This window comes from Streptomyces physcomitrii (assembly GCF_012273655.1).
In the GTDB taxonomy this organism is placed as follows: Bacteria; Actinomycetota; Actinomycetes; order Streptomycetales; family Streptomycetaceae; genus Streptomyces; species Streptomyces physcomitrii.
In genome coordinates this window covers 1-56,763 of record NZ_JAAWWP010000025.1, presented here as the reverse complement: position 1 = coordinate 56,763, position 56,763 = coordinate 1, and the positions used below count along the sequence as shown (strand labels likewise).

50 protein-coding genes, 1 tRNA gene and 1 riboswitch are annotated in these 56,763 nt (G+C 72.8%); of the genes, 31 read left to right on the top strand and 20 right to left on the bottom strand.

Translation table 11 applies throughout. The annotated features are described in order from the left end of the window. Nucleotides 1-69: 69 nt before the first annotated feature. From HFV08_RS28080 to HFV08_RS28060, 5 genes are all read right to left on the bottom strand, one after another. The gene (locus HFV08_RS28080; RefSeq protein WP_168543257.1) at nt 70-861 is read right to left on the bottom strand and encodes an ABC transporter ATP-binding protein; all 792 of its coding nucleotides are present in this window, start codon (nt 859-861) and stop codon (nt 70-72) included. Continuing rightward, nucleotides 858-1,763, bottom strand: coding sequence for an ABC transporter permease (locus tag HFV08_RS28075; protein ID WP_168543256.1), 906 nt, complete (start codon nt 1,761-1,763; stop codon nt 858-860). The genes HFV08_RS28080 and HFV08_RS28075 overlap by 4 nt, the downstream gene beginning before the upstream one ends. Then, nucleotides 1,760-3,253: an ABC transporter substrate-binding protein gene (locus HFV08_RS28070; RefSeq protein ID WP_168543255.1), complete on the bottom strand. Its 1,494-nt coding sequence runs from the start codon at nt 3,251-3,253 to the stop codon at nt 1,760-1,762. The genes HFV08_RS28075 and HFV08_RS28070 overlap by 4 nt, the downstream gene beginning before the upstream one ends. Before the next feature lie 13 nt (nt 3,254-3,266). After that, entirely contained in the window at nt 3,267-3,494 is a 228-nt protein-coding gene (locus tag HFV08_RS28065; RefSeq protein WP_168543254.1) for a 4Fe-4S dicluster domain-containing protein, read from the bottom strand. Nucleotides 3,495-3,679: 185 nt separating this feature from the next. Next, nucleotides 3,680-4,546, bottom strand: a complete 867-nt coding sequence (locus HFV08_RS28060; RefSeq protein WP_168543253.1) for a GntR family transcriptional regulator — start codon at nt 4,544-4,546, stop codon at nt 3,680-3,682. Nucleotides 4,547-5,006: 460 nt separating this feature from the next. Here HFV08_RS28060 and HFV08_RS28055 point away from each other — a divergent pair, with 460 nt between their 5' ends. After that, complete coding sequence (locus tag HFV08_RS28055) at nt 5,007-5,747, top strand: SDR family NAD(P)-dependent oxidoreductase (protein ID WP_168543252.1); 741 nt, start codon at nt 5,007-5,009, stop codon at nt 5,745-5,747. A 28-nt stretch (nt 5,748-5,775) separates the two neighbouring features. On the opposite strand, the gene fahA is transcribed toward HFV08_RS28055, so the two are convergent. The 5 genes from fahA to HFV08_RS28030 all read right to left on the bottom strand — a co-directional run bounded on the left by fahA (nt 5,776) and on the right by HFV08_RS28030 (nt 11,598). Next, nucleotides 5,776-7,023 carry a fumarylacetoacetase gene (gene fahA / locus HFV08_RS28050; protein ID WP_168543251.1) on the bottom strand — a complete coding sequence of 416 codons (1,248 nt, stop codon included), beginning with the start codon at nt 7,021-7,023 and terminating at the stop codon, nt 5,776-5,778. A gap of 141 nt (nt 7,024-7,164) precedes the next feature. Further along, complete coding sequence (locus HFV08_RS28045; protein ID WP_168543250.1) at nt 7,165-8,184, bottom strand: DUF5954 family protein; 1,020 nt, start codon at nt 8,182-8,184, stop codon at nt 7,165-7,167. A gap of 448 nt (nt 8,185-8,632) precedes the next feature. After that, nucleotides 8,633-9,025, bottom strand: coding sequence for an Imm50 family immunity protein (locus HFV08_RS32610; RefSeq protein ID WP_168543249.1), 393 nt, complete (start codon nt 9,023-9,025; stop codon nt 8,633-8,635). A gap of 496 nt (nt 9,026-9,521) precedes the next feature. Beyond that, nucleotides 9,522-10,409 (bottom strand): phosphatase PAP2 family protein, encoded by an 888-nt coding sequence (locus HFV08_RS28035; protein WP_210430887.1) that lies wholly within the window; start codon nt 10,407-10,409, stop codon nt 9,522-9,524. 283 nt (nt 10,410-10,692) lie between these two features. Further along, entirely contained in the window at nt 10,693-11,598 is a 906-nt protein-coding gene (locus tag HFV08_RS28030; RefSeq protein ID WP_168543285.1) for a GNAT family N-acetyltransferase, read from the bottom strand. Between the two features lie 437 nt (nt 11,599-12,035). On the opposite strand from HFV08_RS28030, the gene HFV08_RS28025 reads away from it, so the two are divergent. The 13 genes from HFV08_RS28025 to HFV08_RS27965 all read left to right on the top strand — a co-directional run bounded on the left by HFV08_RS28025 (nt 12,036) and on the right by HFV08_RS27965 (nt 26,790). Next, on the top strand, nt 12,036-12,713 hold the full coding sequence (locus HFV08_RS28025) for a SurA N-terminal domain-containing protein (RefSeq protein WP_376770745.1): 678 nt from the start codon (nt 12,036-12,038) through the stop codon (nt 12,711-12,713). Nucleotides 12,714-12,782: 69 nt separating this feature from the next. After that, nucleotides 12,783-13,808: a nucleoside triphosphate pyrophosphohydrolase gene (locus HFV08_RS28020; protein WP_168543247.1), complete on the top strand. Its 1,026-nt coding sequence runs from the start codon at nt 12,783-12,785 to the stop codon at nt 13,806-13,808. A 53-nt stretch (nt 13,809-13,861) separates the two neighbouring features. Continuing rightward, on the top strand, nt 13,862-15,196 hold the full coding sequence (locus HFV08_RS28015; RefSeq protein ID WP_312885862.1) for a cytochrome P450 family protein: 1,335 nt from the start codon (nt 13,862-13,864) through the stop codon (nt 15,194-15,196). 308 nt (nt 15,197-15,504) lie between these two features. Next, nucleotides 15,505-16,530 (top strand): LysM peptidoglycan-binding domain-containing protein, encoded by a 1,026-nt coding sequence (locus HFV08_RS28010; RefSeq protein ID WP_168543246.1) that lies wholly within the window; start codon nt 15,505-15,507, stop codon nt 16,528-16,530. A 164-nt stretch (nt 16,531-16,694) separates the two neighbouring features. Next, a riboswitch (cyclic di-AMP (ydaO/yuaA leader) is annotated at nt 16,695-16,912 on the top strand. A gap of 4 nt (nt 16,913-16,916) precedes the next feature. After that, entirely contained in the window at nt 16,917-17,618 is a 702-nt protein-coding gene (locus tag HFV08_RS28005; protein ID WP_168543245.1) for a LysM peptidoglycan-binding domain-containing protein, read from the top strand. A gap of 369 nt (nt 17,619-17,987) precedes the next feature. Then, on the top strand, nt 17,988-19,274 hold the full coding sequence (eno, locus tag HFV08_RS28000; protein WP_040256857.1) for a phosphopyruvate hydratase: 1,287 nt from the start codon (nt 17,988-17,990) through the stop codon (nt 19,272-19,274). A 101-nt stretch (nt 19,275-19,375) separates the two neighbouring features. Then, a complete protein-coding gene (locus tag HFV08_RS27995) occupies nt 19,376-19,873 on the top strand; it encodes an FtsB family cell division protein (RefSeq protein WP_168543244.1) in 498 nt (165 codons plus the stop codon). Between the two features lie 88 nt (nt 19,874-19,961). Continuing rightward, complete coding sequence (locus HFV08_RS27990; protein ID WP_246342134.1) at nt 19,962-20,621, top strand: DUF501 domain-containing protein; 660 nt, start codon at nt 19,962-19,964, stop codon at nt 20,619-20,621. Next, nucleotides 20,618-21,562, top strand: coding sequence for a Ppx/GppA phosphatase family protein (locus HFV08_RS27985; protein ID WP_168543243.1), 945 nt, complete (start codon nt 20,618-20,620; stop codon nt 21,560-21,562). Before HFV08_RS27990 ends, HFV08_RS27985 begins: the two co-directional genes overlap by 4 nt. Nucleotides 21,563-22,078: 516 nt before the next feature. Then, a complete protein-coding gene (locus tag HFV08_RS27980) occupies nt 22,079-23,473 on the top strand; it encodes an NAD(P)/FAD-dependent oxidoreductase (RefSeq protein WP_168543242.1) in 1,395 nt (464 codons plus the stop codon). Between the two features lie 334 nt (nt 23,474-23,807). Further along, a complete protein-coding gene (locus HFV08_RS27975) occupies nt 23,808-25,112 on the top strand; it encodes an SAM-dependent methyltransferase (RefSeq protein WP_168543241.1) in 1,305 nt (434 codons plus the stop codon). Between the two features lie 368 nt (nt 25,113-25,480). Further along, a tRNA-Leu gene (locus HFV08_RS27970) sits at nt 25,481-25,563 on the top strand. Between the two features lie 330 nt (nt 25,564-25,893). Then, the gene (locus HFV08_RS27965) at nt 25,894-26,790 is read left to right on the top strand and encodes a Bax inhibitor-1/YccA family protein (RefSeq protein ID WP_040249506.1); all 897 of its coding nucleotides are present in this window, start codon (nt 25,894-25,896) and stop codon (nt 26,788-26,790) included. Nucleotides 26,791-26,944: 154 nt separating this feature from the next. Here the strand turns inward: HFV08_RS27965 and HFV08_RS27960 are convergent, their stop codons facing one another. Further along, entirely contained in the window at nt 26,945-27,175 is a 231-nt protein-coding gene (locus tag HFV08_RS27960) for a DUF4287 domain-containing protein (protein ID WP_040249503.1), read from the bottom strand. Nucleotides 27,176-27,294: 119 nt separating this feature from the next. On the opposite strand from HFV08_RS27960, the gene HFV08_RS27955 reads away from it, so the two are divergent. After that, nucleotides 27,295-27,606 (top strand): hypothetical protein, encoded by a 312-nt coding sequence (locus tag HFV08_RS27955; protein ID WP_168543240.1) that lies wholly within the window; start codon nt 27,295-27,297, stop codon nt 27,604-27,606. A gap of 52 nt (nt 27,607-27,658) precedes the next feature. Here HFV08_RS27955 and HFV08_RS27950 read toward each other — a convergent pair whose 3' ends face one another. From HFV08_RS27950 to HFV08_RS27940, 3 genes are all read right to left on the bottom strand, one after another. After that, nucleotides 27,659-28,474, bottom strand: coding sequence for a hypothetical protein (locus tag HFV08_RS27950; RefSeq protein WP_168543239.1), 816 nt, complete (start codon nt 28,472-28,474; stop codon nt 27,659-27,661). A gap of 277 nt (nt 28,475-28,751) precedes the next feature. After that, nucleotides 28,752-29,972 (bottom strand): acetyl-CoA C-acetyltransferase, encoded by a 1,221-nt coding sequence (locus HFV08_RS27945; protein ID WP_168543238.1) that lies wholly within the window; start codon nt 29,970-29,972, stop codon nt 28,752-28,754. A 347-nt stretch (nt 29,973-30,319) separates the two neighbouring features. Continuing rightward, a complete protein-coding gene (locus HFV08_RS27940; RefSeq protein WP_210430885.1) occupies nt 30,320-31,492 on the bottom strand; it encodes an SGNH/GDSL hydrolase family protein in 1,173 nt (390 codons plus the stop codon). 234 nt (nt 31,493-31,726) lie between these two features. Here HFV08_RS27940 and HFV08_RS27935 point away from each other — a divergent pair, with 234 nt between their 5' ends. The 3 genes from HFV08_RS27935 to HFV08_RS27925 all read left to right on the top strand — a co-directional run bounded on the left by HFV08_RS27935 (nt 31,727) and on the right by HFV08_RS27925 (nt 35,241). After that, nucleotides 31,727-33,118 (top strand): cystathionine beta-synthase, encoded by a 1,392-nt coding sequence (locus HFV08_RS27935; RefSeq protein WP_040249493.1) that lies wholly within the window; start codon nt 31,727-31,729, stop codon nt 33,116-33,118. Nucleotides 33,119-33,845: 727 nt separating this feature from the next. Then, a complete protein-coding gene (locus HFV08_RS27930; protein WP_168543237.1) occupies nt 33,846-34,418 on the top strand; it encodes an NlpC/P60 family protein in 573 nt (190 codons plus the stop codon). Nucleotides 34,419-34,674: 256 nt separating this feature from the next. Next, on the top strand, nt 34,675-35,241 hold the full coding sequence (locus tag HFV08_RS27925; protein WP_168543236.1) for an NlpC/P60 family protein: 567 nt from the start codon (nt 34,675-34,677) through the stop codon (nt 35,239-35,241). 211 nt (nt 35,242-35,452) lie between these two features. Here the strand turns inward: HFV08_RS27925 and HFV08_RS27920 are convergent, their stop codons facing one another. Continuing rightward, on the bottom strand, nt 35,453-35,896 hold the full coding sequence (locus HFV08_RS27920) for a hypothetical protein (protein WP_246342132.1): 444 nt from the start codon (nt 35,894-35,896) through the stop codon (nt 35,453-35,455). 197 nt (nt 35,897-36,093) lie between these two features. On the opposite strand from HFV08_RS27920, the gene HFV08_RS27915 reads away from it, so the two are divergent. Beyond that, a complete protein-coding gene (locus tag HFV08_RS27915) occupies nt 36,094-36,942 on the top strand; it encodes a MurR/RpiR family transcriptional regulator (RefSeq protein ID WP_168543235.1) in 849 nt (282 codons plus the stop codon). Between the two features lie 144 nt (nt 36,943-37,086). On the opposite strand, the gene HFV08_RS27910 is transcribed toward HFV08_RS27915, so the two are convergent. Beyond that, nucleotides 37,087-38,466, bottom strand: a complete 1,380-nt coding sequence (locus HFV08_RS27910) for a type III PLP-dependent enzyme domain-containing protein (RefSeq protein ID WP_168543234.1) — start codon at nt 38,464-38,466, stop codon at nt 37,087-37,089. A gap of 170 nt (nt 38,467-38,636) precedes the next feature. Here HFV08_RS27910 and hutU point away from each other — a divergent pair, with 170 nt between their 5' ends. From hutU to hutI, 4 genes are all read left to right on the top strand, one after another. Continuing rightward, nucleotides 38,637-40,316, top strand: a complete 1,680-nt coding sequence (gene hutU, locus HFV08_RS27905; RefSeq protein WP_168543233.1) for a urocanate hydratase — start codon at nt 38,637-38,639, stop codon at nt 40,314-40,316. Nucleotides 40,317-40,387: 71 nt separating this feature from the next. Further along, nucleotides 40,388-41,596, top strand: a complete 1,209-nt coding sequence (locus HFV08_RS27900; protein ID WP_168543281.1) for an allantoate amidohydrolase — start codon at nt 40,388-40,390, stop codon at nt 41,594-41,596. After that, on the top strand, nt 41,593-42,987 hold the full coding sequence (locus tag HFV08_RS27895) for a formimidoylglutamate deiminase (RefSeq protein WP_168543232.1): 1,395 nt from the start codon (nt 41,593-41,595) through the stop codon (nt 42,985-42,987). The genes HFV08_RS27900 and HFV08_RS27895 overlap by 4 nt, the downstream gene beginning before the upstream one ends. 247 nt (nt 42,988-43,234) lie before the next feature. Further along, nucleotides 43,235-44,404 (top strand): imidazolonepropionase, encoded by a 1,170-nt coding sequence (gene hutI / locus HFV08_RS27890; protein ID WP_168543231.1) that lies wholly within the window; start codon nt 43,235-43,237, stop codon nt 44,402-44,404. A 152-nt stretch (nt 44,405-44,556) separates the two neighbouring features. Here the strand turns inward: hutI and HFV08_RS27885 are convergent, their stop codons facing one another. Beyond that, nucleotides 44,557-45,459 carry an RNA polymerase sigma factor SigF gene (locus HFV08_RS27885; RefSeq protein WP_168543280.1) on the bottom strand — a complete coding sequence of 301 codons (903 nt, stop codon included), beginning with the start codon at nt 45,457-45,459 and terminating at the stop codon, nt 44,557-44,559. Nucleotides 45,460-45,714: 255 nt separating this feature from the next. Here HFV08_RS27885 and HFV08_RS27880 point away from each other — a divergent pair, with 255 nt between their 5' ends. After that, on the top strand, nt 45,715-46,089 hold the full coding sequence (locus HFV08_RS27880; protein WP_168543230.1) for an STAS domain-containing protein: 375 nt from the start codon (nt 45,715-45,717) through the stop codon (nt 46,087-46,089). A 187-nt stretch (nt 46,090-46,276) separates the two neighbouring features. Then, nucleotides 46,277-46,786, top strand: coding sequence for an ATP-binding protein (locus HFV08_RS27875; RefSeq protein ID WP_168543229.1), 510 nt, complete (start codon nt 46,277-46,279; stop codon nt 46,784-46,786). A gap of 222 nt (nt 46,787-47,008) precedes the next feature. Here HFV08_RS27875 and HFV08_RS27870 read toward each other — a convergent pair whose 3' ends face one another. Continuing rightward, on the bottom strand, nt 47,009-48,535 hold the full coding sequence (locus tag HFV08_RS27870) for a peptide MFS transporter (RefSeq protein WP_168543228.1): 1,527 nt from the start codon (nt 48,533-48,535) through the stop codon (nt 47,009-47,011). Between the two features lie 452 nt (nt 48,536-48,987). Between HFV08_RS27870 and HFV08_RS27865 the strand changes: the two genes are divergently transcribed. Next, nucleotides 48,988-49,665, top strand: a complete 678-nt coding sequence (locus HFV08_RS27865; RefSeq protein ID WP_040249465.1) for a response regulator transcription factor — start codon at nt 48,988-48,990, stop codon at nt 49,663-49,665. Between the two features lie 15 nt (nt 49,666-49,680). Continuing rightward, a complete protein-coding gene (locus tag HFV08_RS27860; protein WP_168543227.1) occupies nt 49,681-50,994 on the top strand; it encodes a sensor histidine kinase in 1,314 nt (437 codons plus the stop codon). Nucleotides 50,995-51,057: 63 nt separating this feature from the next. On the opposite strand, the gene HFV08_RS27855 is transcribed toward HFV08_RS27860, so the two are convergent. Further along, a complete protein-coding gene (locus HFV08_RS27855) occupies nt 51,058-51,579 on the bottom strand; it encodes a GtrA family protein (RefSeq protein ID WP_168543226.1) in 522 nt (173 codons plus the stop codon). A gap of 246 nt (nt 51,580-51,825) precedes the next feature. Between HFV08_RS27855 and HFV08_RS27850 the strand changes: the two genes are divergently transcribed. Genes HFV08_RS27850 through HFV08_RS27840 form a run of 3 tightly spaced genes read left to right on the top strand, consistent with a single transcriptional unit; the run spans nt 51,826 to nt 54,837 of the window. Further along, nucleotides 51,826-52,995, top strand: coding sequence for a 5-(carboxyamino)imidazole ribonucleotide synthase (locus HFV08_RS27850; protein ID WP_376770742.1), 1,170 nt, complete (start codon nt 51,826-51,828; stop codon nt 52,993-52,995). Beyond that, the gene (gene purE / locus HFV08_RS27845) at nt 52,992-53,558 is read left to right on the top strand and encodes a 5-(carboxyamino)imidazole ribonucleotide mutase (protein WP_210430884.1); all 567 of its coding nucleotides are present in this window, start codon (nt 52,992-52,994) and stop codon (nt 53,556-53,558) included. The genes HFV08_RS27850 and purE overlap by 4 nt, the downstream gene beginning before the upstream one ends. A 16-nt stretch (nt 53,559-53,574) precedes the next feature. After that, a complete protein-coding gene (locus HFV08_RS27840) occupies nt 53,575-54,837 on the top strand; it encodes a dipeptidase (protein WP_168543224.1) in 1,263 nt (420 codons plus the stop codon). 230 nt (nt 54,838-55,067) lie between these two features. Here the strand turns inward: HFV08_RS27840 and HFV08_RS27835 are convergent, their stop codons facing one another. Continuing rightward, the gene (locus HFV08_RS27835) at nt 55,068-56,408 is read right to left on the bottom strand and encodes a UDP-glucose dehydrogenase family protein (RefSeq protein ID WP_168543223.1); all 1,341 of its coding nucleotides are present in this window, start codon (nt 56,406-56,408) and stop codon (nt 55,068-55,070) included. A 213-nt stretch (nt 56,409-56,621) separates the two neighbouring features. Here HFV08_RS27835 and HFV08_RS27830 point away from each other — a divergent pair. Further along, on the top strand, nt 56,622-56,763 hold a 142-nt coding region (locus tag HFV08_RS27830), incomplete at its 3' end, for an acyl-CoA dehydrogenase family protein (protein ID WP_168543222.1).

Genomic DNA, 56,763 nt, shown 5'->3' with positions numbered 1-56,763 from the left:
GGGGTGCCTTTCGGTGCAACAGGGTTGGGGGCGGGCGTACTTGGGGCGTGCGTGCTGCGGAGGCGGTGGTCAGCCCGTGGTCAGGGCGCCCAGCACCTCGCGGCGCAGGGCCCGGGTCGCCGCCGCCTCGCGGGCGGTGCGGTCCCGGGGGTGCGGCACCTCCCGGGTGCCGAGCAGGGCGCCCTCGCCGAGGAGGGCCACCCGGTCGCCGAGGAAGAGGGCCTCGTCGACGTCGTGGGTGACGAAGACGACCGTGGCGCGGGTGTCGCGCAGGACCTCGACCAGGAGATCCTGCATACCGGCGCGGGTCTGCACATCCAGGGCGCCGAAGGGCTCGTCCATCAGGACCGCCCGGGGCGCGCCCGCCAACGCTCGGGCCAGCTGGGCCCGTTGGCGCTGCCCGCCCGAGACGCGGTGCGGCAACTGCCCGGCCCACTCGCCGAGTCCGACCCGGCCGAGCCAGCGCGCGGCCTCGGCGCGGCGCTGAGTGCGCGTCACCTTCTGCACGGCCAGCGGGAGTTCGACATTGCCCCGCAGGGTGCGCCAGGGGAGCAGCGCGTCCTCCTGGAAGACCAGGGCGCGGTCGGCGGCGGGTCCCGTCACCGGTTCGCCGTCCGCGGTGGCCCGCCCGCCGAGGGGCGCCAGCAGCCCGGCGAAGGTGCGCAGCAGCGTCGACTTGCCGCAGCCGGACGGCCCGACCACGGTGAGGAGCTGCCCGGCCGGTACCTCCAGGGAGACGCCGTGCAGCGCCGGGTGCCCGGGGCGGCCGAGGGTGGCCCCCTCCAGCGCGAGCCGCGCCCCGGGGGTAGGGGGACCGGCGGCGGGGCGGTGGGGCGCGGGCGTACGGGGGAGTGCGTTCACGGCTGTTTCCCTTCGCCCGATGCCGCGGGGACCGGCACGGCCGCGCCGCGTACGGCAGGGGCCTGCCGGTCCTCCGGCGCCGGTCCGTTCCGGCGTGCCCGCCCCCGGCTCCCGGCCGGGCCCGTCACCGCGGGCCGCGCCGGTTCGCGGCCCGGCAGCCACCGGGTCACCCGGCGTCCGGCGCTCTCCACCGCGGTCGAGGTCAGCCGGCCGAGGACCCCGATGGTGACCATGCCGACCAGGACCCCCGGGTAGTCGACCACCGTGTAGTCCTGCCACGTCCGGTACCCGACCCCGTACTCGCCGGAGATCATCTCCGCGGAGATCACGCAGATCCAGGAGACCCCGATACCGACCGAGAGCCCGCCGAAGATGCCGGGCAGCGCGCCCGGCAGCAGCACCGAGACCAGGACCCGGGCCCGGCCGCCGCCCATGGTGCGCACCGCCTCCTCCCACACCGGGGACAGGGCGCGCACCGCGTGGCGGGTGGAGACCATCACCGGGAAGAAGGCGGCGGTGCAGGTGATGAAGACGATGCCCTGCTCATTGCTCGGGAACAGCAGGATCGCCACCGGCACCAGGGCGATCGCGGGGATCGGCCGCACCACTTCGAGCAGCGGCCCGAGCAGGTCCTCCACCAGGCGGGAGCGGGCGATCGCGGTGCCCGCGGCGACCCCGAGCACCGCGGCCAGGGCGAAGCCGAGGACGATCCGGGTGACGCTGTCGGTGAGGTCCTGCCAGTAGGCGTCGGTACCGAGACGCGTCCCGAAGGCCCGGGCGACATCCGTCACCGTCGGGAACTGCGCGAATCTCAGCCAGAGTTCGACATCCCGGGCGGTGAGGAACTGCCACAGCCCCAGCGCCCCCGCCAGCGAGAGCGCCCGCAGCGCGTACCGCCTCATGTCCCCTCACCCGCCGCCGACTTGACCGCCTCGGCATACGAGATCCGGTGCGCGCCGGGGTGGCCGGCGAGGTAGGTCTTCGCCGCCGAGGGAGTGACGAAGGCGGCGAACTCCCGTTGTGCCGCGCCGCCTTGGGGCTTCGGTCCGCGGACCCACACCGCCTTGTCCGCGAACCAGGGGGTGCCCGTCACCCCGTCCGGCACATAGGCGGCCCGCACCTTGTCGGGCCCGGCCGTGGCGATCGCCCGCAGCAGCGCGCCCGGGTCGGCGAAGCTCCGGGTCCGGTCGGCGCCGCGCTCCCACAGCTCGCTCCGCGCGGCCGGGGCCGAGGCGGCGAGCTGCCGGGCGTACGGGGCCGTGCCGAGGGCGCGCTTCAGATAACGGTCGTCGACGAAGCCGTCCACGTCCACCTCGCCCACCAGCTTCGCCGACTTCAGTACCGGTACGTCCTTCTTCAGGGCGGACACCAGCGGGGGCTTGAGGGTGGGATCGAAGGTGGCGATGCCGTGCGCGCCGTTGTAGAGGTAGACCACCTCGGCCGGGAGCCCGGTCGCGGCGGCCACCTTCTCGGCCGCCGCGACGGGATGCGCACGCAGGTAACTCGTCGCCGTGTGCTGCGCCTTGAGGAAGGCCTCCAGCGCGGCGGAGTGCCCTTCGGCGAAGTCCTCGCGGGCGGTGACCCCGTGGAAGGTGGGCAGCTTCAGCGCGGCACCGTCGTACAGGGCGCGCGCCTTGCCCTGGTGGACCAGCAGCCCCGGCCAGGCCACGAACTGCGAGAGGGCGTCCGCACTGCCCGCCTCCAGGGCCGAAGCACCCACCGCGGGCTGCTGGTTGAGCTTGCGGATGTCCTGGTCCGGGTCGAGTCCGGCACGCCGGAGCGCCCGTACGAGAGTGCCGTCCGCGGCCGAGCCGATGCTCGTGGAGACCTTGCGGCCCTTGAGGTCCGCGAGATCCTGGAGTCCCGAACCGGGCTTGCTCACCACGGTGTTGAGGCCGCCGCGCAGGTTGTAGCCGGTCACCGAGACGAGCTTGGTGGGGCGGTCCAGCTGCTTGCCGCGGGCGGCGTTGAGGAGCAGCGGGTAGTCGCCCATCGAGCCGATGTCGATCTTCCCCGCGGTCATCTGCGCGGTGATCGGCGCCCCGGTCGCGTAGTCCTGCCACTTCACCTGGTACGTCCTGCCGTCCCGTCTGCCGAGCGCGCGCAGCTCCTTCTCGAAGGCGCCCAGCGAGCGCAGCAGCGTCCCGGCGGTGACGGTGTTGATCGTCTTGGACTGGTAGCCGACCGTGACGGTGACCGTGGACCCGTCCCCGCCGCCGGTGGATCCGCATCCGGCGAGCGGCACCAACAGCGCGGCGCAGCAGAGGAGTTGGGGCAGCGGGGTGGCGCGGAGGGCGCCGCGGGCGGGGGTGCGGGCGCGTTTCGGGCGGTGCCGGGCCCCGGTGTGCGGGTGTCCGGTCCCGGTGTGCGGGTGGCTGGTCTCGTCGTGCATGGCAGGGGGCCTCTCACCGGAGCAGATAGGGCATGTCGACCGTGACGGCTCCGGTGGGACAGCGGGCCGCGCACGGGCCGCAGTACCAGCACTCGTCCACGTGCATATAGGCCTTGCCGCTCTCCTCGTGGATGGCGAGGGAGTCGAGGGGGCACATGTCCACGCACAGCGTGCAGCCGTCGATGCACTTCGACTCGTCGATGGTCACGGGCACATCGGCCCGTTGGGGTGCCAAGGGCATGGCTGACTCCAGGGGGAGGGGAGGAGGGGCGGAATTCCGGGAAGGGAGCGCGGGACCGGCGTACGAGCGCGGGAGCCGGGCGTACGGAACGAGGGCGTGCGGAACGGGGCTGTACGCGTGCGGAGTTGGCATGGAACGCGGTGGCGGTGGGCGCGGCCGGTTCGGGTCCGGCAGCCGGTTCGGGTCTAGGGGGTGTGGGGCCGGGTCCCCGGCTGGGCCGGGGGCTCGGTCTCGGTCCGGGTCCGGGTTCGTGGCCGGGTCTGTGAGCGGGTGTCGGCGGTCCGGTGCAGCAGTCCGCTCATGGCGATGCGGTCGCCCCGGAAGCGGATGAACTCCAGGTCCACGGGCCGCCCGTCGGCGAGATGGGTGAGGCGTTCGAGCATCAGCACCGCCGCACCGCGCGGCGCCCCGAGCACGGCCGCCGAGTGGGCGTCCGCGGTGACCGCCTCCAGGGTGATCTCGGCGTGCCCGAGCGACTGCCCGGTCAGCGCCTCGAGGAGGCGGAAGACATCGGTGTTCTCCAGGTCGGCGCCGAGCAGCCCGCTGCCGAGGTCGAGCGGCAGATAGGTGAGGTCGAGGGAGAGCGGGACACCGCCGAGGCTGCGCAGCCGTTCGATGTACAGGACCTCGGCGCCCGCGGGCAGACCCAGCCGCTCGGCGACCGGGGCGGGCGCGGTGACCGGCTGGACGGTGCGGACCTCGTTGGTCACCCTGCCCTGTTCGTGCAGCGTCTCGCCGAGCCCGCGCAGCCGCTCCAGGCCGTGGGTGCACTTCTCGGCCACGACCACGGTGCCCACCCCGGGCAGCCGCTCGACCAGCCCCTCGGCACGCAGCAGCCCGAGCGCCTGGCGCACCGTGTTGCGGCTGGCGCCGTAGTCCCCGGCGAGGGCCGCCTCGTGCGGCAGCGTCCCGTCCGGGAAGCCGCCGCTCAGGACCTGGCGGCGCAGCAGGTCGGCGAGTTGCCGGGCCCGGTCCGCACGCAGCCGCCGCCGGTGCGCGGCGACGGTTCGCGCCCCGGCTCCGGCGTGCTCGCGGATGCGTTCGGCTGACATGCCAAGGACCCTAGCCAGGCCCGCCCGCCCGGGGTGTTGCCGCAGTATTGCGCCACCCCCGCCCCGTGCCCGACCGCCTCTGACCTGCGCATTTCCGCCCGCCGCGGCAAGATCTGCCAGTACCGCGCCGCCCGGTGTCCGCACTGTGGACGCCAGGCGGCGCGGGCCGCCGGACGCGCGTCCCCTACGGCCGCGCCCCTCCTCGGCAGGTCCGCCCGCCGTACGGCACGCTCGTCCCGTACGGGCGCGTACCGCCTCGGCAGCTCCGCGCGCCCTTCCGAAACCCCCGGGTGGCGGCCGGGAAGACGTACCCGCGCGGCCCGGGGGAGTGAGACGCTGAGCGGGCGGCCCGCCCGGGCCCGCGACTGTTCCCGCCGACCGCCCCGCGTCCGCCCGCCCGCGGACGGCCCGCCGTCCGCGTACGGCCCCGGTGCGGCCGCGCGCACCCACGGGAGGTCCAGTGCCACGTCCGGTCACCATCGTCACCGGCGGCAGCCGCGGAATCGGTGCCGCCGTCTGCGTCCGCCTGGCCGCCGAGGGCCACGATCTGGTCCTCGGCTACCGCACCGACGGCTGGGCCGCCGAGGAGACGGCCGCGGCGGTACGGGCGGCCGGCGTGCGCTGCCTGCCCGTCCGGGTGGATGTCGCCGAAGAGGCGGAAGTGGAGCGGCTGTTCGACCGGGCGGCCGCCGAACTCGGCCCGGTCACCGGCCTGGTGAACAACGCCGGGGTCACCGGCCCGCTCGGCCCGCTCGCCAAGGCCGAGACCGCCGGTCTGCGGCGCGTCCTCGACGTCAACATCCTCGGCACACTGCTCAGTTGCCGCCGCGCCGCCCAGGACATGACCGCGAACGGCGGCGGTGCCATCGTCAACATCTCCTCCGCCGCGGCCACCCTCGGCAGCCCCGGCGAGTACGTCCACTACGCCGCCGCCAAGGCCGCCGTCGACACCCTCACCCTCGGCCTCGCCAAGGAACTCGGCCCCGAGGGCATCCGCGTCAACGCCGTCGCCCCCGGTGTCGTCAACACCGGCATCCACGCCGAGATGGGCGACGCCGACCGCCCCGCCCGGGTCGCCCGCGACACCCCGCTGCGCCGCCCCGGCGAACCCGAGGAGATCGCCGCCGCCGTCGCCTGGCTCCTCTCCGAGGACGCCTCCTACGCGACGGGGACGGTGGTACGGGTGGCCGGGGGGCGGTGAGGGCGGTCCAGGTCCGCCCCCGCCGGCGCTACCGCGCCGCCGCGATCCGCCCCCGTACCTCGCCGAGGGCGACCCGGGTGCCGCCCGGCCCCGGGGCCCAGGCGGTCATGGTGACCTCGTCGCCGTCCTCCAGGAAGGTGCGCTTGCCGTCGGGGAGTTCGAGGGGGTTCTTGCCGCCCCAGCTGAGTTCGAGGAGGGAGCCGCGCTCGCCCTCGGTCCCGCCGCTGACGGTGCCGGAGCCGTAGAGGTCCCCGGTGCGCAGCGAGGCGCCGTTCACCGTCATATGGGCGAGCTGCTGGGCGGCGGTCCAGTACATGGTGGAGAAGGGCGGCTCGGAGATCACCTGGCCGTTCAGCTCCACAGTGATCCGCAGGTCGTAGCCGCCGGGCTCGCCGCGCAGCTCCTCCAGGGTGTCGTCGAGGTAGGGGAGCAGCTCGTGGGTGCGGGCGGGCGGCGCGATCCGCGCGGCGTCCAGGGCCTCCAGCGGGGTGATCCACGCCGAGACCGAGGTCGCGAAGGACTTCCCGAGGTGCGGGCCGAGCGGCACGTACTCCCAGGCCTGGATGTCCCGCGCCGACCAGTCGTTGAGCAGGGTCAGCCCGAAGACGTGCTCCCGGAAGTCCGCCAGCGCGACCGGCTGCCCGATCTCCGTCGGCACGCCGACCACGAAGCCGACCTCCGTCTCGATGTCGAGCCGCACCGAGGCCCCGAACACCGGCACCGGATCGGCCGGCGTCTTGCGCTGCCCCGAGGGCCGTACGACCTCCGTACCCGAGACCACGACGGTCCCCGCCCTGCCGTGGTAACCCACCGGCAGATGCTTCCAGTTGGGCATCAGCGAGTCCTCGGCATCCGGCCGGAACAGGCGGCCGAGGTTCCGCGCGTGGTTCTCCGAGGCGTAGAAGTCGACGTAGTCCGCCACCTCGAACGGCAGGTGCAGGGCCACCTCGGCCAGCGGGTGGAAGTACGCGGCCGCCGTCTCGCGGTACGCGGACTCGGTCACCCAGGCGGTCAGCTGCCGCCGCACCTCGCTCCAGACCCCGCGGCCCGCCGCCATCAGCGGGTTGAGCGTCGCCTGCGAGAGCACACCGGCGTGCGGCGACCCCAGCACCCCCGCCACCGCCCCCGCGTCGAGCACGAACTCCCCGAGCCGCACCCCGACCCGGCGCTCACCGGAACCGCCGGGGGAGAACACGCCGTACGGAAGATTGTGCGGCCCGAAGGGATGCCCCTCGGCCAGATCGAACGGGCTGTCCGCGGACTGCTGCTCGGGCATCGGTCGGTGCCTCGCTCTCCGTGCGCTGGGTACTCGTGCGGCCCACGGTAGCGGGGGGCGGAGACGAAGGGGACGGCGGGAGCCCCGATTTATGAAATGTGCGTCCGATTAACGGACGGTGATGGGGAATGAAGTGCGGGATCAGGAGCCGAAGTGGATCGTCCCGTCCTCGTCCATCTTCGGGTGCAGGGCCATCGGCTCACTGGTCTCGACGTCCGAGGCGCGCGGTGGTTCGGGCCCGTCCCCGCCGACGCGGACCAGGCGTTCCACCCGGCAGATCCGGTAGACCTCTCTGCCGACCCGCGCCTCGTTCGCCCGCTCCGCCGCCCGGAACTCCTCGGCCGCCGCCGCGTACCGGGCCGTGACCCTCGCGTCGAGACGGTAGATCTTCGCCCAGAACTCCCGCAGGCCGTCGTACAGCAGCAGCCGGGCGTCGTGCGGGGTCGGCATCAGCACGCCGTGCGGAGTCCAGCCGGGCCCGTTCTTCTCGATCACCCCGAAGGCCACCGGCAGCAGGACGATCTCCGGATGACTCCGCACCGACGCCTCGGACTCCCGGCACACCTGCGAGGGGAACCCGAAATCCGTGTACGCGAACTCGCGCAGCCCCAGCCGCAGCGCCCCGGCGGAGAGGCTGGTCTCGCCGTGGCCGGGCTCCAGTACGAAGCCCTCCGGGTCCGGCGGGACATAGGGGTGGTGCTCCCAGACCCGCTTCAGCGGTTCCGGATCCGTGGCCCGGGGCGGTTCGAGGCCGCTCACGCCCCCGCGTGCGAACTCGTCGCCGCGGATCACCCGGTAGCGCGCGCCGAGGACCTCCACCTCGTCCACGGGCTCGCGCTCCAGCACCGAGACCGCGGCCAGCAGCGCCCGGCGCTCCGTACGGTCCTCGGTGTCGTCTTTGGCCCGGAACCACAGGTACGACTGGAGCGCGTCCCGTGCCTGCTGCGGCGTCCCGTCCGTCACCGACTTCAGCACCCGCCACTCGGGCCCTCGCGCCGGATCCCGCACAGCCACCCCGAAGACCGGCCCGCGCAGCGTCACTCCCGGATACCGCTCGGACGCCTCCATCGCCTCGGTCTCCACCACCAGCTCCGCCGGGTGGTCCCGCTCCCTCAACCCGGCGTGGAGGGCGTCCAGTTGTCGCTTCCAGTCATCGACCATGACCCCATTGTGACGAAGGGGGAGGGGTGGGGAGGGCGTATGGCATATTCACCGGGTGGGGGTGGGGGTGGGGGTGGGGGTGGGGTGCGGTGGGGGCGTGCGCCCCCGGGCGTGCTGGGGCTCTCGGCATCGGCGACGGGGCGGGAGGCCGGGCCGTGGGTCGACGCACTCACGGTGTGCCTCGCATCTCGCGCCGAGTTCGCCTCGGGCTGCTGCGGCAGCGTCGCGGTCCTCCAACTGGAGTCTCACGCCGGACGAGTGGGTCGCTCCGATGAGTCGCTCCGACGGAAATCTCGACCGACCGGCTCTTGTTCACAGCTCACTTGCTGCGCTGAGCGCTGCTTTCCAGGGTTACCAGGTCGATTGTGCGGGCGCACAATTCGGTGGCTGTGAAATCTTCGATGCCGAAGGCTTCTTCCCGAACAAGATGCTCGACTTTCGGATCCGTTCAGTGTGTCTCATTTCCGTTGCGGTACGCTGAAACCTTGGACAAGAAGGCTGTATCTGCAGTGGCGCTGATTTTGACGCCCTCGGAATTCACTTTGAGAGTCACCAGATCTGGCTTCGTGAGGGAGATGTCTGCCCTTGTTGTCGTCGCGAAGCCGTCGAGTCGCACCTCGTGAATCCCCCCAAGTGTAATTTCCAATTGCACTGTGTTGAATTCCTTTGTGATCCATTTTGTGGGTGGATTCTGAGGAGGTCTTTTTAGGTCGAATCGGAGAATGAGAGATGGTCCGTCGCGAACCAGTCTTACTTCGTGCAGTGAAACGCCTGAGAGGGAGGGGTTCCTTCGGTGTAGATATTTTCCAGACCTGCAGGATTGGTCACATGATTCAACCAAGACATAGTCGCTCTTCCCCGAAGGCCATACGTTGAGTGTGAGGGGCCTTGGTCACGCACGCCGCCTTCTACTGGGCTGCCCCCCCGAGAGTGCCGTGGTCACGGAACTCCTGCTGCCGCTGGTGCGCACCGAATCCACTACGGGGCATCGTGCTGGGCCAGGTCACGTATACAGACGGGTAGGTTTTCCCTGCGTGGCAGATCTGAGCTCGGATGTGTTCCGATTCCTAGGTGCCCGGCTGCCATGTGCGTCTCCCGGGAGTCGGCCCACAGCACCCACTTTGCGATGAAATTTGTGATGCTCCATGTGACGGCCAGGGCAGGTCTCAATGGGGCCGCGGGCCTCGCCGCCGGGGTGGCTGTCCGGCCGGTGGGCGAAGGTCTGGTTGCCGGCGGCGTCATAGGCGTAGGTCTCCGTCCAGTTGTGCGCGTGGACGGCGGGGCCCGCGTCCAGATTTTCTGCCCCCTCCCGTACGTGCGTCCCCCGCCCAACTCCCTCAAGCAGCAGGGGAGTCGACCCTCAGCGAGGCGCCCTCGGCCCGCCCGGTGGCGGGGCGCCGGCGCAGCAGTGCGGTCGCGGGCGGCAGCAGTAGAAGGACCGTCGCCGCGGTGATGCCGGAGCCGAGGGCCGCCCCGGCGACCACGTCGTGCGGGTAGTGGGCGCCGAGCAGGACGCGGCTCAGTGCCTCCGCGAGGGCGAGGGGCAGGGCGAGGGCCGCGAGGCGGGGGCGCAGCAGGACGAGACCGGTGGCGAGGCCGAAGGCCAGGGTCGTGTGGTTGCTGGTGAAGGACCAGTCACCCGGCGGCGGGCAGGCGCCGAGGGTGTCGGTGACCCCGGTCGCGCGGCAGGGGCGCTCCTCGTCGACGACGACCTTCACGGCCTCGCTCAGCGCGTACGCGGCCAGCGTGCCGCCCACCGCGAGCAGTGCCCCGGCGAGCGCCGCGGCGTCCCGGCGGCGCAGTCCCGACCAGCCGGTCAGCGCGAGCAGCAGTCCGAGCAGGAGCAGGAGGCCGGGGGAGGAGGCCTCCAGCGCGGTACCCGCCCAGGACGGCACGCCCTCCGTCGCCCGCACCGCGTCCCGGTAGAGCTCCGCGGACCAGCCGTCCGTCACGCGCACCGCCCGCGGGGTACCGAGGCCCCCGGGAGCCAGCAGGCCCACGACGGCCGCGGCGCCGAGCAGCGCGGCGAGGGAGGTCAGCAGCCGGGCCGCGGGGCCCGGCCGAGGGGTCCGCGTCCCGGGCGACCGGTGGGGTGACGCCTCCGTTCCCGTCTGCGCGGGTGACCGGTGGTGCCCCGCCTCCGTTCCCGTCTGCGCGGGCGGCTGGTGGGCCACCTCCTCCGTTCCCGTCTGTGCGGGGGAGTCCGCCTGCCTCGTCCTGGCCATGTCGCCGGTTGTCACGTTCCTCTTTTTCTGGGTGCGGGTGCGGGTGCGGGTGGGGGCGTGCGCGGGGGTGTCTCTGCCGTGGCCGGCCGCGTGCCCACCCTCTGCTGCGTCTTCTTCTCGGCCTGCTGCTTCTTCTCGGCCTGTTTCGTCTTCTTCGGCGGCCTCATCGCCGTGGTTGAGCTTTTCGCCATGCCCTCGACGCCAGGAAGCGCCGGGGGAGAGGGGAGAAGGGGAGAGAGGAGAAGGGGAGAGGACGAAGGGCGGGGACGGGCCCTGACATCGGTCAGGGGAGCGGGTCCTCGCGGGCCCCCCGCCCCAAGTCGTACTGGTACAGGACTTCCTGGTGTGTGGGCCGGTAGCCGAGGCGGTCGTTGACGGCGCGCATCGGGAGGTTGCTCAGGGCGGTGTCGGTGAGGAAGCCGTCCAGGTCCGGGTACTGCTCGCAGGCCAGGCGGACCGACTCGGCCTTGAGCCAGAGGGCGAGGCCCCGGCCGCGGTGCTCGGGCAGCACGCCGGTGCCGTAGTGCTGGGCGTCGCCGGTGCCCGTACCGGGGACGACGAGTTCGGTGAAGCCGACCAGGGAGCCGTCCGCCTCGTCGGCCACCGCGACCGTGTGCAGGCGGTCGCCGCGGCGGGCGACGGCGCCGGTGGCGGCGGCGACCCGGGCGGCGTCCCACACCATCGGGCCGTGGTCGGCGTCCTCCATCGGCATGTCGTCCATGGCGCGGCGGGAGGCGACGAAGGCCGCGAGCAGATGCTCGGGTACGTGGCCCGCCCAGTGCACCAACCGGTAGCCCGGGTGCGGGACTTCGGTCAGCGCCCGCACGGTGGCGAGGTCGAGCCCGCGGCGCGCGAGCCGGGTGAAGCCGAGGCGCAGCGCGGGACCGAAGCCCGACCGGGCGAGGAAGGCCGCGGCCGCCGAGTCGCACGGCACCTGCGCCAGCACGCTCCGGCGCTCCTGCTCCCGGGCCGAGTCCAGGGCGGCGGTGAGCAGGCGCCGCCCCACGCCCTGGCGGCGGTGCGCCGGGTGGACGGTGACCTCGATCTCGGCGAGATGCTCCTGGCCCCGCGCGCACAGCAGCCGCAGGAAGGCCGAGCCGAGCGGGACGGAGTCCGGGTCCGAGGCCAGCCAGGCGAGTCGGCGGGCGGCGCCGGGCGCGGTGCCCTCCGCCTCGGTGAGCACGGTCAGGGAGGTGACGGCCACCGGGGGCGCGGCCGGGGGAGCGGGTGCCTGCGGCTGCCCGGGTACGGGCGCGGCCGGGTCGGCGGGGCGAGCGGTGGGGCGGAGGGACAAGTGCGGTTCTCCGTAAGGCGATCGGGGAGGGCTGGTGCGTGCGGGATCGGGAGCGGGCCGGGGTGTGGGATCCGCGGAGCGGGGTGGACCGCCCCCGGGACCCGGGGGTCCGAGGGTATGCCCTGGTCGGCGTCCCGAACTGTACCGAGCGTGCGGGGCCGGGCACCCTGCGGCAACGGTTTTTCCGGGGTCGCGGGCAGGGTGCCCGGGGCGGGGCTCGCTCGTTGGTCGAATCAGTGCTGTCGAACCGGTGGCCCGGGCCCCCGCGACTGCCTACCATCGATCACCGCAAGACTTTGTGCACCGTCGCACAAGCTCGCCGGGAGGACACCTTGCACAGCCTGTACCGCGGCAGCCGTCCGCGCCGCCGTCGTTCCGCGCTCGCCCTGTCCGCCGCCCTGGTGGCCGCGGCGCCGCTGCTCGCCGCCTGCGGCGACGACGCCCACCCGGGCGCGGCCGCCGTGGTCGGCGGCGAGCGCATCACGGTCTCCCAGCTGGAGAACCGGGTCAACGAGGTGCGCGAGGCCCAGCGCTCCGCGACCGGCGGCGGGGCCCAGTACGCCGAGGCCGTCTCCAAGAGCGGCGGCCTCGCCCGCGACACCCTGCACACCATGGTCCTGGACCGGGTGCTGCACCGGGCCGCGGCGGACTCCGGCATCTCCGTGACCCGCCGCGAGACCCAGCGGATGCGTGAGGGTCTGGAGAAGCAGGCGGGCGGCGCGAAGGCCCTGGAGGCGGGCTGGCTGCGGCAGTACGGCGTCGCCCCCGCCCGGCTCGACGCCAGCCTGCGCACCGAGCTGGAGGCCCAGAAGCTGGCCCGGGGGCTCGGCGCCGACATGCAGACCAAGGAGGGGCAGGACGTCTTCTGGCGCCATATGTCGGCCACCTCCAAGAAGCTCGACATCGACCTCAACCCCCGCTACGGCACCTGGGACGCGGTCAACAGCAAGCGCACCGACGCGAAGACGCCGTGGCTGCGCGAGGTCTCGCGGGGGCAGCAGCCGGCCTGAGGCCGTGCGGCGCGGGGGTGCCCGGCCACTGCCGCCGGGGGCCCCGCCCGGGTGGGTTACGTTCGGTGCGTGAACGCCACTTCGGAGACGGCCGCGGGCCGCATCGTCCTGCTCACCACCAGCCACCGGGTCGCCCCCGGGCTGCTGTCCTGGCCCGCCTGGCAGACGCTGCGGGCCGCCGACCGCGTGCTCTGCGCCGACGCCGCGCACGTACAGCTGCCGTATCTGCGGGAGGCCGGGGTCGAGGTCGCGCGGGAGGCGCCGCTCGCGCGGGAGCTGGTCGACCGGTGCGCGGGCGGGCGCACGGTGGTGGTCGTCGCCACCGGTGAGGGCGACCGGAAGCTCACCGACGGGCTCGCCGCGCTGGCCGGTTCGGGCCGGGTCGCCATGCCCGAGCTGGAACTCCTCCCCGCCTCCTACGACCTCCCCGGCGCCCGCCTCCTCGACCTCGTCCAGGTGATGGACCAGATCCGCGCCGAGTGCCCGTGGTCCTCCCGGCAGACCCACAAGGGGCTCGCGCAGTACGCGATCGAGGAGGCGTACGAACTCGTCGAGGCGATCGAGGACGGCGAACGGGCGGAACTGCGCGAGGAGTTGGGGGACGTCCTGCTCCAGGTCGTCTTCCACGCCCGGATCGCCCAGGAGGGACCCGCCGCCGGGGACGCGGCGGCGGGGGAGGAGGAAGGGGACGGCGAGGAGGAGGTCGGAGCCTTCTCCATCGACGATGTCGCCGCCGGGATCGTCGCCAAGCTCATCCACCGCCACCCGCATGTCTTCGGCGAGGAGACGGCCGAGACCCCCGAGGACGTGAAGGCGCTCTGGCGGCGGACCAAGGCGGAGGAGAAGCAGCGCGACTCCCTCACCGACGGCGTCCCGCTCGGTCAGCCGGGCCTCGCCCTCGCCGCCAAGCTCGCCTCCCGGGTGCGCACCGCGGGCCTCGACGTGCCCCTGCCCACCGGCGAGGGCATCGGCTACCGGCTGCTCGCCCTCGCCCTGGAGGCCCAGGAGCAGGGCGTGGACCCCGAGGCGGCTCTGCGCTCCGCGGCCCGCGCCTACCGGGACGCCATCCTGGCGGCGGAGCAGGGCCAGGCCTGACGGCGGTGGCGAGCGGGACGAGAGAGACGAGCGGGACGAGCGGGAGTCAGCACGTGTCCGAGCAGGTGGGGCGGCAGGGGCAGGCCGGGGAGCCCGGCGGCCCGGACGCCCAGGCCGCCCCCGGGAGTTGCCCCCTCGCCGGTGCCGAGAGCCCGCCCGAGCTCTTCACCTGGGAGTTCGCGGCGGATCCGTACCCGGCCTATGCCTGGCTGCGTACGCACGCGCCCGTGCACCGCACCCGGCTGCCGAGCGGGGTGGAGGCCTGGCTGGTGACGCGGTACGCGGACGCCCGGGCGGCGCTGGCCGATCCGCGGCTCAGCAAGAACCCGGCGCACCACGACGAGCCCGCGCACGCCAAGGGGAAGACCGGTATCCCGGGCGAGCGCAAGGCCGAGCTCATGACGCATCTGCTGAACATCGACCCGCCGGACCACACCCGGCTGCGCCGCCTCGTCTCCAAGGCCTTCACCCCGCGCCGGGTGGCCGAATTCGCGCCCAGGGTCCAGGAGTTGACCGACTCGCTGATCGACTCCTTCGCCGCGCGGGGCAGCGCCGACCTGATCCACGAGTTCGCCTTCCCGCTGCCGATCTACGCGATCTGCGAACTGCTCGGCGTCCCGCGCGAGGACCAGGACGACTTCCGGGACTGGGCGGGCATGATGATCCGGCACGGCGGCGGACCCCGCGGCGGCGTCGCGCGCTCGGTGAAGAAGATGCGCGCTTACCTGGCCGAACTCATCCACCGCAAGCGCGAGGACCTCGGCGAGGAGTCCGCGCGCGACGACCTGATCTCCGGCCTGATCCGCGCCTCCGACCACGGTGAGCACCTCACCGAGAACGAGGTCGCCGCGATGGCCTTCATCCTCCTCTTCGCGGGCTTCGAGACCACGGTCAACCTGATCGGCAACGGTACGTACACGCTGCTCCGCAACCCCGGCCGGCGGGCCGAGTTCCAGCGGGCGGTGGCCGAGGAGGACAGCGCGCTGCTCGCCTCCTCGGTCGAGGAACTGCTGCGCTACGACGGCCCGGTGGAGCTGGCCACCTGGCGGTTCGCGACCCGGCCGCTGGAGATCGGCGGGCAGCGGATCGCGAGCGGCGACCCGGTGCTCGTGGTGCTGGCCGCCGCCGACCGCGACCCGGCCCGCTTCCCCGCCCCGGACACCCTCGACCTCGCCCGCACCGACAACCAGCACCTCGGCTACGGCCACGGCATCCACTACTGCCTCGGCGCACCCCTGGCCCGCCTGGAGGGCCAGTACGCCCTCGGCACCCTGCTCCGCCGCCTCCCGGACCTGCGCCTCGCCGCGGAACCGGAGGAGCTGCGCTGGCGCGGCGGCCTCATCATGCGCGGACTGCGCACCCTGCCGGTCAGCTTCACCCCGCGGTAGGGCGGCCGCCTGAGGGTGCTCGCGGTAGGGCGGTCCGTCCTCGGGTGGACGGGGCGGCGTACCGCGTATGTCGGACATGCGCGGCGTCCGGTCCGCGGGCCCGCCGACCCGCTTTGCGGACCCGGGGCCAACCCTGCTCACTGCCCTGAACCGCCTCTGGCCATGCGGAATTGACGGAGCGTCAGGATTGTGATGTACGCGTGATCTCCGCTGCATCGACTTGTGACAAGCGTTCGACTCCGGCTACGTTCTCGGGCAACTCGGCGGCTGGTCACAGCCGTCACCGCTGTCACGCGAAAGGCCACGGCATGCTCTCCGGGAACGGTCGCCATCGACGCCCCCGCCAGGCTCCGGCGTTCGTCGTCACGGCGGGGGTGACCGGCTCCGCGCTGGCCCTGCCGCTGCTCGCCGGGACCGCCGCGCACGCCGCGGACAAGGCCACCTGGGACCGCCTCGCCGAGTGCGAGAGCGGTGGCGCCTGGAGCGCGAACGAGGGCAACGGCCATTACGGCGGGCTCCAGTTGACGCAGCGGGACTGGGAGTCCTACGGCGGCCTCGACTTCGCCGCCCGCCCCGACCTCGCCAGCCGCTCGCAGCAGATCGCGGTCGGCCAGAAGCTCCTGGACGACAAGGGCCCGGCGGCCTGGCTGGCCTGCGCCGCCGTCGCCGAGCTGACCGGCGGCGGCCCGGAGCCCTCGGTCGACCCCGGTGTCCCGGACTCCGGCAGCCCGAAGCCGAGCGACAGCCCGGAGCCGGATGACAGCGGCGAGCCTTCCGGATCGACCTCGCCCTCGCCCTCGTCCTCCGGATCCGATGACGACTCCGGCAAGAAGGACGATCCGAACCCTTCGGACTCGGCGGACCCGTCGGACTCCCCGAAGGAATCGGATGAGCCCGGCGCCCCGGAAGCCGACCCGGGCGCCACCCCCGAGGACTCCGCCACCCCGGGCGACGGTGACGACAAAACCGGCGATGAGGGTGATTCCGGTACGGATCGTGGCAACTCCCCTGGCTCCGGCGAGGGTTCGGGTTCCGGTGAGGAGGGCTCCGGCCGCCACCGCGGTGAGCCCGCGCCCGGCGCGGACGTCCCCGACCGCCCCGGGAGCTCCACCGGCCGCCACTCCCGTCCCGGTGACTCGCCCGCGGCGGGGGACGGTTCGTACTCCGTGCGGCCGGGCGACAGCCTGTCGGTGATCGCGGAAGCACAGGATGTGGACGGCGGATGGCCCGCGCTCTACGCGCTCAACAAGGAGACGGTGGGCGCCGATCCCGACCTCATCCTGCCCGGTCAGAGCCTTGCACTTGCCTCCGAAACGGACGTTCCCCAGGGCTAGTTCGGGGGTTATTGTCCGCTTTGGTGAAACTGAGACATGAGTCTCAGAAGCCCTGATCGTCTTTGGAGATCCGGCGAGCGCGTGTTTACGGTCGTGACCGCTCGCCACAGCGGGCTCCGTGAGACCGTCACGCCGAATCCTGCCGGCGGTCCCCGGGAAACTCGTCGCGTGAAGCGCCGTTGGCAGGAGCGGGGGAACCAAGGTTTGCGCCGGGTCCCAGGGGCCGGGCAGCACATGCTGCCCACTTCGGGAAACGGCTAGGGGTGAAGTCGCACAGCGCGAGCGTGCGGCCGGGCAATTCGCCTTCTGCTCCGACGGAGCGGGGGGCACCCCATCGGCCCGAACCCGACAGCTCACCTCGCAGGCGTCGGTGAGGGGATCTCTTCATGCTGCTTTCCGGCAAGGGCAAGCACCGCCGCCCGACCGTCTTCAACCGCACCACCCGTGTCGTCACGCTCGCCGGCGTCGCCGGTGCCGCCATCGCCGCGCCGCTGGTCACCAGCGGTTCCGCCTCCGCCGCCACCGCCTCCGAGTGGGACAAGGTCGCCCAGTGCGAGTCCGGCGGCGACTGGTCGATCAACACCGGCAACGGCTTCTACGGCGGCCTGCAGTTCACCAACTCCACCTGGGCCGGCTACGGCGGCACCCAGTACGCCGCCCGCGCCGACCAGGCCACCAAGGAGCAGCAGATAGCCGTCGCCGAGAAGGTGCTCGCCGGTCAGGGCAAGGGCGCCTGGCCGTCCTGCGGTGTCGGCCTGTCCAGCACCCCGTACGGCGGCGGCGCCCCGCAGTCCGGCGCTCAGCAGGAGAGCAAGCCCGCCGAGCAGCGCTCCTCGCGCTCCGAGGAGCGTCCGGCCCCGGCGAAGAAGGCCGAGCCGAAGGCCGAGAAGAAGACCGTCACCACCCCGACCGGCAAGAAGGTCGCCAAGGGTGACGGCGAGTACAAGGTGGTCAAGGGCGACACGCTCAGCGAGATCGCCGCCGACCACAAGGTCAAGGGCGGCTGGGCCGAGCTCTTCAAGCTGAACGACGACATCGTCGACGAGGCCGACCTCATCTACCCGGGCCAGCAGCTGCACCTGAGCTGACCCCGCACGGCCGGAGGTGCCGGGCCCCGCGCCCGGCCCGCCCCCGCGAGGACCGCCCCGCCCCACGCGTCATCCCCCGTACGCGTGGGGCGGGGCCCTTGTCTGCCGCCGGGTTCCCGCCGGGCCGCACCGGGTTCCGGAAGCGACTGGCCGGTAGCCGTACCCGGACCGGCGGGACGGCGGGGAGCGGGGGACGCGAAATGCGTATGTTCATCCTGTTATTCGTATCTTCTGGTCGTCTTTTCGTCCCGGTACGTGGGCCGTCGGCCGGGGCCGGTGCCCACTGCGGATAGGCTCTTGGCGCAAGGACACCCCCGCACAAAGGCGTGCTCCCGCATTCCACGCGTCACATCCCAGAAGGAGATGCTCGTGCCGTCCATCGACGTCGTCGTAGCCCGGGAAATCCTGGACTCCCGAGGCAATCCCACGGTCGAGGTCGAGGTAGGCCTCGACGACGGAAGCACCGGCCGTGCCGCCGTCCCCTCCGGTGCCTCCACCGGTGCCTTCGAAGCCCTGGAGCTCCGCGACCAGGACGCGAGCCGCTACAACGGCAAGGGCGTGGAGAAGGCCGTACTCGCCGTCATCGAGCAGATCGGCCCCGAGCTGGTCGGCTACGACGCCACCGAGCAGCGCCTGATCGACCAGGCGATGTTCGACCTGGACGCCACCCCGGACAAGTCCTCGCTCGGCGCCAACGCCATCCTCGGCGTCTCGCTCGCCGTGGCGCACGCCGCCTCCGAGGCCTCCGACCTGCCGCTCTTCCGCTACCTGGGCGGCCCCAACGCGCACCTGCTCCCGGTGCCGATGATGAACATCCTCAACGGCGGTTCGCACGCGGACTCCAACGTCGACATCCAGGAGTTCATGATCGCGCCGATCGGCGCCGAGTCCTTCTCCGAGGCCCTGCGCTGGGGCGCCGAGGTCTACCACACCCTCAAGAAGGTGCTGAAGGACCGCGGCCTGTCCACCGGCCTCGGCGACGAGGGCGGCTTCGCCCCCAACCTCGGCTCCAACCGCGAGGCCCTCGACCTCATCCTCGTCGCGATCAAGGAGGCCGGTTACGTCCCCGGCCAGCAGATCGCGCTCGCCCTCGACGTCGCCGCCTCCGAGTTCTACAAGGACGGCGCCTACGAATTCGAGGGCAAGTCCCGCTCCGCCGCCGAACTCACCGAGTACTACGAGGAGTTGGTCGCCGCCTACCCGCTGGTCTCCATCGAGGACCCGCTCTTCGAGGACGACTGGGACGGCTGGAAGGTCATCACCGACCGCCTCGGCGACAAGGTGCAGCTGGTCGGCGACGACCTCTTCGTCACCAACCCGGAGCGCCTGGCCCGCGGTATCGACGAGGGCGCCGCCAACTCCCTCCTGGTCAAGGTCAACCAGATCGGCTCGCTGACCGAGACCCTGGACGCCGTCGAACTGGCCCAGCGCAACGGCTTCAAGTGCATGATGTCGCACCGCTCCGGCGAGACCGAGGACGTCACCATCGCCGACCTCGCCGTCGCCACCAACTGCGGCCAGATCAAGACCGGCGCCCCGGCCCGCTCCGAGCGCGTCGCCAAGTACAACCAGCTGCTGCGCATCGAGGAGATCCTCGACGACGCCGCGGTGTACGCCGGCCGCAGCGCCTTCCCGCGCTTCAGCGCCGACCAGTAGTCCCGCCTCCGGGCCCCGCGCCCGGTTGACCGTGTCCCCGCCCCCGGTCCCGTACCGTGTGCGGGGACACGGTGACGTACAGCGCAGTGGGGAGGCGGGCGATGGCCGGCAGGAAGGCTCCGGGCGGACCGCGGGATGCCGACAGGTTCTCCACCTCCACCCGGCTCCGGCTGATCGGCGAGCAGACCGCCGAGCGCGTCTACCGCTCCCAGACCCGGCGCCAGGCCCGCCGTTCCCGGCTCACCGGCCGCGCGGCCCTGCTCGCCCTGGTGCTCTGCTCGCTGGTGGTGGCCCTCGCCTACCCGATAAGGCAGTACGTCTCCCAGCAGGCCGAGATCGACGAGCTGCGCCGGGAGAAGGCCGAGCGCCGCGAGGAGGTCGAAAGACTCCGCGACGCCAAGGCCCGCTGGCAGGACGACAGGTTCGCCGAGCAGCAGATCCGCGCCCGACTGCACTACGTACGCCCCGGGGAGACCGGCTACACCGTGGTCGGCCCCGACGCCACCCGCGCCCGCCCGCGCACCGAGGGCGCCACCGACCGCCCCTGGTACGCCAATGTCTGGGACGGCGTGGACAAGGCCGACCGCTCCGGCGGCTGAGCCCGCCCGCCGCACCCGCGGACCGGCGCCCCCTCGGGCCGGGCCGCCCCACTCGCCGCCCCATATGAGGAAAGACGACAGTTCAGGCATGGACACCCCCGACCACCGACCGACCGAAGACCCCGCGGGCAGCCGCCCCGCACCCCCGGCCGGCCGGACCGCCTCGCCGCACGGGGACCTCGCCGTCCTGCACCGCGCGGACCTGCCCCCGACCCCGCGCACCCTCCCGGTCGACGCCGACGTCGAGGCCTTCCAGCAGCAACTCGGCCGCCCCCCGCGCGGACTGCGGGCCATCGCGCACCGCTGCCCCTGCGGCGAACCGGACGTGGTGGAGACCGCGCCGAGGCTCCCGGACGGCACCCCCTTCCCGACGCTGTACTACCTGACCTGTCCGCGGGCCTCCTCCGCGATCGGCACCCTGGAGGCCGAGGGCGTCATGAAGGAGATGACCGCCCGCCTCGCCGAGGACCCCGAACTCGCCGCCGCCTACCGCTCGGCGCACGAGGACTACCTCCGCCGCCGCGACGAGATCGAGGAGCTGACCGGCTTCCCGAGCGCGGGCGGCATGCCGGACCGGGTGAAGTGCCTGCACGTCCTGGTCGCGCACGCGCTCGCCGCGGGCCCGGGCGTCAACCCGCTCGGCGACGAGGCCATCGAGCTGCTGCCCGCCTGGTGGCGCAAGGGCCCCTGCGTGAGCCACACCCCGGCCGCCCCGGCCGACTCCGACGAGCCCGAGGAGCAGGCATGACCAGGGTCGCGGCCGTCGACTGCGGTACCAACTCCATCCGCCTCCTGGTCGCCGACGCCGACCCGGCGACCGGTCGACTCACCGACCTGGACCGGCGGATGGAGATCGTCCGGCTCGGCCAGGGCGTCGACCGCACCGGCCGCCTCGCCCCCGAGGCCCTGGAGCGCACCTTCGCCGCCTGCCGCCAGTACGCCGCGATCGTCAAGGAGCACGGCGCCGAGCGGCTGCGCTTCCTCGCCACCTCCGCCTCCCGGGACGCCGAGAACCGCGCGGACTTCGTGGCGGGCGTCCGGGAGATCCTCGGCGTCGAGCCCGAGGTGATCACCGGGGCGCAGGAGGCCGAGTTCTCCTTCACCGGCGCCACCAGGGAGCTGACCGGCCGCACCGACCTGGCCACGCCCTACCTGGTGGTGGACATCGGCGGCGGCTCCACCGAGTTCGTCGTCGGCGACCGGGGGGTGCGCGCCGCCCGCTCCCTGGACATCGGCTGTGTGCGGATGACCGAACGGCACCTGGTCCACGAGGGCCGGATCACCGACCCGCCGACCGAGGCGCAGATCGCCGCCGTACAAGGGGACATCGAGGCCGCCCTCGACGAGGCGGAGCGCACGGTGCCGCTGCGCGAGGCCAGGACCCTGGTGGGACTGGCCGGTTCGGTGACCACCCTCGCCGGGATCGCCCTGGACCTGCCCGCCTACGACTCGGCGGTCATCCACCACTCCCGGATCTCCTACGCCCAGGTCGACGCCATCACCGACCGCCTGCTGCGCGCCACCCACGCCGAACGCGCCGCCGTGCCGGTCATGCACCCCGGCCGGGCGGACGTCATCGGCGCGGGCGCCCTCATCCTGCGCGGCATCATGGACCGCTGCGGCGCCACCGAGGTCGTGGTCAGCGAGCACGACATCCTGGACGGCATCGCCTGGAGCGTGGCGGGCTGAGGGACGGGGGAGCGGTATCCGCCGCCGGGCCCGCGGACCGCCTCTCCCTCTCCCTCTTCTCACCCTCCTTCGCGCCTTCCGCGGAGCCTCTTGTTACTTACGGGTAATCCTTCGCCTGAGCAGTTCGGGTATCGTCTGAGCGCGCCCTCGGGGGCCCTGGAGGCCCCCGGAAAAGGCCTCGCCGAGAATGTTCGTGAAGTTCTTCACAAGGATTGGGGCCCGGGTGGAGCCATAAGGCGCCCGTAAAGGCCGCTTCCGGCGGCCCGGGGCCCGTCCCGGCTCAACTCCGCCAGGGTGATGGCGTGTTACATCCCTGTGAACTGAGGTGAGCGTCCGCCGTCGCCTGGGAATCGGAGGCGCAGCTCAGGGGGGTTGCCGGTGCGGGTGAGTACACGACTGTACGGCGCGCTTCGTGTGATCTGCGCAAAATGAGCCGCGCAGTGTAGCAGAAGGGGCACCCATGCTTGTGAAGGGGCGCACGAGCGACCCCCTCCACCCGGGTGGATACTCGATGGCATGAGCACCACGGAGCGTCCCAGGATCCTCGTAGTAGGCGGCGGATACGTCGGCTTGTACGCGGCTCGCCGCATCCTCAAGAAGATGCGTTACGGCGAGGCGACCGTCACCGTTGTCGACCCGCGCTCGTACATGACCTATCAGCCCTTCCTCCCCGAAACGGCCGCCGGCAGCATCTCGCCCCGGCACGTCGTCGTCCCGCTGCGACGCGTGCTGCCGAAGGCCGAGGTCCTCACCGGCCGGGTCACCACCATCGACCAGGACCGCAAGGTCGCCACGATCGCCCCGCTGGTCGGCGAGGCGTACGAGCTGCCCTTCGACTACCTGGTGATCGCGCTCGGCGCGGTCTCCCGCACCTTCCCGATCCCCGGCCTCGCCGAGCAGGGCATCGGCATGAAGGGCATCGAGGAGGCCATCGGCCTGCGCAACCACGTCCTCGAGCAGCTCGACAAGGCCGACTCCACCACCGACGAGGAGGTCCGCCGCAAGGCGCTCACCTTCGTCTTCATCGGTGGCGGCTTCGCGGGCGCGGAGACGGTCGGCGAGGTGGAGGACATGGCGCGCGACGCGGCCAAGTACTACACCAACGTCAAGCGCGAGGACATGCGCTTCGTCCTCGTCGACGTCGCCGACAAGATCCTCCCCGAGGTCGGCCCCAAGCTCGGCCAGTACGGCAAGGAGCACCTGGAGAGCCGCGGCGTCGAGGTCTACCTCAAGACCGGCATGGACTCCTGCGTGGACGGGCACGTGGTGCTCGGCAACGGCCTGGAGGTCGACTCCAACACCATCGTGTGGACCGCCGGTGTGAAGCCGAACCCGGCGCTCGCCCGCTACGGCCTGCCGCTCGGCCCCCGCGGCCACGTCGACACCCGGCCCACCCTCCAGGTGCAGGGCACCGACTACATCTGGGCCGCGGGCGACAACGCGCAGATCCCCGACGTGGCCGCGCGCAAGGCGGGCAACGAGAACGCCTGGTGCCCGCCCAACGCCCAGCACGCGCTGCGCCAGTCCAAGGTCCTCGGCGACAACGTCATCTCCGGTATGCGGGGCTTCCCGCAGAAGGAGTACAGCCACGCCAACAAGGGCGCGGTGGCGGGCCTCGGCCTGCACAAGGGCGTCGCGATGATCGTCCTCGGCAAGATCAAGATCAAGGTCAAGGGCCGCCTCGCCTGGTACATGCACCGTGGCTACCACGGTCTGGCGATGCCGACCTGGAACCGCAAGATCCGCGTCTTCGCCGACTGGACCCTCGCGGTCTTCCTCAAGCGCGAGGTCGTCTCGCTCGGCGCGATCGAGACCCCCCGCGAGGAGTTCTACGAGGCGGCCAAGCCCGCCCCGGCACCGGCGGCGGCCCAGCCCGTCGCCCCCGCGGGGGAGCGGGCCAAGGCCTCCTGACCCCCCGTCCCGTACGGCCCCGAAGGGGCGCTCGCCATCCGTGGTGCGAGCGCCCCTTCGGCGTTTCCGGGCGTCTGCACGTACGCATGAGCGGGCGCCCGCGCGTGCGCGCTCCCGGGCGCCCGCTCGCGCGCGGGGCGTAGGGAGCTGATGCGGGGCGTACGGGGCCGGTGGGCCGCTCATGGCCCGGTGGGGCGGGCCCCCGCCCCACTTACGTGCCCCAGGCAACTTCTTTGCCCAGGCATGACACGGCAACGGGACTGTGCGCGGCCCCGGTTGGTGTTTACGTGGTATCGGGCGCTTTGCTCGGGCTGAGGCCACGGAGGTGTGCGTGATGCGGGACGCGGCACGGCAGCTGCAGTCGGTTGCCGAGGAACTGTGGGGGACCGGGCTGCCGCTGCGGCTGCGCGCCTGGGACGGCAGCGAGGCGGGCCCGCCCGGCGGCCCGGTGCTCGTCGTCCGCAACCGCCGCGCGCTGCGCCGGCTGCTCTTCAAGCCCGGCGAACTCGGCCTGGCCCGCGCCTGGGTGGCGGGCGACCTCGAAGTCGAGGGCGACCTCTACGCCGCGCTCACGCTGCTCTCCGGACTCATCTGGGAGCGCGGGGAGGACACCGGGGGTTCCCGGAGTCTCGGCGCGGCGCTGCGCGAGCCGGGCGTGCGCGCCGCCGTGCGCCGGCTCGTGGCCCTGGCCCGTCCGCTGCTGCCGCCCGCCCCGCCGGCCGAGGAGCGGCGCCGCCCCGGCCTGCTGCACCGGCACACCAGACGCAGCGACCGGCAGGCCATCGGCCACCACTACGACGTCGGCAACGACTTCTACGCGCTCGTCCTCGGCCCCTCCATGGTCTACTCCTGCGCCTACTGGGGCGGCCCGGAGGACACCCTCGAAGCCGCCCAGCGCGACAAGCTGGAGCTGGTCTGCCGCAAGCTCGGGCTGCGGCCCGGGATGCGGCTGCTCGACGTCGGCTGCGGCTGGGGGTCGATGGCGATCCACGCCGCCCGGGAGCACGGGGTGCGGGTCGTCGGGGTCACCCTCTCCGCCGAGCAGGCCGCCTTCGCCCGCAAGCGGGTGGCCGACGCGGGCCTGACCGACCGGGTCGAGATCCGCGTCCAGGACTACCGCGACGTCGCCGACGGCCCCTTCGACGCCATCTCCTCCATCGGCATGGCCGAGCACGTCGGCGCCGCCCGCTACCTGGAGTACGCGCGCACCCTGCACGGCCTCCTGGCCCCCGGCGGACGGCTGCTCAACCACCAGATCGCCCGGCCCCCGCAGCACGACGAGGACGCTTACCAGGTCGACGCCTTCATCGACGCCTATGTCTTCCCCGGCGGTGAGCTCGCCCCGGTCGGCACCACCACGGGGCTCCTGGAGGAGGCCGGTTTCGAGGTGCGCGACCTGGAGAGCCTGCGCGAGCACTACGCGCTGACGCTGCGCGGCTGGGTCGCCAACCTGGAGCGGGAGTGGCGCCGGGCCCGCGCCCTCACCACCCCGGGCCGGGCCCGCGTCTGGCGCCTCTACATGGCGGCCTCGGCGCTCGCCTTCGAGTCCGGGCAGCTCGGGGTGAACCAGGTGCTCGCGGTGCGCGCCGCGGACGGGGGCGGCTCCGGCCTGCCGCTGCGGACCCGCGACTGGCGGTGAGCCCCCGGCGGCCCCGGCGCGGACCCGGGGCCGCCGTCCGGCCGCCGCCGGGAATCTGTCTTCAACTACCCTTATGCGGAGGGAAGTTGAGTTGTAGTCTGCATTTACGGAGGGTCATCTTCCGGCCTGACAGGGCCTTTTGCCGGGTGGTCAGGGGCCGGGCGGGCTCTCGGGGGCGGCGATATTCCGTCAATCCCTGGCAGCGCCTGCGCGGCGCCGAGGCCCGCGCTGGCGGGCCCGAACACCCGGTTGAGAGATCTGACGCGCCCTCAGACGCCCATAAAATAAGACAGTATCGGCCCCGGGTGCCGATCGTCGCCGGGGCCCGTCCCGATAGTCTCGAACCGCTCGATGCGGAGCCATGGCCTGCCCGGATGGTGGAATGCAGACACGGCGAGCTTAAACCTCGCTGCCCCTCGGGGGCGTACCGGTTCAAGTCCGGTTCCGGGCACCTCCGCGCCCACGTTCCCCCGGTGCTCCACCGCACCCGGAAGAAGCCGGAAGAAGATCGTACCGGTGCGCGGACGGTGCCCCCGAAGCTCGCGGGCCCGCCCGGTCCGTCGTGCGGAGCCGGAGTCCGTACGGGCCCCGGCCGGACCGCACCGGCCCGGGCCGCCCCGCCCCCGGGCCGCCCGCCCGCCGACGTGGAATCTCCCCCTCGCGTACCGTGTTGCGAGTCACAGGCGGAGGCGAAAGATCCTCCCCAGGCAGTACTGTCAGTCTTTTGCCTACGCATTACTCTTGAGCCAAGGCCGTGCAGTGCGGCCGATGGAGGAGTGACATGAGGAGCAGCAACCCGGTCTTCTCGCGACGGGGCTTCAGCCGCGACAACGGCTACGCGGGCTTCAACGCCGCGCCCCAGGCCGGGGGACCCGCCGTCGCGACACAGGGCAACCCGTACGCGGGTCAGCAGCAGGCCCCCGCGAACCCGTACGCCCAGAACCCGTACGCCCCCCAGGACCAGCAGTACGGCGCCCCGCAGGCGCCGGCCGCCACCCGTATGACGATGGACGACGTCATCATGCGCACGGCGAGCACGCTGGGCCTGCTGGTCGTCACGGCCGCGCTCGCCTGGGCGCTGCTGCCGGTCGACGACGCCAACATCAGCAAGTCCTACGGCATCGCCATCGGCGCCGGTCTGGTCGCGATGGTGCTCGGCCTGGTGCAGGCCTTCAAGCGCAAGGCCTCGCCGCCGCTGATCCTCGCCTACGCCGCCCTGGAGGGCGTCTTCCTCGGCGTGGTCTCCAGCGTGGTCGACAACCGCATCGCCGACGGCGCGGCCATGCAGGCCGTGATCGGCACGATCAGCGTCTTCGGCGCGGTCCTGCTCGCCTACAAGGCGGGCTGGATCCGGGTGAACCGCCGCTTCTACGGATTCGTGATGGCGGCCGCGGTCGGCTTCCTGATCCTGATGGCCGTGAACCTGCTCTTCATGGTCTTCGGCGGCGGTGACGGCCTCGGCTTCCGCAGCGGCCCGCTCGGCGTGGTCTTCGGCGTCATCGGCATCCTGCTCGGCGCGGCCTTCCTCGCCATGGACTTCAAGCAGGTCGAGGACGGCATCGCCTACGGCGCCCCGCGCGAGGAGTCCTGGCTCGCGGCCTTCGGCCTCACCATGACCCTGGTCTGGATCTACATGGAGTTCCTGCGCATCATCGCCATCCTGCAGGGGAACGACTAGCGCCCGCCGATCCGGTGACGGTCCCGCCCGCCGGGACCGCCACCGGCACGGCGAAGGGCCCGCGGCTTCGGCCGCGGGCCCTTCGGCGTTGTCCGGGGCGGATGAGGGTGGTGGCGGTCCGGGAAGAGAGCGGGCGAGGGTGTCGGCGGTGCGGCTAGCCCAGTTTGCGGGCGGCCCGGCGCAGGTCGTACTCGTGGATGATCGCCTTGGCGTGCCCGTACGCGAGGTCGTGCTCGGAGCGGAGCCAGCTGACCTTCTCCTCGAAGCGGAAGAGGGAAGGGCCTTCCTCGACGGTTCGCAGCCAGTCGGAGATCTCGCGGCCGGTGCACGCGGGAATCCTGGCGAGCAGATTGCGGTGGGTCTCCTGCGAGAAGAGTTGAGACATCGGCGCCTCCGGACGCGTTCGATGTGGTCCGTCCTTCACGTCACCGTGCCTGAGCGCCCGGGAGTTGGCAACAGTCCCGTACGGGCGCATCGGATCGCGGCGCGCTATAGGGTCACCGGGTGCTCGATACGACCCCCCTCATGGACGCCGTCCTGCGCTTCGCCGACCGGCTGCGGGCCGCCCCGCAGAGCAGACTGCAACGGGGCGCCGCCGCCGAGGCCCTGGCGCTCGCCCGTGAACTCGCCCGCCGCGCCCAGCTGATCGAGGAGCCGGAGCGTACGCCCCGGGAGATGCCGGAGGCCGGGATGTTCGCGGTGGCCGACCAGCTCACCGTCGCGGGACGGGACCTGGCGCTCGTACTGACCGCCCCGGAGGCGCTCGGCGAGTCCGTCGCCCTGGTGGAGGAGGCCCACAAGCGGGCGGGGGTCTGAGGGGGGCGAGCCCGCGCGTGCGGTGTGCGCGGTGCGGTCTGCGCGGCGCCGGTCAGGCGGAGGCGATCACCCGGTCCGCGAGGACGTAGACGTTGTCCTCGCCGCAGGCGAAGGTCAGCGAGTAGGCGCCCGAGACCCCGGAGCCGCCGAGCAGCACCGGCGCCTCGCCGTTGACCAGGGCGGCGGCCAGCTGCTGCGCGGTCTCCCGGTGGCCGGGGGTCATGCAGAGCGTGGTCCCGTCCGCGAAGACGTAGACGTCGAGGGTGCCGAGCGGGCCGGGCCGGACGTCCGCCAGCTCGGTGCCGGACTCGGCGAGCTCCTCCAGGGCGGCCACCGTGCGCTCGTGGTCACCGGTCACCGGCGACCGGTCCGGCACGAAGTCCGGGTGGGAGGGGTGGCGGCGCCGGGCGGCGGCCAGCTCCGGCGAGTCACCGGAGGCCTCGTGCGGCCCCGCCGAGTGGCCCAGCTGGTTCTCCTCGAACTCCACCGTGGCCTCGGCGAGATGCTCCAGGCCGATGAAGTCCGCCTGCCGCGGCAGGAAGAGGTCGTCGGCGGGCAGGCCGAGCAGCGAGGGCGAGTCGGAGGCGTCCCGCGCCTCCTGAGCGGCCCAGAAGGCGCGTGCCTCGGCGAGTTCACGCTCGCGCTCCTCGGCCAGCGCCTGGGCGACGGCGGTACGTATCTGCTCGGTGTCCGCGGCGGCACGGGCCGCCGGAATCGAGGCCTCGGCGCGCAGAGCGGTGCTCTCGGCCAGTTCCGCGCGCAGCGAGGTGAGCTGGCCGCGCAGTCCTCGTACGGTGTGCAGCGCGGCGGTGCCGACGGCCGTGGCGGTGGCCGTGGCGAGCAGCAGAGCTATGGGGATGGCGCTCACTGAATAGACTCCCGGTTCAGTCGACCCCCGACTTCTTACCTCAGCTTGAAGCCGGGGACGACCCACTGTCAGTGCATTACGTCACCGACTTGGCGGGCCCTAAGACCCTGACCGGTCCCCCGTACCGGCCGTGGCCTGCGAAAACCGGCCACCCCGGGACGCAGGTCACATCCTGGGGGAGATTGGGTCACGGCCGGGCGTTGTGCCGGGACCCCGTCCGAAGCGCCCGCGACGCGCGCTCTGGACGGGGTCCCGTCGGATCAGTGCCTGCTGTCTATCAGCTCAGCCGCTCGATGACCATGGCCATGCCCTGGCCGCCGCCCACGCACATGGTCTCCAGACCGAACTGCTTGTCGTGGAACTGCAGGCTGTTGATCAGGGTGCCGGTGATCCGGGCGCCGGTCATGCCGAAGGGGTGGCCGACGGCGATCGAGCCGCCGTTGACGTTCACCTTGTCCAGGTCGAAGCCCAGCTCCTGGTAGGAGGGGATGACCTGGCCCGCGAAGGCCTCGTTGATCTCGACCAGGTCGATGTCGTCGGTGGTCAGGCCCGCGCGCCGCAGCGCCTGGCGGCTCGCCTCGACCGGGCCGAGGCCCATGATCTCGGGGGAGAGGCCGGTGACGCCGGTGGAGACGATGCGGGCGAGCGGGGTCAGGCCCAGCTCGCGGGCCTTGGTGTCGCTCATGATCACCAGGGCGGCGGCGCCGTCGTTGAGCGGACAGGCGTTGCCCGGGGTGACCCGGCCGTCGGGGCGGAAGGAGGGCTTCAGCGCGGCGACCGCCTCCAGGGTGACGCCGGGGCGGGGGCCGTCGTCCTTGCTGACCACGGTGCCGTCCGGGGTGGTCACCGGGGTGATCTCGCGCTCCCAGAAGCCCTTGGCGATGGCCTCCTCGGCGAGGTTCTGCGAGCGCACCCCGAACTCGTCCATCGCCTCGCGGGTGATCCCCTTGTGGCGGGCCAGGTTCTCCATGGTCTGGCCCATCGCGATGTAGGCGTCCGGCACCAGGCCGTCCTCGCGCGGGTCGTGCCACTCGTCGGCGCCCTCCTCGGCCTTCTTCGCGGTACGGGCCTCGGCCTCGGCGAAGAGGGGGTTGTGGGTGCCGGGCAGGTCGTCGGAGGAGCCGTTGACGAAGCGGGAGACCATCTCGACGCCCGCCGAGAGGAAGACGTCGCCCTCGCCCGCCTTGATCGCGTGCAGCGCCATCCGGCTGGTCTGCAGCGAGGAGGAGCAGTAGCGGGTGATGGTGCAGCCCGGCAGGTGGTCCATGCCCAGCTGCACGGCCACGATGCGGGCGAGGTTGTGGCCCTGCTCGCCGCCCGGCAGACCGCAGCCGAGCATCAGGTCGTCGATGTCCCGGGGGTCGAGCGCGGGGATCCTGTCCAGGGCGGTCTTGATGATGGTGGCGGTCAGGTCGTCGGCCCGCACGCCCTTCAGGGATCCCTTGAAGGCGCGGCCGATCGGGGAGCGGGCGGCTGAGACGATCACGGCTTCGGGCATCACGGCTCCAGTTCGGAGAGCGGGCAGGTGCGGTACCGGCGGTACTGGGACTCCAGGCGAAGTTACCTCTGCGTAGGGGGCGGGTCACCCTCGTCCGCGTGTGACACCTGCCGCATTTTTCTAAGCGCTTGCTCACTGCCAGGGTGCCACGCCTCCGGGGCGGGTGCCATGGCCGTACGGGCGCGTGCCACGGCCGTACGAGGGGTGGCGGGGGCGCACGCGCACGGGCGGCGCGCGTACGGGCGGCCGGGCGCGTGTGCGGGGGTGGCGCGCGTACGGGAAGCGGCGGCGCCGCTTGTCCGCGGGCGGTGGCGCGACCCGCGCGGACAGGGCGCCACCGCCGGCGGTCAGCCCGTCGTCCCCCCTTCCGCGCGCTCGGAGTCCGGCGCGGAGTCGGCGGGGTCCGGAGTGGAGCCCGCCGAGCCCTGCGCGGAGTCCCGCTCGGTGAAGCGCCCCCGCCAGGCCCGCCACGCCCGCTCGCCGCCGGGGCGCGGCTCCTGGTCCTCCTGCGGGGCCGGGCCGGGGGAGCTGATCCGGCGCCGGCGGCGCCGCTTGAGCAGCGCCCAGGGTCCGCGGGGCCCGGTCGCGGTGGCCGGGGTGACCTCGGTGCCGCTCTCGGCCGCGGCCGCGGCGGCGGCCCGGGCCACCGGCAGGAAGCCCTCCCGCCGGGACGTCTCGGGGCGCTCGGCCTCCGGCCACAGGCCCAGGCTCGCGCAGAGCGTGGGCAGCACGGCCATCGCCGCGGTCACATACCCCTCGGCGGAGGGGTGGTACTTGTCCGGGCCGAACAGCTCGCGGTTGGCGGCGAACTCGGGGCCGAGCAGATCGCCGAGCGAGACCGTACGCCCGCCCTGCTCCACGGTGGCGATGGTCTGCGCCGCCGCCAGCTGCCGCGAGGCGCGCCGGGCCAGCCAGCTCAGCGGCTGGTAGACGTGCTCGATGGTGCCGAGGTCGGGGCAGGTGCCGACCACCACCTCGGCGCCCGCGGTGCGCAGCCTGCGCACGGCCGCCGACAGGGAGCGCACCGACTCGGTGAAGGGCATCCGGTTGGTGACGTCATTGGCCCCGATCATGATCACGCAGACGTGCGGAGGCCGGGCCCGGTCCGCGAGCAGCAGCGAGACCTGGCGGCCCAGGTCGTCGGAGCGGGCGCCCGGCAGCGCCACATTGCGCAGCTGCACCGGGCGCTCGGCGACCGCCGCGAGCCCGGAGGCGAGCAGCGCGGCCGGGGTCTCCCGGGCCAGCCGCACCCCCTGGCCCGCCGCGGTCGAGTCGCCCAGCATCGCGAACCGCAGTAATCCGCCCGGGGTGCCGTGCTCGGCGAGGCCGTCGCCGTAGAGGCCGTCCGCCCGGGGCGGCGGCTCGTCCTCCTCGCCCGCGTGGTTGCCGACCTGGCGCTTGGCCAGCTCCGCCTCCGTGAGCAGCAGTCCCACCGCGGCCGCGCCCAGCAGCCCGATCCCGCCCGATCCGTACGCCGCCCCCGCGGCGATCCGCCGCGCCACCCGCGCCCTCGACGACATTCGCGACACCACCTCCTGACCCGTACTCCACTCCTTGCCCCGCCGGACGGGCCGGTCAATCCAGCGCGGCGGGAGAAGCCTTCGGCCGACAGTCAACAGGGATCCGGCGCGCGGCGTGCGGGCCTGTGGACAACTTGTCCCCGGGCCCCTGTGGACAACTCACCGGGGCCGCCCGGCACGCCTTAGGCTGACAGCACCCAGTCCTTTTCTTCTTGCGCAGCTCCGGAGACAACGGTGCAATTCCACGATTCGATGATCAGCCTCGTCGGCAACACCCCGCTGGTGAGGCTCAACAACGTCACCGCCGGAATCCAGGCGACGGTCCTGGCCAAGGTCGAGTACTTCAACCCCGGCGGCAGCGTGAAGGACCGCATCGCCCTGCGCATGATCGAGGCGGCCGAGCAGTCCGGCGCCCTCCAGCCCGGCGGCACCATCGTCGAGCCGACCAGCGGCAACACCGGCGTCGGTCTCGCCATCGTGGCCCAGCAGAAGGGCTACAAGTGCATCTTCGTGTGCCCGGACAAGGTCTCCACGGACAAGATCAACGTCCTGCGGGCCTACGGCGCCGAGGTGGTCGTCTGCCCGACCGCCGTCGACCCCGAGCACCCGGACTCGTACTACAACGTCTCCGACCGCCTGGTCCGCGAGACGCCCGGCGCCTGGAAGCCCGACCAGTACTCCAACCCGCACAACCCGCTCTCCCACTACCACTCCACCGGGCCGGAGCTGTGGGAGCAGACCGAGGGCAAGATCACCCACTTCGTGGCGGGCGTCGGCACCGGCGGCACCATCTCCGGCACCGGCCGCTACCTCAAGGAGGTCAGCGAGGGCCGGGTGCAGGTCATCGGCGCCGACCCGGAGGGCTCGGTCTACTCCGGCGGCTCCGGGCGGCCGTACCTCGTCGAGGGCGTCGGCGAGGACTTCTGGCCGACCGCCTACGACCGGACCGTGGCCGACGAGATCGTGCCCGTCTCCGACAAGGACTCCTTCCAGATGACCCGCCGCCTCGCCAAGGAGGAGGGCCTGCTCGTCGGCGGCTCCTGCGGGATGGCGGTCGTCGGCGCCCTGGAGGTCGCCAAGCGGCTCGGGCCCGACGACGTGGTCGTGGTGCTGCTCCCGGACAGCGGGCGCGGCTACCTCAGCAAGATCTTCAACGACGAGTGGATGGCCGACTACGGCTTCCTGGAGGACCTCGGCCCCTCCGCCCGGGTCGGCGACGTGCTGCGCGACAAGTCCGAGGGGATGCCCTCCCTCGTCCACATGCACCCCGAGGAGACCGTCGGCGAGGCCATCGAGGTGCTGCGCGAGTACGGCGTCTCGCAGATGCCGATCGTCAAGCCCGGCGCCGGGCACCCCGATGTGATGGCCGCCGAGGTCGTCGGCTCCGTCGTCGAACGCGAGCTGCTCGACGCGCTCTTCGCCCAGCGCGCCTCCCTCGGCGAACCGCTGGAGAAGCACATGTCCCCGCCGCTGCCGCAGGTCGGCTCCGGCGAACCGGTCGCCGACCTGATGGCCGTGCTCGGCAAGGCCGACGCCGCCATCGTGCTCGTCGAGGGCAAGCCCACCGGCGTCGTCAGCCGCCAGGACCTGCTCTCCTTCCTCGCCAAGGGCCAGCAGAGCCGCTGAGCCCCGGGATCCGCCCGGCGGCCCGGCCCGTGTGACGCGCGTCCACCTGCGCTTCGCCCCGCGGCCGCCGGGAGTTCCCCGACTTCGCGGAAGTGGTACGAGGGCGTCACGTCCGCGCAGCACCGGCTTAACACAGGGCAGGCAGATTAGAGGGCGTCGGCAGGGAAGAGCGGGATCGGCTCCCCGCTCCTCCACCGCCGGCACCACGCGGCACCAAGGACCTCCGGAGCGGCTCCCGGACCTCTTTGGTCGCCCGGACGCGCAGCGCCGGCCCTGACCCGGCCACGCGTCCCCCGCGGGGACCGCCGTCGTCCCGCCCCTGATTGCTGGGGGTGCGGCGGTCCCCGCCTTATACCCCCCCAGCAATCAGGGGCCTTCTTGCGCCTAAACCGGCGCCGCTCTCGCGTAGGTGGCTGGGGTTTGTGGGGGTTGCTCAATTGATGGTGGCGGTTCGTGGGAGTGGGGATTCCCGGGGGCCGCTTTTCTGTGTGGGCGGGTGCGGGTGGGTGGGGTTCCTGGGGCGGGTGGTGGTGTGGGGGGTGGTGGTTCGGGGCTGGGGGTTCTGGTCAGGTGGCTGGATGTCGACCTTGACGTGTGCATGGTCGGGGTTGAAGTGTGATCGACACGCGTAGAGAAGCGGCTGCCGCAGGCCATGCTTCGCCGGGGGTGCGCGCAGGTCTCCTGTGTGCGTGACCGGCGGGGTTCCGTCGATTTCACGAGGACAGTCATGCAGCGAACCGCCCGAGCACTTCTCCCGCTCGCCTTCAGTACCGCCCTGATCGCCCCGCTCGCCCTCGCACAGGGGGCCAGTGCCGCTCCGGCGGAGCAGCACGCGGCCGGGCAGCAGGGCGTGCGTGCGCAGAGCGGGGCCGAGGACGCCGCCGCGTACAGCAGGACCACCACGATCAACCGGGCCAAGAAGTGGCTGACCGCCAACGGCGGCCACCAGGTGCCGTACAGCCAGACGAAGACCTGGGGCGGCTACCGGACCGACTGCTCCGGGTACGTGAGCATGGCGCTCTCGCTCGGCAAGCCGGGGCCCAACACGGTGGGCCTGGCGACGAGTACGTACACCAAGAAGATCAAGATGGCGTCCCTGAAGAAGGGCGATCTGATCATCGACAAGACCGGTGGCTCCACCGCCCGGCATGTGGTGATCTTCGTCAAGTGGTCCAGCAGTGCGCACAAGTCCTACAAGGCCTATGAGCAGCGCGGCGGCCACGGCACCGACTACCGGACGCTGAGCTACGGCGTCGGCTCCGACCAGTACGACGCCTACCGGCCGAAGAAGTACGGCTGAGCGGGCAACTGCCGTACGTACGGGCCCTGTTGTCCGGCGTGAGGGGCGAGGGGCGATCACCCGCGGGGGGTCGCCCCTCGCCCGGTCCGGATTCCGGGGAGTGGCCGAATATCAACCTTGACGTGTACGCGCCAAAGCAGCCACGGTGGTCAACACGCGTAGACAAGCGGCTGCCGCAAGGCCATCGCTTCGCCGGGGGTACGCAGGACTTCTCTGTGTCCCGGGCGGGGCAAACCCGACCCCCACGAGGACAGTCATGAAGCGAACTGCCCGAGTTCTCCTCCCGCTCGCTTTCAGCACCGCGCTGGTCGCCCCACTCGGCCTCGCGCACGCCGCCACCGCGGCCCCGGCCGTCGCGCAGCACCAGCAGACGGTCCACCAGAAGAGCGGCGAGAAGACCACCGCCGCGTACAGCCGGGACACCACCATCAACCGGGCCAAGACCTGGCTGACCGCCAACAACGGCTCGCAGGTGCCCTACAGCCAGACCGCGACCTGGGACGGCTACCGCACCGACTGCTCCGGCTACGTGAGCATGGCGCTCTCGCTCGGCGGGCCCGGCCCGAACACGGTGGGCCTGGCCTCCAGCACGTACACCACGAAGATCAACATGTCGCAGCTGCAGAAGGGCGACCTGATCATCGACGCGAACGGCAGCTCCACCACCCGGCACGTCGTCATCTTCGTGAAGTGGAACGACAGCGCCCACACCTCCTACGAGGCCTACGAGCAGCGGGGCGGCCACGGCACCGACCACCGCAACCTGAGCTACGGCGTCGGCTCCGACGAGTACGACCCCTACCGGCCGAAGGTCTACGGCTGAGCGCGGCAGGCATCCGCGGAGAGAGACCCGCCGCCCCGGAGGAGGATGACCTCCGGGCAGACGGTGAAAGGCCGGGCCGCCCCCGTGGCGGCCCGGCCCGTCCGCGTCCGGGGCCGATCCGGTCCCCCCTCCGGACGGCCCGGTCCCTCCGGACGGCCCGGTCCCTCCGGACGGCTCGGTTCTTCCGAACGGTCCGGTCCTGTCCGCCGGTTCAGTCCTCCCAGTCCGAGGAGTCCCGGCGGGAGTCCCCGGAGGAGTCCGCGCCGCGGCGGGCCAGGCGGCCCCAGCCGCGCCTGGCGTGCACCGCGTTCACGCCGACGATCCCGGCCCAGGTGACCAGGAGCCCCGGCAGGTCGGCGTTGACCGCGCCGATGGCGGAGAGCGGGATGGCCAGGATCATCGTGACCATGCCGAAGCCGAAGCGCTCGCCCCAGGAGTCCCCGGAGTGCTCCTGCGGCCGTGAGCCGCGGGCCACCACCATCTGCTGCTGGGCGAGCTGCCGCCGTACCTGGCGGTCGACCGTGCTGGTCACCTGCTGCTCGACCTTCTCCAGGAAGGAGTCGATCAGCGCGGACTCGTACTCCTCGCCGAGGTCCCTGCGTGCGTGCAGGGTGGCGTCGAGTTCCTTCTTGAGGTCGGCGTCGTGGGCTTCCATAGCGCCTTACGGTACGGAGTGCGGGAGCGCCCGGCAGTGGGGCTAGCCCCCCTCTTGATGCGGGGCCGGGCCCCCGGTCCGGGGCCCCGCCTTGCCGCCCTGCATACTTTCATGCAGAGTTTTCGGAACGTGAATAGGGCGCCGTGCGGGCGGCGCCGCGGCGGGGCGCGAGTCCTCGCCGGCCGGGGAGGCAGCGGATGAACGACAGTCCTGGCGCACGGCTCCAGCGGCTCTTCGAGGGGCACCGGCTGACCCCGACCCAGCGCCGTATCGCGCACTGCATGGTGCGCAGCCCCGCCGACGCGCCCTTCCTGTCCAGCGTGGAACTGGCCGAGCTGGCCGGGGTGAGCCAGCCCTCGGTCACCCGGTTCGCGGTCGCCCTCGGCTTCGACGGCTATCCGGCGCTGCGCCGGGCGCTGCGGGAGATGGCCCCCTCCGACGGCGCCGCCGCGGGCGCGGCCGAGGAGGCGGGCGGCAACGAGTACCAGCAGGCCGTGCTCGCCGAGATCGAGAACCTGCGCCGGCTCGCCGCGGCCCTCGCCGATCCCGCGCCGGTGGCCGAGGCGGGGCGGCTGCTCGCCGCCTCCCGGCCGCTGCCGGTGCTCGGGCTGCGCGCGGCCGCCGCCCAGGCCTACGGCTTCGCGTACTTCGCGGCGAAGGTGCACCCCGACATCCGGCTGCTGCACGAGGGCGGCACCATGCTCCAGGACCGGATCGACGCGGCGGCGCGGGCGGGCGCCTCGGCGCTGCTCTGCTTCGCGCTGCCGCGCCATCCGCGCGAGGTGGTGGACGCGCTCCGGCAGGCCCGCGCGGCCGGGCTCACGGTGGTGACCGTCGCCGACAGCGCCTTCGCGCCCGTCGCCGGGCTCTCCGACCTGCTGCTGCCCGCCGCCGTCGGCACCGGCCTCGCCTTCGACACGGCCTGTGCGCCGATGCTGCTCGGCCGGGTCCTCCTGGAGGCCATGTGCGATGTGCTGCCCGAGGCGCAGGCGCGGTTGGAGGAGTTCGACGCGCGGGCGGCGGAGCGCGGGCTGTTCGTGGAGTAGCCCGCGCCTCCGGGGCCCCCGGCCCGGGCCTGCACCTGCCGCGCGCGCCCGCGCTTGCCGCCTACCGCGCCTGCCGGGCCCGTGCCTGCCCTGCCCCCGCCTACCGCGTCCGCGTCTCCCGCGCCCCCGTCTGCCGGCCCCCGCTCACTCCTCCGCCACCAGTGCGTCCCGCAGCGCGCCGCCGGACTCGGCGACGATCTCCTCGGTCCGCTGGCCCTCGCGCACCAGCGCGAAGCGCACCTCGCTCGCCGGGTCCGCCGTGGTGGTGAAGCCGTAGATCGGCGGCCGGGCAAGGGAGTTGTACGCGTAGTGGTGGGCGAAGTAGTAGGCGCCGGTGTCCAGGGCGGCGGCGAAGTCCCCGGGGGCGAGCAGCGGCAGCGGCCGGTCCCGGGCGAGCAGGTCCCCCGCGAAGCAGGCGGGACCGGCGACGTCCTGGGCCACCTCGGGCCCGGACTTGGGGCGCCCCGCGCTGTCGTAGGCGGCGATCCGCAGCGGCCAGGACTCGGGGGCGTAGACCGTGCGGGCCGCGATCTGGGCGCCCGCGTGGGTCACCGCGATGGGGCGGCCCCCGGAGCTCTTGGTGTACTCGACGCGGGCGAGCGCGGTGCCGTGCTTGGCGAGCAGGGAGCGCCCGAACTCGGTGACCAGTCCGTAGCCGCCGCCGAAGAGCACCGGGACCTCGCGGCGCAGCAGCCGGGCGTACGTGGCGAAGTCGGGGGTGCGCTCGTCGGAGGCGAAGTTGACCGGGAGTCCGCCGCCGATGTCCAGGGTGTCGATCTGGCGGCGGCCCGCCTTCTCGTTGATCTCCTCGGCGAGCGCGGCGGTCGCGGCGAGCCCGGCGGCGAGCCGGTCGAGCGGGATGCCCTGGGAGCCGGAGTGGGTGTGCAGCCGGGTCAGCCAGGGGCGGTCGAGGAAGGCGCGCACCAGCCAGTCCCGGGCGCCTTCGTCGCGCAGCGCCACCCCGAACTTGGAGGTGGCGGTCGCGGTGGACAGCGCCTCGATGCTGCCGCCGCCGACCTGCGGGTTGACGCGGACGCCGAGCGGCGAGCGGGGCGGCGCACCGGCCACCAGCTCGTCCAGGCGGGCGAGTTCCTGCGGGTTGTCGGCGTTGACGGCGATGCCGAGGTCCAGGGCCTCGCGCAGTTCGCCGCGAGTCTTGGCGGGGGAGTCCAGCACCGTCCGCCCGGGCTCGATCCCGGCCGCCCGGGCGAGGGCGAGTTCGCCGGGGCTCGCCACCTCGGCGCCGATGCCCTCCGCGCACAGCAGCCGCAGCACCGGCACCAGCGGGGCCGCCTTCACCGCGAAGGCGTGCAGGACCGGGGTGCCCGGCGCGGTCACCTCCGCGAAGGCGGCGGTCAGGGCGCGGGCGTCCTCGCGGATCCCGGTCACATCGAGGAGCCCGACCACGGGCGCGGCCTCCCCGGCGAGGGAGACCTCGACGGCGGAACGCACCGCCTTGTCGCGCCGGAGGGTCAGGGCGGGCAGGTCGGTGGCCGCGGCGGTGCGCGGGGCGCTGTCGCTCATACGGTCAGCCAATCACGGCGGTCCGCCGGGCGTCGCGGCCCGTTCCGGTCCCTGGACGCCGACCGCCCCGGGGCGGGCCCGGACGCGCGGCGAGGAGGCCGTATTGACTGAATGTATTCAGCACCCCAGGATGTGAATATCTGAGGCAACAGTCCGCGAGGAGGCACCCCATGTCAGGACCCCGGCCGGTGAGCGCACCACGAGGTACGGAGCTGAACGCCCTGGGCTGGCAGCAGGAGGCCGCCCTGCGGATGCTGCAGAACAACCTCGACCCCGAGGTGGCCGAGCACCCCGACAAGCTGGTGGTCTACGGCGGCACCGGCAAGGCGGCCCGCGACTGGCGCTCCTTCGACGCGATGGTGCGCACCCTGAAGACCCTCAAGCAGGACGAGACCATGCTGGTCCAGTCCGGCCGCCCGGTCGGCGTGATGCAGACCCACGAGTGGGCGCCCCGGGTGCTGCTCGCCAACTCCAACCTGGTCGGCGACTGGGCGAACTGGGAGGAGTTCCGGCGCCTGGAGCAGCTGGGCCTGACCATGTACGGGCAGATGACCGCGGGCTCCTGGATCTACATCGGCACCCAGGGCATCCTCCAGGGCACCTACGAGACCTTCGCCGCCGTCGCCGCCAAGCTGCACGCGAGCGGCCGGGGCGGCGCCGACGGCTCGCTCGCCGGGACCATCACGCTCACCGCCGGGCTCGGCGGCATGGGCGGCGCCCAGCCGCTCGCCGTCACCATGAACGGCGGCGTGGTCATCTGCATCGACTGCGACCCGCGCGCCATCGAGCGCCGCATCGGGCACCGCTACCTCGACGTCAGGGCGGACTCCCTGGAGCACGCCCTGACGCTCGCCACCGAGGCCCGCGACGCCCGCCGCCCGCTCTCCATCGGACTGCTCGGCAACGCGGCCGAGCTGCTGCCGCGGATGCTCGCCGAGGGCGCCCCGATCGACATCGTCACCGACCAGACCAGCGCCCACGACCCGCTCTCCTACCTCCCGGTCGGCATCGACTTCGCGGACATGGCCGCCTACGCCGCCGAGAAGCCCGCCGACTTCACCACCCGGGCCCGGGAGTCGATGGCCCGGCACGTGGAGGCGATGGTCGGCTTCATGGACGCGGGCGCCGAGGTCTTCGACTACGGCAACTCCATCCGGGGCGAGGCCCGACTGCACGGCTACCAGCGGGCGTTCGACTTCCCCGGCTTCGTCCCCGCCTATATCCGGCCGCTGTTCTGCGAGGGCAAGGGCCCCTTCCGCTGGGCGGCGCTCTCCGGCGACCCCAAGGACATCGCGGCCACCGACAAGGCCATCCTCGACCTCTTCCCGGAGAACGAGTCGCTGGCCCGCTGGATCAGGCTGGCCGGGGAGCGCGTCCACTTCCAGGGCCTGCCCGCGCGGATCTGCTGGCTCGGCTACGGGGAGCGCGAGCGGGCCGGCGAGCGCTTCAACTCCATGGTGGCGAGCGGGGAGTTGAGTGCCCCGCTGGCGATCGGCCGGGACCACCTGGACTGCGGCTCGGTGGCCTCCCCCTACCGGGAGACCGAGTCGATGCGCGACGGCTCCGACGCCATCGCCGACTGGCCGCTGCTCAACGCCATGGTCAACGTCGCCTCCGGGGCCTCCTGGGTCTCGCTGCACCACGGCGGCGGCGTCGGCATGGGCCGCTCGATCCACGCCGGGCAGGTCTCGGTCGCCGACGGCACGGAGCTGGCGGGCGAGAAGCTGCACCGGGTGCTCACCAACGACCCGGGCATGGGCGTGATCCGGCACGTCGACGCGGGCTACGAGGAGGCCGAGGCGGTCGCCGAGGCCAAGGACGTCCGCATCCCGATGAAGGAATCCGAGTGAACGAGCCGTCCGAACAGGCCTCTGCGGCAGGGGAGTTCACCCCCTCGGTGACCCCGCCCTCCTTCCACGCGATGTGGCGGGAGCTGGCGGTCATCGGCCGCGAGGACTCCACCGGCGGCTACCGCCGCCACGCCTGGACACCCGCCGACGCCGACTGCCGCGACTGGTTCCGCGCGCAGGCGCTCGCCCGCGGCCTCGACCACCGGGTGGACCGCAACGGCAACCAGTGGGCCTGGCTGGGCGATCCGGCCGAGGGGGACGCGGTCGTCACCGGCTCGCACCTCGACTCGGTGCCGGACGGCGGCGCCTTCGACGGCCCGCTCGGCGTGGTCTCCGCCTTCGCCGCCCTCGATCAACTCCGTGACAGGCAGGCCCGGTTCACCCGGCCGGTGGGCCTGGTCAACTTCGGCGACGAGGAGGGCGCGCGCTTCGGCCTGGCCTGTGTGGGCTCCCGGCTCGCCGCCGGGCGGCTCGGCCGCGAGCAGGCCTTCGCCCTGCGGGACCAGGACGGCATCGCGCTGCCCACGGCCATGGAGCGGGCCGGATACGACCCCGAGGCCATCGGCGCCGACCCCGAACTCCTCGGCCGTATCGGCGCGTTCGTGGAACTGCACATCGAGCAGGGCCGGGCGCTCGCGCTGCCGGAGAGCGGCGGCGCGCGGGTCGGCCTCGCCTCCGCGATCTGGCCGCACGGCCGCTGGCGCTTCGACTTCCGCGGCGAGGCCAACCACGCGGGCACCACCCGCCTCGCCGACCGCCGCGACCCGATGCTCTCCTACGCCGAGACCGTGCTCGCCGCCCGCCGGGAGGCCGAACTCGCCGGTGCCGTCGCCACGTTCGGGAAGATCGCGGTCGAGCCGAACGGCGTCAACGCCATCCCCTCCCTGGTCCGCGGCTGGCTCGACTCCCGCGCCGCCGACCAGCGGACCCTGGACACCGTCGTCACCGGCATCCAGGAGGCCGCCGAGCAGTACGCCACCCGCCACGGGATCCGACTCGACGTCGTCCGCGAGTCGTTCACCCCCGTGGTCGAATTCGGCGACGCGCTGCGCGAGGAACTCGCCCGTATCCTCGGCGACCGGGGGGAGCCGGTGCCCGTCCTCGGCACCGGCGCCGGGCACGACGCCGGAATCCTCTCCGAGTCGGTGCCCACCGCCATGCTCTTCGTCCGCAATCCGACCGGTGTCTCGCACTCCCCGGCGGAGTGGGCCGAGGAGGACGACTGCCTGGCGGGAGTGGCCGCCCTCGCCGACGTACTGGAAGGTCTCGCCTGCGCATGAGCCACGAGCACGCCGGAGGTTCCGGTCGACTCCCTTCCCCGCCGCCTGAGTTCACCTACTGGCTGGAGCACGCCTGGCTCGGCACCCATGTCGAGCCCGAGGTGTGCGTGGAGGTCACCGGCGGCCGGATCACCGGGGTGCGCCGCCAGGTGCCGGTGCCGCCGCGCGGGTCGCACGTACTGCGCGGGCTCACCCTGCCGGGCCTGGCCAACGCGCACTCGCACGCCTTCCACCGGGCGCTGCGCGGCACCGTCCAGGTCGGCACCGGCACCTTCTGGACCTGGCGCGAGACGATGTACTCGGTGGCCGACCGGCTCACCCCCGAGTCGTACTTCCGGCTCGCCCGCGCCGTCTACGCGGAGATGGCGCTCGCCGGGGTCACCGCGGTGGGGGAGTTCCACTATCTCCACCACGCCCCCGGCGGGAGCCCCTACCAGGACCCCAACGCCATGGGCGAGGCGCTGATCGCCGCCGCCCGCGAGGCCGGGATCCGGATCACCCTGCTCGACACCGCCTATCTCGCGGCCGGTTTCGGCGAGGCCCCCGACCACCACCAGTCGCGCTTCTCCGACGGCACCGCCGAGGCCTGGGCCGAGCGGGCCAGCCTGCTCGCGGACACCGTGAAGCCCTCCGAGCACACCCTGATCGGCGCGGCCGTGCACTCCGTACGGGCCGTGCCCGCCGGGCAGTTGGCCACCGTCGCCGACTGGGCCCGCGCGCGGTCCGTACCGCTGCACGTCCACCTCTCCGAGCAGCGGGCCGAGAACGAGGCCTGCCTCGCCGCGCACGGCGTCACCCCCGCCCGCCTCCTCGCCGACCACGGCGTGCTCGGCCCCGGCACCACCGCCGTGCACAGCACCCACCTCACCGAGGAGGACATCGCCCTGCTCGGCGGCTCCGGCACCGGCACCTGCATGTGCCCCACCACCGAACGCGACCTCGCCGACGGCATCGGCCCCGCGCCCCGGCTCCAGGCCGCGGGCAGCCCGCTCAGCCTCGGCAGCGACAGCCACGCCGTCATCGACCTCTTCGAGGAGGCGCGCGCCATGGAGCTGGACGAGCGCCTGCGCAGCCGCACCCGGGGCCACTGGACCGCCGCGGCCCTGCTGCGCGCGGCGAGCCCCGACGGGCACGCCGCCCTCGGCCGCCCCGACGCGGGCGCCATCGAGCGGGGCGCCCTCGCCGACCTCACCACCGTCGCCCTCGACTCGGTGCGCACCGCGGGCTCGATCCCCCGCCTCGGCGCGGAGACCGCCGTCTTCGCGGCCACCGCCGCCGACGTACGGCATGTCGTGGTCGGCGGCCGCCACCTGGTACGGGACGGGGCGCACTGCCGGATCCCGGACGTACCGGCGGCGCTGGCGGAGGCCGTGGAGCTGCTGCGCGGCTGACCGCGGCCCCGCCCGCGGGAGGCGGCGGCGGGGACGGACACGGCAGGACGGGAAGAGACACGGCAGGACGGGAAGAGCGGACAGCGATTCGGCGGGCCCCGGCCCGGCACGGAAACCCGGGCCCGGGCCCGGCAGGAAGACACGGGGCCCGGGCCCGGCAGGAGAACGCGGGGCCCCGGCCCGGCAGAAGAGCGCGGGCCCCGGCCCGGCAGGAAACAGGAATCCGGCAGGAAAGCGGAGGAACGCGATGGGCAGCACCGTCCTCACCGGCATCGGCAGCCTGGTCACCAACGACCCCGCACTCGGCGAGGGCCCGCTCGGCCTGCTCACCGGGGCGGCCCTGGTCCTCGACGGGGAGCGGATCGCCTGGGCGGGACCGGCCGACCGGGCCCCGGCCGCGGACGAGGCGCACGACCTCGGCGGGCGGGCGGTCATTCCCGGCTTCGTCGACTCGCACTCGCATCTGGTGTTCGCCGGGGACCGTACGGCGGAGTTCAACGCCCGTATGTCCGGCCGGAGTTACTCGGCAGGCGGCATCCGCACCACGGTCGCCGCCACCCGGGCGGCGAGCGACACCGCGCTCGCCGGGAACCTCGCCCGCCATCTGCGCGAGGCGCTGGCCCAGGGCACCACGACCTTCGAGACCAAGTCCGGCTACGGGCTCAGCGTCGAGCAGGAGGCGCGCGCCCTGCGCCTGGCCGCCGAGCAGACCGAGGAGGTCACCTTCCTCGGCGCGCACATCGTGCCCCCCGAGTTCGCCGAGGACCCGGCGGGCTATGTCGCCCTGGTCACCGGCGAGATGCTCACGGCCTGCGCCCCGTACGCCCGCTGGGTGGACGTCTTCTGCGAGCGCGGCGCCTTCGACGGCGAGCAGGCGCGGGCGATCCTCACCGCCGGGATGGCGGCGGGCCTGACCCCCCGGGTGCACGCCAACCAGCTCTCCTACGGGCCCGGGGTCCAGCTCGCCGTGGAGCTCGGCGCGGCCAGCGCGGACCACTGCACCCACCTGACCGACGCCGATGTGGACGCCCTCGCGCAGGGGAGCACGGTGGCCACCCTGCTGCCGGGCGCGGAGTTCTCCACCCGGGCCGAGTGGCCGGACGCCCGCCGCCTGCTGGACGCGGGCGCCACCGTCGCGCTGTCCACGGACTGCAACCCGGGCTCCTCGTACACCTCCTCGATGCCCTTCTGCCTGGCGCTCGCGGTGCGCGACATGGGGATGACCCCGGACGAGGCGCTCTGGTCGGCGACCGCGGGCGGGGCCGCCGCGCTGCGCCGGACCGACATCGGCCGGCTGGCCCCGGGCGCCCGCGCGGACCTCGCCGTCCTGGACGCGCCGAGCCATGTGCACCTGGTGTACCGGCCGGGGGTGCCGCTGGTCTCCGAGGTGTGGCGCCGGGGCGTGCCGGTCGCCTGAGGGCCGCGGGCGTACGCGAAGAAGCCCGTCTCCGGGGGAGACGGGCTTCCACTGCCAGATGCCGTGGTGCTCTGTGCCGGGGCCGCGGGTGGCCGCGAGCCTGTCCGGTGGGCCTTCGTCGGGGGCGAGGGTCCGCGGGGCAGGCCCGCCGGTCACTCCTCGACCGTCAGCCCCTTGCGGAGCCGGCCCAGGGTGCGGGTGAGCAGGCGGGAGACGTGCATCTGCGAGATGCCCAGCTCCTCGCCGATCTCCGACTGGGTCATATTGGCGACGAAGCGCAGCGAGAGGATCTTCCGGTCGCGCGGCGGGAGTTCGGCGATCAGCGGCTTCAGGGACTCGATGTACTCGATGCCCTCCAGGCCGTGGTCCTCGTAGCCGATCCGGTCCGCGAGCGCGCCCTCGGAGTCGTCCTCCTCGGGCTGGGCGTCGAGTGAGCTGGCCGTGTAGGCGTTGGAGGCGGCCATGCCCTCGACGACCTCGTCCCTGCTCAGGTCGAGGCGCTCGGCGAGTTCCGCCACGGTGGGCGCGCGGTCGAGCTTCTGGGCGAGTTCGTCGCCGGCCTTGGCCAGGTCCAGGCGCAGCTCCTGGAGCCGCCGCGGCACGCGGACGGACCAGCTGGTGTCCCGGAAGAAGCGCTTGATCTCACCGACGATGGTGGGCATCGCGAAGGTCGGGAACTCGACCCCGCGGCTCAGCTCGAAGCGGTCGATCGCCTTGATCAGGCCGATGGTGCCGACCTGGATGATGTCCTCCATCGGCTCGCTGCGCGAGCGGAACCGGGAGGCGGCGAACTTCACCAGGGCGAGGTTCAGTTCGACCAGGGTGTTGCGTACGTACGCGTACTCGTGGGTGCCTTCTTCGAGCGAACCGAGACGGTCGAAGAGCGTCTTGGACAGAGCCCGCGCGTCCGCCGGTCCCACCTCGTCGAACGGGGGGATCTCGGGGAGGTCGAGGTCGTCCGCGGCCTCTGCGGGCGCGGGCAGCTCGGCGCGGAGTTCCGGCGGATGTGCCGACGTCGCCTGGTCGGTATGCGATTCGTCGAGCCGGGGTGACATGGTGTCCTCCATGATTCTCGGCATCTGGCTGCCGAAGCCTTTGCGTGCACTGCGGAGTGCGGCGCCTCCATAGCCGGCCGTGTCGGTCAGGTGTCCTTATAAGCCCTACCCGTTTTTCCGGTGGACTTGCAAGTGCATTTCCTTGTGAATTGTCCGCTTTGAACCGGTTGTTCGGGTGTTGGAAGGCGCCCGGAGGGCGGTAGTGTGCGGGGGCGTCAATCCACATCCACGACTGTCGGAAGAGAGAGACACCGCATGGACCGCGGGACGGTCGGCAGCGCGAACCGGGGCCGGCTTCTTGTCGAGGTACGGGAAGAGAGCGGCACCGCCGTCATCACCCCGGCAGGTGAGCTCGACCACCACACCGCCGATCTGCTGCGCGAGCCGCTGGAGGCCAGCATCGACCGGGGCCTCACGCGCCTCGTGGTCGACTGCACCCGCCTGGAGTTCTGCGACTCCACCGGGCTCAACGTCCTGCTCGGCGCCCGCCTCAAGGCGGAGGAGGCCGGCGGCGCCGTCCACCTCGCGGGCATGCTCCCCGTGGTCGCCAGGGTCTTCGAGATCACCGGCGCCGAGGCCGTCTTCACCCTGCACGACAGCCTCGCCGAGGCGCTCGCGTCCACCGGCTGAAGCACCGGACCAGGAGACTTTCGCCTCCTTGTTCACTGTGTGACCGGCACGTTACGAGCGTCACACGGCCCGCTTTCGAATACGTGGGTGTTCTCACGGAACGACCGGGCAGAAGACCCCCTGGATCAGACAACAGGCACAGCGGCAAGCACTGCCACGACTGGTGAATCGGTGAGGTGAAGCGCTGATGAGCACCACCCGGCCCTTCCCGCCGGGCGAGCGGGGCCCCCAGGCGGGCCCCGGCGCTCCCGCGAACGGCGAAGGCGCGGCCTTGGCCCCCGTCACCGAGCGGCAGGTGCGTGCCCTGGACTTCGAAGGGGCGAGCGGCATCGTCCCGCTCGCCCGCGACTTCACCCGTGAGGCCCTGTACGACTGGGGCTGGCTGCCCGCCTCCGGAGCCGACCGCAGGGCCGCCGCCGAGGACGTCCTGCTGGTCGTCTCCGAGCTCGTCACCAACGCCTGCCTGCACGCGGGCGGCCCCGAGCGGATGTGGATCTCCAGCGAGGGCAAGGTGCTGCGGATCGAGGTCCGCGACAAGGGCGCGGGCGAGCCCGCCCCCCGCACCCCGCACCGTGCGGGCCGCCCCGGCGGGCACGGCATGTTCATCGTGCAGCGCCTCTGCCTGGACTGGGGGATCGTCCGCACGCCGAGCCTCGCCGGCAAGACGGTCTGGGCCGAACTGGGCGCCCCCGCTTAGCAGTTCACCCCCTGGCGGTTCACCCTCACCCCCACCTGGCCACCTGGCTTCCGCCCTCGTCGGCATCCGTCCGTACGGGGGCGTCCTGCTGCCCGCTCCCGCCCGGCCGCGTACGTACCGGGGAGGCCGCCGCGTACCGGGAAGCCGCCCGGACCGGCGGCGAGGGCCGCCCCGCCTGGTGCGGCGGGACGGCCCTCGGTGGCCGCGGGGTGCGCGGTGGTGTCAGTGGACCTCGCCCATGTGGGCGCGCACCTGCTTGCGGTACATGTACACCGCGAAGGCGGCGAGCAGCGCGAGGCCGGCCTCCAGGGCCACCACGCCCGACTTGTTGAGGTCGACCCCGGCGATGGAGAGCAGCCCGGTGGCGCAGTCGCCCGCGGTGACCGCGAGGAACCAGACGCCCATCATCTGGGAGGCGTACTTGGCCGGGGCCATCTTGGTGGTGACCGAGAGGCCGACCGGGGAGAGGCACAGCTCACCGACGGTCTGGATCAGGTAGATGCCGACCAGCCACATCGGGCTGACCTTGGTGCCGTCCGAGGAGGCCGCGAGCGGCAGCAGGAAGAGCACGAAGGACAGGCCCACCAGGCCGAGGCCGGCGGAGAACTTCACCACCGTGCTCGGCTCCTTGGCCTTGCGGGCCAGGTAGAGCCAGAGCCAGGCGACGAGCGGGGCCAGCGCCATGATCATGACCGGGTTGACCGACTGGAACCAGGAGACCGGGAAGTCGAAGCCGAGGATCACGGTGTTGGTCTTCGACTCGGCGAAGATCGACAGGGTCGAGCCGCCCTGGTCGTAGATCATCCAGAAGATGGCCGCGGCGACGAAGAACCAGATGTAGCCGTTCATCTTCGACTGCTCTTCGCCGGACAGGTCCTTGTCCCGCTTGATCCGGGCCAGCACCCCGATCGGGATGAGCAGACCGGCCAGGGTGATCGGGACCAGCGCCCAGTTCAGGGTGTAGAGGTCGGTGGCGACCACGACCGCGTAGAAGACGGCGGTCAGCGCGACGGTGATCAGCGTCTTGCGGATCACCGAGCTGCGCTCCTGCTCGGAGAGCGGCTTGGGCACCTCGCTGGAGCGGGCGTCCAGGTGGCGGGTGCCGAGCAGGAACTGGGCGAGGCCGAGCGCCATGCCGAGCGCGGCGAGGGCGAAGCCGAAGTGCCAGTTGACCTTCTCGCCGACGGTGCCGATGATCAGCGGCGCACCGAAGGCACCGACGTTGATGCCGATGTAGAAGACGGTGAAGCCGCCGTCCCGGCGCGGGTCCTCGGGGCCGTCGTAGAGGTGGCCGACCATGGTGGAGACATTGGCCTTGAGCAGGCCCGAGCCGATCGCGACGAGCGCGAGACCGCCGAAGAAGGCGCCCTCACCGGGGATGGCCAGCGTCAGGTGGCCGAGCACCACGATCGAGGCGGAGATGACGACCGTCTTGCGCGGGCCCCAGACCCGGTCGCCGAACCAGCCGCCCGGCATCGCGAGCAGATAGACCATCGCCAGGTAGATGGAGTAGATCGCGGTGGCGGTGGCGGCGGTCATCGCCAGGCCGCCCTCCTGCGCGCCCTTGCCCGCCGCCGGGCCGCCCGCGATCAGGTAGAGGGGGAGCAGGGCTTTCATGCCGTAGAAGCTGAAGCGCTCCCACATCTCCGTCATGAAGAGCGTGGCCAGTCCGCGGGGATGGCCGAAGAAGGTTTTTCCGGAGCCCGGGGTGCCGGCTCGTGCGGAGTCCTTCGTCTGGCTGGGCGCCATGTCGATCCTCTGGTTTCGGGACGCGCTGCGAGAGCGGGTGCGCGCCCGGTGGGGGGCGGCCGGTTCACCGGGCGTGCCGCCCCGCGTCGAGGGGTGAGGGCGGCGGTCCCGGGATCCACGCCCGGCGCATCACGGCGCCGTGGCCCGGCCACAGATTCTTGTTGACTTGTCGAAAGGCTGGATCATCCCGACCCGCGCACAAAAGAGACCCTTGGCACAGATAACGGGCCAAAGGTCCTCAAGCAGTGCGACAAGCTGCGGCCACGATACGGCACGACATGGGCCGCTATGGAAGGACTTGAGAGATGGATCACAGGTGACTGTGGAACCACATACCCAGATTCGAAGGTTCATCACAGGTTCTCATCGCCAAGCCGCAGGGCCGAACGCGCAGGCCCCGCAGGGCGGCGATCACCCCGCGAGCCCGGCGGCCCGCGGTCTACCATCACTCCATGACCCGTGTACTGCTCGCCGAGGACGACGCGTCCATCTCGGAACCGCTGGCCCGCGCCCTGCGCCGGGAGGGTTACGAGGTGGAGGTGCGCGAGGACGGCCCCGCGGCGGTCGACGCCGGAATGCAGGGCGGTGTCGACCTGGTCGTGCTCGACCTCGGACTGCCCGGCATGGACGGCCTCGAAGTCGCCCGCAGGCTGCGCGCCGAGGGCCACACCGTGCCGATCCTGATCCTCACCGCGCGCGCCGACGAGGTGGACACCGTCGTCGGCCTCGACGCGGGCGCCGACGACTACGTCACCAAGCCCTTCCGGCTCGCCGAACTCCTCGCCCGGGTACGGGCCCTGCTGCGCCGCGGCTCCGCCGAACCCCAGCAGCCGCCCGCCACCCACGGGGTGCGCATCGACGTCGAATCGCACCGCGCCTGGATGGGCGAGGAGGAACTCCAGCTCACCGCCAAGGAGTTCGACCTGCTGCGGGTGCTCGTACGGGACGCGGGCCGGGTCGTCACCCGGGACCAGCTGATGCGCGAGGTCTGGGACACCACCTGGTGGTCCTCCACCAAGACCCTCGACATGCACATCTCCTGGCTGCGCAAGAAGCTCGGCGACGACGCCGCCAACCCCCGCTACATCGCCACCGTGCGGGGTGTCGGCTTCCGCTTCGAGAAGAGCTGACGAAGCCTCCTCCTCATGCGCCGCCGCCTGATCAACTCCACCCTCGCCGTCGTGCTCGTGGTCATCGCCGTGTTCGGGGTCTCCCTGGTGATCGTCGAGACCCGCACCATCACCAGCAGCGCCCAGGACCGGGTGGACTCCGAGGCGGTGCGCCTGGTGAGCATCGTCGACAGCAGGCTGCTCGGCAAGGAGAACATCAGCGCCGACATCCTGCGCGAACAGGTCGAGCCGGGCCGCCACGCCGTGGTGGAGATCCCCGGCCGCGAGCCGATCCGGATCGGGGACCGCCTCGGCGGCGAGGTCATCGAGTCCAGCGCCCGCGGCGAACAGGGCGAGCGGGTCACCGTCCAGGACTCCCGCTCCTCGGTCACCCGCGAGGTCGGCCGCACCCTGCTGATCATCGCCGCCGTCGCCCTGCTCGCCGTGATCGCCGCCGTCCTGCTCGCGGTACGCCAGGCCAACCGGCTCGGCTCCCCGCTCACCGACCTCGCCGAGACCGCCGAACGCCTCGGCTCCGGCGACCCGCGGCCGCGGCACAAGCGCTACGGGGTGCCCGAACTCGACCGGGTCGCCGACGTCCTCGACGGCTCCGCCGAGCGCATCGCCCGGATGCTCACCGCCGAACGCCGGCTCGCCGCCGACGCCTCCCACCAGCTGCGCACCCCGCTCACCGCGCTGTCGATGCGCCTGGAGGAGATCACCGTCACCGAGGACCTGGACACGGTGAAGGAGGAGGCCTCCATCGCGCTCACCCAGGTCGAGCGGCTCACCGACGTGGTGGAGCGGTTGCTCACCAACGCTCGCGACCCGCGCACCGGTTCGGCCGTCTCCTTCGACCTGGACGAGGTCATCAAGCAGCAGCTGGAGGAGTGGCGCCCGGCCTACCGGGGCGTCGGCCGCGCCATCGTCAGCTCCGGCAAGCACGGGCTGCGGGCGGTGGGCACCCCCGGCGCGGTCGCCCAGGTGCTCGCCGCGCTGATCGAGAACTCGCTGATGCACGGCGGCGGCACCGTCGCGCTGCGCACCCGGGTCACCGGCAACCAGGTCGTCGTCGAGATCACCGACGAGGGCACCGGCGTCCCCGGCGACCTCGGCGCCCGCATCTTCGAGCGCACCATCAGCGGCCGCAACTCCACCGGCATCGGCCTCGCGGTCGCCCGGGACCTCGCCGAGGCGGACGGCGGCCGCCTCGAAATGCTCCAGAGCCGCCCGCCGGTCTTCGGCCTCTTCCTCTCCCGTACGCCGAAGAAGGGCGGGGAAGCGCTCCTCGGCGAGCCGGGCGGGCCCGGAGCCCCCGGCGAGGACGGACCGCCCGCCCCGGTGCGCTGAGCCGCGCCGGGCGCGCCGCGTGGCGGGGCACCCGGGGCCTTCGCCCGCGCCGGGCGGCCGGGTTCAGCGGATCCGGGGCCCCGCGGGCTCCCGCTGCTCCGCCTCCAGGAAGGACTCGGCGCGGGCCACGGTCTCGCGGGCGGGCAGCGCGCGGAAGACCCAGGTGCGGTACGACCAGAAGCGGAAGAGGGTGGCGACGCCGATGCCGAGGAACTTGAAGATGTTGCTCTGCAGTGGGCTGTCCCAGCCGAAGCCGTAGGTCGCGGTGTAGAGGACGCCGTTCTCGATGACCAGGCCCACCGCGCTGAACAGCAGGAAGAGGGTCAGCTCCTTGGTCCGGCCACTCTTGTCGCGGTCACGGTAGGTGAAGTACCGGAAGCCCAGGTAGTTGAAGACGATCGCGACCACGGTGGCGATCACACTGGCCCGGACCACCTGGAGATCGGTGACCTGCCGGACCAGGTTGAAGACCAGCAGGTTCACCAGGAGACCGGCCCCGCCCACCGCCCCGAACTTCGCCAGCTCGCCGGTCAGTTGCCGCAGGCGCCGCCGCAGCGGGTGGTACGCGGGACCGTGGTGCTCCATGGGCGGCGTGCCCCCGTCTGTCGGAAATCCGGAGTGTCGTTTCGCAAAAGCTCGACCCGACCATGCTAACCACGCGGCGGGACATGTGCCTCGGGGCTTTCTGCGCCCGGTGGCAGGGCTGTGACGCAGCCGCCCGCGCGCACCGCTCCGGCCTGCGGTGGTCACCCTGCGTAGGCGAAACCCCGTCGAAGAGTGGCCGGAACGGTGCGCGGCCGGGCACCCGCGCGCGGCCGATACCCTGGGTTCGTGACATTCCCGGTAATCGGCATGGTCGGCGGGGGACAGCTCGCCCGTATGACCCACGAGGCGGGCATCCCCCTCGGCATCAGGTTCAGGCTCCTCAGCGACACCCCGCAGGACTCCGCGGCGCAGGTCGCCGGTGACGTCGTCGTCGGCGACTACCGCGATCTGGAGACGCTGCGCGCCTTCGCGCACGGCTGCGATGTGATCACCTTCGACCACGAGCACGTCCCGACGGAGCACCTGCGCGCCCTGGAGGCGGACGGCATCCCGGTCCGCCCGGGCCCCGAGGCCCTGGTGCACGCCCAGGACAAGGGCGTGATGCGGGCCAGGCTCACCGAGATCGGCGCCCCCTGCCCGCGCCACCGCATCGTCGCCGACCCGGCCGATGTCGCCGCCTTCGCGGCCGAGCTGGCCGCCGAGGACGGGGGCGAGGGCTTCCCGCTCGTCCTGAAGACGGTCCGGGGCGGCTACGACGGCAAGGGCGTGTGGATCGTCCGCTCCGCCGAGGAGGCCGCCGAGCCCTTCCGCGCGGGCGTCCCCGTCCTCGCCGAGGAGAAGGTCGACTTCGTACGGGAGCTGGCCGCCAACGTGGTCCGCTCCCCGCACGGCCAGGCGGTCGCCTACCCGGTCGTGGAGTCCCAGCAGGTCGACGGCGTCTGCGACACCGTGATCGCCCCCGCGCCCGGACTGGACGAAGAGCTCGCCCTCGGCGCGAGCGAGCTGGCGCTGCGCATCGCCGCCGAACTCGGCGTCGTCGGCCATCTCGCCGTCGAGCTCTTCGAGGTCCGCGCGGCCGACGGCACCCCCCGGGTGCTCGTCAACGAGCTGGCCATGCGCCCGCACAACTCCGGCCACTGGACCCAGGACGGCGCTGTCACCTCGCAGTTCGCCAACCATGTACGCGCCGTCCTCGACCTGCCGCTCGGCGACCCCCGCCCGCGCGCCCGCTGGACCGTGATGGGCAACGTCCTCGGCGGCGACTACCCCGACATGTACACCGCGTACCTGCACTGCATGGCCCGCGACCCCCAGCTGAAGATCCACATGTACGGGAAGGACGTGAAACCCGGCCGCAAGGTCGGCCACGTCAACACCTACGGCGACGACCTGGACGACGTCCTCGCACGCGCCCGCCACGCCGCCGGCTACCTCCGAGGGACCATCCAGGAATGACCGCACCGTCCGCCCCCGGCAGCCCCGCCGAGGACAGCCCGCTCATCGGCATCGTCATGGGCTCCGACTCCGACTGGCCCGTGATGGAGGCCGCCGCCAAGGCCCTCGACGAGTTCGAGATCCCCTACGAGGTCGACGTGGTCTCCGCGCACCGCATGCCGCGCGAGATGATCGCCTACGGCGAGGGGGCCGCGGCCCGCGGGCTCAAGGCCGTCGTCGCGGGCGCGGGCGGCGCCGCCCACCTGCCCGGCATGCTCGCCTCGGTGACCACGCTGCCGGTGATCGGCGTGCCCGTACCGCTGAAGTACCTGGACGGCATGGACTCGCTGCTCTCCATCGTGCAGATGCCCGCCGGGGTCCCGGTCGCCACCGTCTCGGTCGGCGGGGCCCGCAACGCCGGACTGCTCGCGGTGCGCCTGCTCGCCGCCCACGACGAGGAACTCGCCGCCCGGATGCGGGAGTTCCAGCAGGAGCTGAACGACCAGGCCACCGAGAAGGGCAAGCGGCTGCGCGCCAAGGCGGGCGGCCAGGGCTCCGGCTTCGGCTTCGGCGGCGGGAACTGAGGGGAGTCTTACGTCCATGACCTCCCCCAGCTCCGGCACCTCGGCTTCTGCTGCTTCCCCGGCCCCCTCGGCCGCCTCGCTCGGCGAAGCCCGCGCGCTGCTCCGTGAGTTCCCGGTGGCCGACGGCCACAACGACCTGCCCTGGGCGCTGCGCCAGCAGGTCCGCTACGACCTCGGCGCCCGCGACATCGCCACCGACCAGCGGCCCCATCTGCACACCGACCTCGCCCGGCTCGGCGAGGGCGGCGTCGGCGCCCAGTTCTGGTCGGTCTACGTCCGCAGCGACCTCAGCGGCGACGCGGCCGTCAGCGCCACCCTCGAACAGATCGACTGCGTCGAGCAGTTGACCGCCCGCTACGAGGCGGACCTCAGGCGCGCCCGCAGCGCCGCCGACATGGAGAGCGCCCGGTCCGAGGGCCGGATCGCCTCCCTGATGGGCGCCGAGGGCGGGCACTCCATCAACAACTCGCTCGCCACCCTGCGCGCCCTGTACGCGCTCGGCGTGCGCTATATGACCCTCACCCACAACGACAACATCGACTGGGCCGACTCCGCCACCGACGAGGTCGGCGTGGGCGGCCTGACCGCCTTCGGCCGCGCGGTGGTCCGCGAGATGAACCGCAGCGGCATGCTGGTCGACCTCTCGCACGTGGCGGCGAGCACCATGCGCGACGCCCTGGACGCCTCCGCGGCCCCGGTGATCTTCAGCCACTCCTCCTCCCGCGCGGTCTGCGACCACCCGCGCAACATCCCCGACGACGTACTGGAGCGGCTGCCCGCCAACGGCGGCGTGGCGATGGCCACCTTCGTGCCCAAGTTCGTCCTCCAGGAGGCGGTCGACTGGACCCGCAGGGCCGAGGGCCATCTGGAGGCGAGCGGCTTCCACGCCCTCGACCACACCCCCGAGGCGATGAAGGTGCTGGCCGCCTTCGAGGAGGCCGACCCGCGCCCGGTCGCCACCGCCGCCACCGTCGCCGACCACCTCGACCACATGCGCGAGGTGGCGGGCATCGACCACCTCGGCATCGGCGGCGACTACGACGGCACCGCCTACACCCCGCGGGGCCTGGACGACGTCGCGGGCTACCCGAACCTCATCGCCGAACTCCTCGACCGCGGCTGGTCCCGCCCCGACCTCGCCAAGCTGACCTGGCAGAACACGGTACGGGTGCTGGGCGCCGCCGAGGACGTGGCGGCCGACCTCCAGTCCCGTACGGGGGTCTCGAACGCCACGATCGAGGAACTCGACGGGGCGGGCGGGGCGGCCGGGGAGGGCTGAGTCCTGCCGGCACGGCCGTGGTCGGCCGCCCGGCGACGGGCCGACGGACGGGCGGGCCGATGACCAAGGGGCCGCATCGCTTCGGCGGTGCGGCCCCTTCGGGTGTCCCGGCTGGTGTGCTCCGGCGGCGGTGCCGGGCGGCCGGAGCGGGTGCTCGGGCCGCCGGGCCTCGGGCCGCTTCAGCCGCCGTGCCGCCTCAGCTGCCGTGCCGCCTCAGCCGCCCCGGCGCCTCAGGCCGCCGGGCGGCCCATCGCCCGGTACGTCCAGCCCGCCGCGCGCCACAGGGCCGGGTCCAGGGCGTTGCGGCCGTCGAGGAGGACCCGGGAGGCGGTGGCGCCGCCCAGCTCGGCCGGGTCCAGCTCGCGGAACTCCCGCCACTCGGTGAGGTGCAGGACGACATCGGCGCCGCGTACCGCCTCCAGGGCGCTGTCCGCGTAGCCGAGGGTGGGGAAGAGGCGGCGGGCGTTGTCCATGCCCTTGGGGTCGTAGACGGTGACCTGGCCGCCCTGGAGGTGGATCTGGCCCGCGACGTTCAGGGCGGGCGAGTCGCGGACGTCGTCCGAGTCAGGCTTGAAGGCGGCGCCGAGCACGCCGACCCGCTTGCCGAGGAAGGTCCCGCCGACCGCCTCCCGGGCCATCTCGACCATCGCGCCCCGGCGGCGCATGTTGATCGAGTCGATCTCGCGCAGGAAGGTGAGGGCCTGGTCGGCGCCGAGTTCGCCCGCGCGGGCCATGAAGGCGCGGATGTCCTTGGGCAGGCAGCCGCCGCCGAAGCCGATGCCCGCGCGCAGGAACTTCGACCCGATGCGCTCGTCGTGCCCGATGGCCTCGGCCAGCTTGGCGACATCGCCGCCCCCGGCCTCGCAGACCTCCGCCATCGCGTTGATGAAGGAGATCTTGGTGGCCAGGAAGGAGTTGGCGGAGGTCTTCACCAACTCGGCGGTCGGGAAGTCGGTGACCACGAAGGGGGTGCCCTCGGCCAGCGGCTTCGCGTACACCTCGCGCAGCAGGCGCTCGGCGCGCTCGCTGCCGACCCCGGCCACGATCCGGTCCGGGTGCAGGGTGTCCTGGACGGCGAAGCCCTCGCGCAGGAACTCCGGGTTCCAGGCCAGCTCCGCCTCGGCGCCCGCGGGGGCCAGCTCCGCGATCCGGGCGGCGATCCGCTCGGCGCTGCCGACCGGCACGGTGGACTTGCCGACCACCAGGCAGGGCCGGGTCAGATGCTTGGCCAGCGACTCCATGGCGGAGTCCACGTAGCTCATGTCGCAGGCGTACTCGCCGTGCTTCTGCGGGGTGTTCACGCAGACGAAGTGCACATCGCCGAACTCCGCGACCTCGGCGAAGTCCATGGTGAAGCGCAGCCGCCCCGAGGAGCCCTCGATCCCCGCGACATGCGCCCGCAGCAGTTCCGCGAGTCCCGGCTCGTACATCGGGACCTCGCCCCGCCCGAGCATGTCGATCTTCTCGGGCACCACGTCGAGGCCGAGGACCTCGAAGCCGAGTTCCGCCATGGCCGCGGCGTGCGTGGCGCCGAGATAGCCGGTGCCGATCACGGTGATCTTGAGGGCCATGCGGTTACTCCAGTGCTCCGTCGAGGGGCGGTTCCCGTACCCGTCCGGTACGCCGTTCCGTACGCGGTCGAGCGCGCGCAAAGAGCATAGTCCGGAGCCCGGAGGCTGTGTTTCCGCGCTGTCGGCAACCTCACGTACCGCCCGGGAGGACGGGGCCGTAAAATTGGGTTACTTGACGGTAACTGGCATTTTGCGACATGGAGAGTGAGAGCCTTGGCGGGCAACGCAGCTTTTGATCTGTACCGGCCGTCGGAGGAGCACGAGATGCTCCGGGAGACGGTGCGCGCGCTCGCCGAGGCGAAGATCGCGCCGTTCGCCGCGCAGGTGGACGAGGAGGGCCGCTTCCCCCAGGAGG

Coding starts and splice junctions, on each gene's coding strand:
- HFV08_RS27980 (WP_168543242.1), top strand. CDS start 22,079: ATGAGCACCACGGAGCGTCCCAGGATCCTCGTAGTAGGCGGCGGATAC.
- HFV08_RS27910 (WP_168543234.1), bottom strand. CDS start 38,466: ATGAGCGACAGCGCCCCGCGCACCGCCGCGGCCACCGACCTGCCCGCC.
- hutU (WP_168543233.1), top strand. CDS start 38,637: ATGTCAGGACCCCGGCCGGTGAGCGCACCACGAGGTACGGAGCTGAAC.
- HFV08_RS27865 (WP_040249465.1), top strand. CDS start 48,988: ATGACCCGTGTACTGCTCGCCGAGGACGACGCGTCCATCTCGGAACCG.
- HFV08_RS28010 (WP_168543246.1), top strand. CDS start 15,505: ATGCTCTCCGGGAACGGTCGCCATCGACGCCCCCGCCAGGCTCCGGCG.
- HFV08_RS27870 (WP_168543228.1), bottom strand. CDS start 48,535: ATGGCGCCCAGCCAGACGAAGGACTCCGCACGAGCCGGCACCCCGGGC.
- fahA (WP_168543251.1), bottom strand. CDS start 7,023: ATGCCCGAGCAGCAGTCCGCGGACAGCCCGTTCGATCTGGCCGAGGGG.
- HFV08_RS27945 (WP_168543238.1), bottom strand. CDS start 29,972: ATGCCCGAAGCCGTGATCGTCTCAGCCGCCCGCTCCCCGATCGGCCGC.
- HFV08_RS27835 (WP_168543223.1), bottom strand. CDS start 56,408: ATGGCCCTCAAGATCACCGTGATCGGCACCGGCTATCTCGGCGCCACG.
- HFV08_RS27900 (WP_168543281.1), top strand. CDS start 40,388: ATGTGGCGGGAGCTGGCGGTCATCGGCCGCGAGGACTCCACCGGCGGC.
- HFV08_RS27895 (WP_168543232.1), top strand. CDS start 41,593: ATGAGCCACGAGCACGCCGGAGGTTCCGGTCGACTCCCTTCCCCGCCG.
- HFV08_RS28065 (WP_168543254.1), bottom strand. CDS start 3,494: ATGCCCTTGGCACCCCAACGGGCCGATGTGCCCGTGACCATCGACGAG.
- HFV08_RS28035 (WP_210430887.1), bottom strand. CDS start 10,409: ATGGCCAGGACGAGGCAGGCGGACTCCCCCGCACAGACGGGAACGGAG.
- HFV08_RS27920 (WP_246342132.1), bottom strand. CDS start 35,896: ATGGAAGCCCACGACGCCGACCTCAAGAAGGAACTCGACGCCACCCTG.
- HFV08_RS27855 (WP_168543226.1), bottom strand. CDS start 51,579: ATGGAGCACCACGGTCCCGCGTACCACCCGCTGCGGCGGCGCCTGCGG.
- HFV08_RS27975 (WP_168543241.1), top strand. CDS start 23,808: ATGCGGGACGCGGCACGGCAGCTGCAGTCGGTTGCCGAGGAACTGTGG.
- HFV08_RS28045 (WP_168543250.1), bottom strand. CDS start 8,184: ATGGTCGATGACTGGAAGCGACAACTGGACGCCCTCCACGCCGGGTTG.
- HFV08_RS27875 (WP_168543229.1), top strand. CDS start 46,277: ATGAGCACCACCCGGCCCTTCCCGCCGGGCGAGCGGGGCCCCCAGGCG.
- HFV08_RS28070 (WP_168543255.1), bottom strand. CDS start 3,253: ATGCACGACGAGACCAGCCACCCGCACACCGGGACCGGACACCCGCAC.
- purE (WP_210430884.1), top strand. CDS start 52,992: ATGACCGCACCGTCCGCCCCCGGCAGCCCCGCCGAGGACAGCCCGCTC.
- HFV08_RS28060 (WP_168543253.1), bottom strand. CDS start 4,546: ATGTCAGCCGAACGCATCCGCGAGCACGCCGGAGCCGGGGCGCGAACC.
- hutI (WP_168543231.1), top strand. CDS start 43,235: ATGGGCAGCACCGTCCTCACCGGCATCGGCAGCCTGGTCACCAACGAC.
- HFV08_RS27840 (WP_168543224.1), top strand. CDS start 53,575: ATGACCTCCCCCAGCTCCGGCACCTCGGCTTCTGCTGCTTCCCCGGCC.
- HFV08_RS27990 (WP_246342134.1), top strand. CDS start 19,962: ATGGACACCCCCGACCACCGACCGACCGAAGACCCCGCGGGCAGCCGC.
- HFV08_RS27930 (WP_168543237.1), top strand. CDS start 33,846: ATGCAGCGAACCGCCCGAGCACTTCTCCCGCTCGCCTTCAGTACCGCC.
- HFV08_RS27965 (WP_040249506.1), top strand. CDS start 25,894: ATGAGGAGCAGCAACCCGGTCTTCTCGCGACGGGGCTTCAGCCGCGAC.
- HFV08_RS27880 (WP_168543230.1), top strand. CDS start 45,715: ATGGACCGCGGGACGGTCGGCAGCGCGAACCGGGGCCGGCTTCTTGTC.
- HFV08_RS27995 (WP_168543244.1), top strand. CDS start 19,376: ATGGCCGGCAGGAAGGCTCCGGGCGGACCGCGGGATGCCGACAGGTTC.
- HFV08_RS27925 (WP_168543236.1), top strand. CDS start 34,675: ATGAAGCGAACTGCCCGAGTTCTCCTCCCGCTCGCTTTCAGCACCGCG.
- HFV08_RS27985 (WP_168543243.1), top strand. CDS start 20,618: ATGACCAGGGTCGCGGCCGTCGACTGCGGTACCAACTCCATCCGCCTC.
- HFV08_RS27940 (WP_210430885.1), bottom strand. CDS start 31,492: ATGTCGTCGAGGGCGCGGGTGGCGCGGCGGATCGCCGCGGGGGCGGCG.
- HFV08_RS27960 (WP_040249503.1), bottom strand. CDS start 27,175: ATGTCTCAACTCTTCTCGCAGGAGACCCACCGCAATCTGCTCGCCAGG.
- HFV08_RS27915 (WP_168543235.1), top strand. CDS start 36,094: ATGAACGACAGTCCTGGCGCACGGCTCCAGCGGCTCTTCGAGGGGCAC.
- HFV08_RS28075 (WP_168543256.1), bottom strand. CDS start 1,763: ATGAGGCGGTACGCGCTGCGGGCGCTCTCGCTGGCGGGGGCGCTGGGG.
- HFV08_RS28005 (WP_168543245.1), top strand. CDS start 16,917: ATGCTGCTTTCCGGCAAGGGCAAGCACCGCCGCCCGACCGTCTTCAAC.
- HFV08_RS27860 (WP_168543227.1), top strand. CDS start 49,681: ATGCGCCGCCGCCTGATCAACTCCACCCTCGCCGTCGTGCTCGTGGTC.
- HFV08_RS27885 (WP_168543280.1), bottom strand. CDS start 45,459: ATGTCACCCCGGCTCGACGAATCGCATACCGACCAGGCGACGTCGGCA.